The sequence below is a fragment of the Rhizobium quercicola genome, from assembly GCF_021168455.1.
In the GTDB taxonomy this organism is placed as follows: Bacteria; Pseudomonadota; Alphaproteobacteria; order Rhizobiales; family Rhizobiaceae; genus Ferranicluibacter; species Ferranicluibacter quercicola.
Window position 1 is genome coordinate 228,487 of sequence record NZ_JAJOZR010000002.1, and the last position, 55,646, is coordinate 284,132.

Sequence of the window (55,646 nt, forward strand, 5' to 3'; positions counted from 1 at the left end):
GGCGGGCAGCACGAAGCGAGCGGACGTGCCGTCCCACATGCCGATCGTCTGGATATCGCGCACGGCGTGCCAGTAGGACATCTTCTTGCCGCTGTTCTCGCCCTTTTCCACATCCACCACCTTCTGGCGGTTGAAATAGACGATGACGACATTGGCCTTGCCGTCGCCTTCCCCGATCGTGATGTCGATCTCGTCGTCCTTGCGCTCGGCCGAAATCGGCACCTTCATGCCCGCATCCGCACCGCTCAGCGCGATCAGACGGCCCTTGATGCCCGAGAGATTGGCGCCGTTGACCTGATCGCGGCCGTTGAGCACCGCCTGGGGCGTGTAGACGCCGTTGCGGCCGAACATCTTGGCATAGGCATATTGCCGAGCGGTGTTTTCCTTCGAGGCGAGCGTGTCGGCCCAGCCGAGATAGTTCCAGTAATCCACGTGGTAGGAGAGGGCGACGATCGAACCGTCATCGATCAGATGCTTCAGCGCGGCGTCGGCTGGCGGACAGGAGGCGCAGCCCTGACTGGTGAAAAGCTCCACGACGCCCTTCGGCTGCGTCACCTCCAGCCCGTCCGCCTCGGTCTTCACCTGCGTCGTCTGCGGCGCTGTCTCCTCGGCTGCGGCCGGAAGGGCCGCGAGCAGAAAGAGACTGCCGATCAGGCGCAAACGAAAGGTCTTTAAGGCGGGCATGCAAGGTCCACTTCGGGCAGATTCCAATTCGGGCAGGATTGCGGCAGCCGGAAACCGCTCTTTCATACGCCGCAGCGTCCTCAACACAAAGTCACGTTGGAGTGAAATTTTTCGAGGCGACGATATCCGGACACCGGACATGCCAAAGGCCGGAACGGGGTTCCGGCCTTCGCAATTGTCAGGTCGTGACGCCTCAGGCGGCGAGGTCGCGCAGAACCGTCTGCAGGATGCCGCCATTGTTCATGTAGGTGACCTCATCCAGCGTATCGATGCGGCAGATCAGCGGAACCTCCTTCACCGAGCCATCGGCATAGGTGATGACGGCCGTGCGCTTTTCGCGCGGCTGGACGTTCGTCAGGCCCTCGATGGTGACGATCTCGTCGCCCTTGAGGTTCAGCGAGGCCCAGGTCGTGCCGGCCTCGAAGACGAAGGGCACGACGCCCATGCCGACGAGGTTGGACCGGTGGATACGCTCGAAGCTTTCCGCGATGACGGCCTTGACGCCGAGCAGGTTGGTGCCCTTGGCCGCCCAGTCGCGCGAGGAGCCGTTGCCATATTCGCCACCGGCGAAGATGACGAGCGGAACGCCCTCTTCCTTGTACTGCATGGCCGCGTCGTAGATCGACATCTCTTCCTTCGACGGATAGTGGAAGGTGTAGCCGCCCTCCTTGCCGTTCGGGCCGAGCATGTGGTTGCGGATGCGGATGTTGGCGAAGGTGCCGCGCATCATCACTTCATGGTTGCCGCGACGCGTGCCGTACTGGTTGAAGTCGGCAACGCCGACGCCATGGCCCGTGAGGTAGGCACCGGCGGGCGATGCCGCCTTGATCGAACCGGCCGGCGAGATGTGGTCGGTGGTGATCTTGTCGCCGAAGAGACCAAGGACGCGGGCGCCCTTGATGTCGGAGATGCCGGAGCCCGACTTGCCCATGCCCACGAAGTAGGGCGGGTTCTGCACATAGGTCGAATCGTCGTCCCAGGCATAGGTCTGGCCGGCGGGAACCTGAACGGCCTGCCAGTTGACGTCGCCCTTGAACACGTCGGCGTACTTGCTCTCGTAGAGTTCGCGCGTGACGTATTTCAGGATGAATTCCTGTATCTCGTGCGAGGTCGGCCAGATGTCCTTGAGGAACACCGGCTGCCCGTCCGAACCGATGCCGAGCGGCTCGGTGGTCAGGTCCTTCTGGACCGTGCCGGCAAGCGCATAGGCCACGACCAGCGGCGGCGAGGCGAGGTAGTTCGCCTGGACGTCCGGCGAGATGCGGCCTTCGAAGTTGCGGTTGCCCGAGAGGACGCCGGCCGTGATCAGGCCCTTGTCGTTGATGGTCTTGGAGATCGGCGCCGGCAGCGGGCCGGAATTGCCGATGCAGGTCGTGCAGCCGAAGCCGACGAGATTGAAGCCGAGCGCGTCGAGGTCCTTCTGCAGGCCCGACTTCTCGAGATATTCGCCGACGACCTGTGATCCCGGAGCCAGCGAGGTCTTCACCCACGGTGCGCTCTTCAGGCCCTTGGCGACGGCATTGCGGGCGAGAAGGCCGGCCGCGATGAGCACCGAGGGGTTGGACGTGTTGGTGCAGGAGGTGATGGCGGCGATCGCCACGTCGCCATGGCCCAGATCGTAGTCCGTGCCGTCGACCGGGTAGCGGTTGTCCAGCTGGCCGGGCTTCTTGTAGTCTGCTTCGAGCGACTTGGCGAAGCCCGGGGCGATGCCTTCGAGGGCGATGCGGCCTTCGGGACGCTTCGGGCCGGCCATGGACGGCACGACGTCGCCGAGGTCCAGTTCCAGCGTGTCGGTGAAGACCAGCTCGGCGCCGTCGCCGTTGCGCCACATGCCCTGCGCCTTGGAATAGGCTTCGACCAGTGCGATCCGGTCCGTCGTGCGGCCGGACATGGTGAGGTAGTTGATGGTTTCGCCGTCGACCGGGAAGAAGCCGCAGGTCGCGCCGTATTCCGGGCCCATGTTGCCGATGGTGGCGCGGTCGGCCAGCGTCATCGAATCGAGGCCGGGGCCGAAGAATTCGACGAACTTGGAGACGACGCCCTTCTTGCGCAGCATCTGCACGACGGTGAGCACGAGGTCGGTCGCGGTGACGCCTTCCTTGACCTTGCCGGTGAGCCTGAAGCCGATGACTTCCGGCAGGAGCATGGAGACGGGCTGGCCGAGCATGGCCGCTTCCGCCTCGATGCCGCCGACGCCCCAGCCGAGCACGCCCAGGCCGTTGATCATCGTGGTGTGGCTGTCGGTGCCGACGCAGGTGTCGGGATAGGCGATCGTTTCGCCGTCTTCTTCCTTGGTCCAGACCGTCTGGCCGAGATATTCAAGGTTGACCTGGTGACAGATGCCGGTTCCCGGGGGGACGACGCGAAAATTCTTGAACGCCTGCTGGCCCCACTTCAGGAAGCGATAGCGCTCGCCGTTGCGCTCGTATTCGAGCTCGACGTTGCGGGCAAACGCGTTCGGCGTGCCGAATTCGTCGACGATGACGGAGTGGTCGATGACGAGATCGACGGGAACGAGCGGGTTGATCTTCTCCGGATCGCCACCCAGCGCCACCATGGCGTCGCGCATGGCCGCGAGATCGACGACGGCGGGAACGCCGGTGAAGTCCTGCATCAGCACGCGGGCCGGACGGTAGGCGATTTCATTTTCAGCCGTGCCCTTGTCGTTGAGCCAGGCGGCGATGTTGAGGATGTCCTGCTTGGTGACGGACCGGCCGTCTTCGTTGCGCAGCAGGTTTTCCAGCAGGACCTTCATCGAGTAAGGCAGCCGCGAGATGCCGGCGAGACCGTTCTCTTCGGCCTTGGGCAGGCTGAAATAGACATAGTCGGCGCCGTTGACCGAAAGGGTCGAACGACAATTGAAACTGTCTAGGGACTTGGACACTGAGATACCCCGTTCCGTCTGATCGCCATAAACTGACGTGCGAACGCCCGAGCGCCTGAAGGCGCAGATTGGGATGCGGGTACGGTCATTTCCGCTGTCCGCACGTGGAAAAACTTCCATGTTCGGCGCTAGGATGAAATTCACGCCGACCGCTGGCGTGTTGGGCGCGTTATAGATAATTTCGCCAAAACGTGCCAGATCGAACGCCGTCAATTCGAGACAATTTTTTTCAATGCGACCAACGTCGTAAAAGGACGATGAATGCCATTTCGCCTGCGCGTGGACGGGCTGGGCGCCAGCCGCGGCGAAGACCCGATCTTCCGGGCGATTTGCCTCGTTCTCGATGCCGGCGGCGCCTTGCTGGTGACCGGTCGAAACGGCACCGGGAAGTCCACTTTTCTCCGTACGCTCGCCGGTCTTCATCCGGCCGACAGCGGCACGATCCTGCTCGAAGGCATCGCCGACCCGACGGCGCCGGTGCGCGAATCACTCCACTATCTCGGACACCGCAACGCCATGAAGCGCGACCTGACGGTTGCAGAGAATCTCGTGTTCTGGGCACGCTTTAGCGGTCGGCCGGGCGAGACGGATCCGACGGTTCCTCCAGACGCCGCGCTGGCGACGGTGGGCCTCGGGGGCCTCGGTCATCTGCCCTTCGGCTATCTCTCGGCCGGGCAGCAGCGCCGCGCAGCCCTTGCCCGGCTTCTGGTCGCGCACCGCCCCGTCTGGCTGATGGACGAGCCGACGGCAGCGCTCGATACGGCGAGCGAGCGGATGGTGGAGGCGCTGATTGCCGGACATCGCGCCGCCGGCGGCATCGTCATCGCCGCCACGCACCAGGCTCTGGACGTGCCGGGTGCGCAGACGCTGACCATGTCCGGCTTTGCGGTGCCGGCATGATGGCGCTCTACCTGCGCGATGTGAAGCTTGCGACGCGGGCCGGCGGCGGCGCGCTGACCGGCATCCTGTTCTTCCTGGCGGTCGTCGCCGTGGTGCCCTTCGGGCTCGGGCCGGACCTGAAGCTCCTGGCGCGGGTCGGGCCGGCGATGCTGTGGATCGGCGCGCTGCTCGCCTCGCTGCTCGGGCTCGACCGGCTGTTCCAGGCGGAGCGCGAGGACGGCGCACTGGATGTCATGCTGATGCAGGAGACGCCGCTGGTGCTCGTCGTCTTCGTCAAGTGCCTCGCGCACTGGACCGCCTCCGGTCTGCCGCTCGTGCTCATCTCGCCGCTTCTCGGCCTCTTCCTCAACATGGAGCCGGCGGCGATCCTTGCCACCATGCTGACGCTTCTGGCGGGCACGCCGGCGATCACGCTGATCGGCGCGATGGGGGCGGCCGTCGCGGTGGCTCTGCCGCGCGGCGGGCTTCTCGTCTCCATCCTCGTGCTGCCGCTGGTCGTTCCCGTGCTGATCTTCGGGGTCAGCGCGGCCTATGCCGCGGTCGAGGATCCCGCGCCCTTCCTGCCGCCCTTCCTGATCCTGATCGCCATCACCCTCTTCTTCGCCGCCATCGGCCCGGCTGCGGCGGCCGTGGCGCTGCGCGCCTCGTCGGAATGACGCAAAGGTGACCATCGCGGGGGCTGCGACGTTCATTGAAGAGGCCTTCCGAACTTGGTAGAGAGGTCGCATGCGTGAGAGAAGCCTTGCCATTCGCAGCTTTACCGACCTTGCCAATCCGACGCGCTTCGTCGCGCTGGCCGGGCGCCTGCTGCCATGGCTCGCGAGCCTGACGGCACTGCTCTTTGCCATCGGTCTGACGCTCTGTTTTACCACCGCTGCCGACTACCAGCAGGGCGAGACGGTGCGGATCATGTATATCCACGTGCCCGCCGCCTGGCTCGCCATGATGGGCTATACGGTCATGGCGGCCTCCGCGCTCGGGACGCTCGTCTGGCGCCATCCGCTGGCCGACGTCGCGGCGAAATGCGCAGCACCGATCGGTGCCGGCTTCACGGCGCTGGCGCTCGTCACCGGTTCGCTCTGGGGCAAGCCGATGTGGGGAACATGGTGGGTGTGGGATGCGCGGCTGACCTCGTTTTTCATCCTGTTCCTGATGTATCTCGGCCTGATCGCGCTCAACCGCGCGATGGACGATGCCGGACGGGCGGCGAAGGTCGCGGCCGTGCTCATCCTGGTCGGCTTCGTCAATATCCCGATCATCAAGTTCTCCGTCGACTGGTGGAACACGCTGCACCAGCCGGCAAGCGTCCTGCGCCTCGGCGGCTCGGCGATCGATCCGGAGTTCCGACGCCCGCTGCTCATCATGGCGCTCGCCTTCACCTGCCTGTTCTTCACGCTGCATCTCGCCGCGATGCGCACGGAGATCTGGCGGCGCCGGATTGCGGCCATGCGCCGGCAGGCCGCGCGCGGGGCGGCGTCGGCATGAGCGCGCATCTGGCCTATGTCGCCGCCAGCTATGGTGCCGCGCTTCTCGTGGTCGCAAGCCTCGTCAGTTGGGTCGTTCTCGACGCGCGCGCCCGGCGCCGCGAATTGCAGGCGCTGGAGGAGGCCGGCATCCGCCGCCGCTCGGCCGGTGGAGGTGCGCCGTGAGCGACCTGCCGGAAGATCGTGCGACGACCAAGGGCCGCCTGGCGCTCGCGCTGCTGCCGCTGACCGTCTTTGCCTGCCTTGCCGCCGTGTTCTGGAGCCAGCTCGATTCCGGCCGCGATATCAGCGAGATCCCGTCCGCGCTGATCGGCACGAAGGCGCCCTCTCTCGCTCTGCCGGCGCTCGAAGGTGCGAGGCTGAACGATGCGCCCATGCCCGCGCTGACGGATGCCGCGGTGAAGGGCAAGCTGACGCTCGTCAATGTCTGGGCGTCCTGGTGCGTGCCGTGTCGCGCGGAAAACCCGGTCATCCTCGCCCTCGCGAAGGACCCGCGCCTGCAGGTCGTCGGCATCAACTACAAGGACCAGACGGACAACGCGCTGCGTTTCCTCGGCGAACTCGGCAATCCCTTCTCAGCCATCGGCGTCGATCCGCGCGGCCGCGCCGCGATCGACTGGGGCGTCTACGGCATTCCGGAATCCTACCTCGTCGGCGCCGACGGCACGATCCTCTACAAGCGTGTCGGCCCCTTCGACGACCGCAGCCTGCGGGAAGGCCTCATGCCGGCGATCGAGAAGGCGTCTGCGGGCTCCTAAAGCGCGCCCTGCCACGCCTTCACCGCGTCCATCGGCCAGACGAGCATCAGCACGTTGAGCGTCAGGTTGTCGCGGATCAGCCAGCCGGTGAAGAGTTCGAAGAGAACCGCGATGGCGATCGTCACGGCGACGGGCAGGCGGGCGGCGGCGAGAAAGCCGAGCGCCATGAAGACGGTGTCCATGGCCGAGTTCAGCACGCTGTCGCCGACATAGTTCAGCGAGACGGTCGCGGAGCGATAGCGCTCGATGATGATGGGCGAGTTTTCGAGCAGCTCCCAGCCGGCCTCGATGAGGGTCGCGACGAACAGCCGGGCGGCGAGCGGCTTTCTCGGGAAAAGCCAGGCGGTCAGCGCGTAGAACAGGAAGCCGTGGATGATGTGCGACGGCGTGTACCAGTCGGCGAGGTGCTGGGAATTGCCGGGGCTGTTGACCACAGGCTCGAACAGCTTCACGACGCCGCAGGTGCAGATCGGCGTGCGGCCCATGAACAGCTCCACGGCCACCTGAAACGCCAGCACGGCGAGGCAGGCGCCGATCCACAGGAGCGTGCGGCTGCGGGGCAGGGCTTCGACCGGTGGAGGAACGGCCGTCATGTCTTGTCGGATGCGGTTTCGACGGAGTGCCGCAGGATGAGCGGCATCTGCGCCATGGTGAAGAGGATGGTGATCGGCATGGTGCCCCACACCTTGAACGCCACCCAGAAATCGTCGGCGGCCTGCGCGTCGGGCGCATACCAGACGGCGGCGCCGCGCCAGACGACTTCGTTGAGGACGGCGAGAAACAGGAAGAAGATACCCCAGCGCAGCGTCAGCTTGCGCCATCCGGCCGCATCCAGCTGGAAGGCGGCGTTGAAGACGTGGCCGAGCAGCGACTTGCCGAAGAACAGGCCGCCGAGAAGCACCGCACCGAACAGCGTGTTGACGATGGTCGGTTTCATCTTGATGAAGGTGTCGTTCTGCAGCCAGATGGACAGCGAGCCGAACACCACGACGACGATGCCCGAGACGAAGGGCATGACGGGGAGGTGGCCGAGCACGATCTTCGACACGAGCAGCGAGATCACCGTGGCCGCCATGAAGAGGCCGGTGGCGATGAACAGCGGGCCGCCGAGTTCGGTCAGCACCGGAAAGGTCTCGGCAAGCCAGGGTCCGCGCAGATTGGCGAAGAAGAAGATCAGCAGGGGCCCGAGTTCCAGCGCGAGCTTGAGGCCCGGATGGTGACGCTCGGCGGGGGTCGGCGTGACGTCGGTGTCTACGGGCCGTTCGGTCTTCATCGTCTCTGCCTTATCGTCTTTTTTCGTGAGATGCTTGTGATGTGGCCGCGGACGGCGGCGGAATTTCGGCAGGCTGGCGGGTGCCTAATCCGCAATCCCGGCGATCGCCTCGGCGAAATCCTGGGCCTCGAAGGGTTCGAGGTCGTCGATGCCCTCGCCGACGCCGATGAAGTAGACCGGCAGCTTGTGCTTGGCGGAGATGGCGACGAGGATGCCGCCGCGTGCCGTTCCGTCGAGCTTGGTCATGATCAGCCCGTTGACGCCGGCAACGTTGCGGAAGATCTCGACCTGGTTGAGCGCGTTCTGCCCGGTGGTCGCGTCCAGCGTCTGCAGCACGGTGTGCGGCGCATCCGGATCGAGCTTGCCGAGGACGCGGACGATCTTTTCGAGCTCGGCCATCAGCTCCGTGCGGTTCTGCAGGCGGCCGGCGGTGTCGATGATCAGGACGTCGCTCTTCTGCCGGCGCGCTTCCTCGAAGGCCTCGTAGGCCAGGCCCGCGGCATCGGCGCCGAGCTTGGAGGAGACGATATGGCTGTTCGTCCGTTCCGCCCAGATCTTCAGCTGCTCGATGGCGGCGGCGCGGAACGTATCGCCGGCGGCGAGCATGACCTTCAGACCCGCGCCCGAGAGCTTGGCGGCGAGCTTGCCGATGGTGGTCGTCTTGCCCGTGCCGTTGACGCCGACCACGAGGATGACGTGGGGGCGGTGGTTGAGATCGAGCTGCAGGGGCTTGGCGACGGGCGTGAGAACCTTGGTGATCTCGGCTGCCATGATGCGCGAGACATCCGCGCCGGAAACGTCGCGGCCGTAGCGCTCGGAGGCGAGCGTATCGGTGATGCGCAGCGCCGTCTCGACGCCGAGATCGGCCTGGATCAGCAGGTCTTCCAGCTCTTCGAGCGTCGCGTCGTCCAGCTTGCGCTTGGTGAAGAGGGCGGTGATCTGGCCGGTCAGCTGCGAGGAGGTGCGCGACAGGCCGGCGCGCAGGCGCTGGAACCAGGTCAGGCGCTCGCCTTCGGGTGCGGCCTCCGGCTCGGGCGCCGGCCCCGTGGCAAAGCCTGCGGGCAAGGTGGAGATGTCGCGCGGACGGTCGAGATCGGCGGTCGGGCTTTCGCCGGGGGCAAGCTCCGCCTCCGCTTGAAGCAGCGACAGCGGCACCACGCCGAGATCGCCGATGTCCTCGACGGCCGGCAGCGGAAGCAGGGGCTCCTCGGTGTCCTGCCCCTCGTCCGCCCGCTCATCGGCCGAAGGGCCGCCGGCCGTGGCGATTTCCTCGGCCAGGACCGGATCTTCGGCGACGGGCAGGGTGTCTTGCGGGACCGTCTCTGTGGGATCGGCCGGTTCGGACGCACGGATCTCCCGGGCGACCGGGTCCGGTGTCACCGTATCCGGCGCACGCTCGTCGGCCGCGGGCGCTTCCGGCGGCACCTGGTCGAATGTGAAGACCCTTTTGAGGAAGTCGAACGCCATCTTATATCCTGAAACCTGCGGGGCCGCTCATGTCAGGCGGCCTGTCTTTCGGCGGTGGCGATGGAGAGGTTCTTGCCATCGTGGCCCGTGATCGTCGTCGCGACCAGCGAGCGGGGTTCGAGCCCCGGTGTCGCGACGCGGGTGAAATTCTCCGTGTGGCCGGTGCCGTTGCTTTCCACCAGCACGGTCTGCGCGGTGCCGACCATGGAGGCGAGGTGGTCGCGCGCCAGTTCCGTGCCGATGGCGCGCAGGCGCGCGGCGCGCTCCCGGATCAGCAGGGGGTCGTGCTGCGGCATGCGGGCGGCGGGCGTGCCCTCGCGCGGGCTGTAGGGGAAGACGTGCAGGCTGGCGATGCCAGCTTCCCGCGCCAGCGTTCCGGCTTGCGCGAACATCTCTTCCGTCTCCGTCGGAAAACCGGCGATCATGTCGGCGCCGAAGGCGATGCCCGGCCGCAGGCGACGGGCCTCCTGCATGAAGGCGAGCGCATCGGCCCGCGAATGCCGCCGCTTCATCCGCTTCAGGATCATGTCGTCGCCGTGCTGCAGCGAGAGATGCAGGTGCGGCATGAAGCGTGGCTCGTCGGCGATGAGGTCGATCAGGTGCCGGTCGGCCTCGATGCTGTCGATGGAGGAGAGGCGCAGGCGGGCAAGCTCCGGCACCTGCTTCAGAAGGGTCTTGGCCAGCAGGCCGAGCGTCGGCGTGCCGGCCAGGTCGCCGCCATAGCTGGTGGCGTCCACCCCGGTCAGCACGATCTCGCGGTAGCCGTTCTCCACCAGCATGCGGGCCTGATCGACCACGGCGCCCATCGGCACCGAGCGGGAATTGCCGCGGCCATAGGGGATAATGCAGAAGGTGCAGCGGTGGTCGCAGCCGTTCTGCACCTGCACGAAGGCGCGCACATGGCCCTCGATCATCCGCACCATCTGCGGCGCGGTCTCGCGCACGCTCATGATGTCGTTGACGCGCAGCTTCTCCTCGCTGCCGACGCCGAAATCGGGCAGAGCGCGATAGGCGCGGCTTTCGAGCTTCTCCGCATTGCCGAGAACGGCGTCCACTTCGGGCATGGCGGCAAAGCTGCCGGCCTCGGTCTGGGCGGCGCAGCCGGTGACGATGATGCGGGCGTCCGGGTGCGCGCGCCGGGCGCGGCGGATCGCCTTGCGGGCCTGGCGCACGGCCTCGCCCGTCACCGCGCAGGTGTTCACCAGCACGGCATTGTTGAGCCCTGCCTGTTCGGCCGCGCCGCGCATCACTTCGGATTCGTAGGTGTTCAGGCGGCAGCCGAAGGTGATGATCTCGACGCCGCTCACTCTGCCGTCGCCCCTGCCGCTTGCGCTCTCGTATCCGGATCGCGCGTGAAGGCGCCGGTTGCCGGATCGACGCGGCCGGACCATTCCCAGGCGGCCGGGCCGGTCATGACGACATGATCGTCGCGCTCGCGCCAGTCGATGGTGAGCACGCCGGCCGGCACCGCGCTGGCAACGGTCACCGCCACCGTGCGGCCGGTGCGGCCGGTGCGGGCACCGCTGACGGCCGCCGCACAAGCGGCCGAGCCGCAGGCGAGCGTCAGCCCGGCGCCGCGTTCCCAGGTGCGGGTGGTCATGCCGCTCTGCGATGTCACCTGCGCGAGCGTGATATTGGCGCGCTCGGGAAACATCGGGTGATTTTCGAGCAGCGGGCCGAAGCGCGCGAGATCGTAGGACATGACGTCGCGATCCACCCAGAAGATCGCATGCGGATTGCCCATCGACATCACGGAGGGCGAGTGCAGCACGGGATCGTCGATCGGGCCGATCTGCAGCTCGATGCGGCGTGTGTCGTGGAAGTCTTCGGCCAGGGGGATGCGGTTCCAGTCGAACACCGGCTTGCCCATGTCGACCGAGATCGTGCCGTCGGCATGTTCCTCGGCGTTGAGGACGCCCGCGACCGTGTGGAAGGTGAAGGTCTTGCGGCCGGTTTCCGCCGCCAGCGCCTGCACCACGCAGCGCGTGCCGTTGCCGCAGGCCTGCGCCTTGGTGCCGTCGGAGTTCAGGATGTCGATCCAGGCATCGGTGCCCGAGGCCTTCGGATCATGGATCGCCATGATCTGGTCGAAGCGCGTCTGCGGGTCGGCATTGAGCGCGATGGCGGCGTCCGGGGTCACGGTATCGCTCCGGCCGCGCATGTCCACGACCAGAATGGCATTGCCGAGCCCGTTCATCCTTGCGAATTCGACCGTGGTGTCCATGCCTGTCCATACCCTTGCGCGAAGGTCCTGCGAGAGGGCGTATATGGCGGAAAATACGCCGGATGACCAGAGGCCGGGATCAATGGGGCTTGCCGTCAGCGGCGCGCGGCGACACCCTCCGCGATCACGCAGAGCAGCTCGAACAGGATGGTCGCACCGGCGAGCGCCGTCATGCCCGCGACGTCGAAGGGCGGCGCGACCTCCACGACATCGGCCGCCACGATCCGCACGCCTGCGAGCTCCCGCACCAGCGCCTGCGCCTCGCGGGTGGTAAAGCCGCCGATTTCGGGCGTTCCCGTGCCCGGTGCCATGGAGGGATCGATGCAGTCGATGTCGAAGCTGACATAGGTCCGTCCGTCCCCAGCCGGGCCGCCGGCGATCCCGCGGGCTTCGGCCATCACGTCGGCGATGCCGCGGCGGGTGCACTCCTCCATATAGATCACGCGGATGCCTTGCGCGCGGGCCCAGTCGTGCTCATCTGTCGCGTAGATCGAGCCGCGAATGCCGATCTGCACCGTGCGGTTCGGATCGAGCAGCCCTTCCTCGATCGCGCGGCGGAACGGCGTGCCGTGGGTGTAGCGGTTGCCGCCGAAATAGGTGTCGTTGGTGTCGGAATGGGCATCGAAATGGATCATGCCGACCGGGCCGCCTGCCGCCACCGCGCGCATGACCGGCAGCGTCGTCAGATGATCGCCGCCGACCGACAGCGGGATGGCGCCGGCGTCCACGATGGCGCGCATGCCAGTCTCGATCCGCTTCAACCCGTCGAGAAGGTCGATCGGATTGACGCTGATGTCGCCGACATCGGCGATGTTGGCGAGGCTGAAGGGTTCGGTCAGCGTGACATGATGGACGCGCCGCATCAGGCTCGACTGGTTGCGGACCTCGCGCGGCCCGTGGCGCGCACCGGCGCGGTTGGTCGTGCCGCCATCCCAGGGAATGCCGACGAGCGCGATGTCGAGACCGGTGGCGTCGGAAACGGCGGGCAGCCGCATGAAGGTCGAGTGACCGGCAAAGCGGGGAACCTCGGCGGCATCCACCGGCTGGTGAAAGGTGCTGGCGGTCATGCGGGGTTCCTTTCCGGGGGCACGTCGAAGACCTCGCCGGCATGGAGCGGGCGAACGCGGGCGGGATCGACATCGTGTCTTGCAAGGGCCTCGGCCAGCGCCCGTTCCGGCGCATTCATGGCCTCGTCGGTCAGCTGGATGGTCGCGAAGTGATGGCCGACGACGAAGGCGGCGTTCGCGAGAAGCATGCCCTGAATGGCTTCGTCCGGGTTCTGGTGCTGGCCCTTCATGAACCAGCGCGGCTCGTAGGCTCCGATCGGCAGGATGGCGAGGCGGAAGCTGCCATAGGCCTTGGCCGCGGCGCGATAGTTGATGCCGTCGTGAAAGCCGGTGTCGCCGATATGGTAGATCCGGCCGGCCGGCGTCGCGACGACGAAGGCGGCCCAGAGTGCCTTTCGCCGGTCGCCGACCCCGCGCGCCGACCAGTGATGCGCCGGCTCGCAGTGGATCGAGACGCCCGCCGCGACATCGAGCGCGCCGCCCCAGTCCATGAGCGCGATCCGCGCGTCGGGCGCCACCTTGCGGATGAAGACGTCGTTGCCGAGCGGCGTGACGAAGGTCGGCCTGTGGTCGGCCTCGAGGCGCGCGATCGTCGGCTGGTCGAGATGGTCGTAATGATTGTGACTGACCAGCACGACATCGATGCGGGGAAGATCCTCGAGGCGGATGCCGGGTGGCGAGACGCGGCGCGGACCGGCGAAGGAAACGGGGCTCGCGCGCTCCGACCAGACGGGATCGGTGAGGATGTTGAGGCCCGCCACCTGGATCAGCATGGAGGCATGGCCGACCATGGTGACGCGCAGGTCCTGCCCGGTCACCGAGTCGTCCGGCCTGGTCACCGTCGCGCGCGGGTCGGGCGTGGTCGGCCATGTCGCCTTCTGGCCGTTGAACTGCCAGCGCAGGAGATCGCGAAAGCCGTTCGGCTCGACGCCGCCGGGATTGAAGAAGCGGGTGCCGTCGAAATGATCGCTGACGGGACCGTTATAGTAGCGATTGGCGGCCATGCTGCTCCTTGCGGTGACCCCGCCCGACACGGCGGCGATGGCGCCGGCCAGAGACCATTTGAAGAATGTGCGGCGTTTCATTCCGATCCCCGTGAACGCGCGGTCGTTTCCGACGGCGACAGATGCGCGGATGATGGCGGCTTTTTCGTGCCCGCGCCACAGGAAAGCGACACCTTGCCGATGTGGATCGACAGGTCTGCGGCCTTGCGGTGGCGGCAAGCCTTGACTTTCCGGGCCGTTTGCTGTTTACCGCGCTCCATCTGCGACGAGACACGACTCCGAGCCGCCGACCGGGACCCTTTCAAGGTATAAACGTTCCCGGAGGTCAACACCCGACAGCGCGATGCGCCCTCGGGTGCCGTTCGGCTTTGCGTCTTGTTTGAAAACGACCCGGAACCCACGTTTGCGGCACATGCTCGTAAACGAAAAGGAAGAGCCGATGTTTGAAAGCCTCCAGGACCGCCTTGGTTCGATCCTCAACGGATTGACGGGACGCGGTGCGCTGTCGGAAGCCGATGTGTCGGCTGCCCTGCGCGAGGTTCGCCGTGCGCTGCTGGAAGCCGACGTGGCGCTGGAAGTCGTCCGGTCGTTCACCGACCGCGTGCGCGAGAAGGCCGTCGGCGCCAATGTGCTGAAATCGATCAAGCCCGGGCAGATGGTCGTCAAGATCGTCCATGACGAGCTGGTCGAGATGCTGGGCGCCACCGGCGTTTCCATCGACCTCAACGCGCCCGCCCCCGTCGTCATCATGATGGTCGGTCTCCAGGGCTCGGGCAAGACCACGACCTCGGGCAAGATCGCCCATCGGCTGCACACGCGCGACAAGAAGAAGGTCCTGATGGCCTCGCTCGACACGCGCCGGCCGGCAGCCCAGGAGCAGCTGCGCCAGCTCGGCGTCCAGGCGGGCATCGACACGCTGCCGGTCATCGCCGGGCAGTCGCCGACCGATATCGCCGCGCGCGCCGTGCAGGCGGCAAAGCTCGGCGGCCATGACGTCGTCATCCTCGACACCGCCGGCCGCACGCATATCGACGAGCCGCTGATGATCGAGATGGCCGAGATCAAGCGGCGCTCGAACCCGCATGAGATCCTGCTGGTCGCCGATGCGCTGACCGGTCAGGACGCCGTCAATCTCGCGCGCAATTTCGACGAACGCGTCGGCATCACCGGCCTCGTGCTGACCCGCATGGACGGCGACGGCCGCGGCGGTGCCGCGCTCTCCATGCGCGCCGTCACCGGCAAGCCGATCAAGCTGATCGGCGTCGGTGAGAAGATGTCGGAGCTGGACGAGTTCCATCCGCGCCGCGTCGCCGACCGCATCCTCGGCATGGGCGACATCGTTTCGCTGGTCGAGAAGGCCGCCGAGAACATCGATGCCGAGAAGGCGGCGGCCATGGCCGCCAAGATGAAGTCGGGCAAGTTCGACCTCAACGATCTCGCCGACCAGCTCTCCCAGATGCAGAAGATGGGTGGCATGGGCGGCATCATGGGCATGATGCCGGGCATGTCCGGCATGAAGGACAAGATGGCCGCGGCCGGTCTCGACGACCGGATGTTCAAGCGCCAGATGGCCATCATCTCCTCCATGACCAAGGCCGAGCGCGCCAATCCCGACCTCCTCAAGCATTCCCGCAAGAAGCGCATCGCGAGTGGCTCCGGCACGGATGCCGCCGACATCAACAAGCTGCTCAAGATGCACCGCCAGATGGCCGACATGATGAAGGCCATGGGCGGCAAGAAGGGCGGCGGCATGATGAAGCAGATGATGGGAGGCCTTGCCGGCAAGATGGGCCTCGGTGGCATGGGCGGCGGAATGGGCGGCATGCCCGACCTGTCGAGCCTCGACCCCAAGCAGCTGGAAGCGTTGCAGAAGCAGGCGGAAGCCGCCGGCCTCGGCAAGGGCATGCCCGGCGGCATGGGCGGTCTCCCCGGTATGGGCGGCGGCAAGCTGCCCGGTCTCGGTGGCGGTTTCCCGGGCCTTCCCGGCCTGCCGAAGAAGAAGTGAGGCCCGCATGAGCATCGACCCTTCCATCGCCCGGGAACTGTCCGGCTACCGGCAGTCGATCGACAATATCGACGCGGCGCTGGTGCATATGCTGGCCGAGCGCTTCCGCTGCACGAAGGCCGTGGGCGTTCTCAAGGCCCTCCACGATTTGCCGCCGGCCGACCCGGCGCGCGAGGAATACCAGATCGAACGCCTGCGCCGTCTGGCAAAGGACGCCCATCTGGATCCGGATTTCGCCGAGAAGTTCCTGAACTTCATCATCAAGGAAGTCATCCGGCATCACGAAGACATCGCCGCCGATCTGAAGGATTGACGGCTTTCGCAGACCCATCAGGCCGCATCCGCGGCACGCCAACATTCAAGGAGTAATTGACATGGCACTGAAAATTCGTCTCGCCCGCGGCGGTTCCAAGAAGCGTCCGTTCTATCAGGTCGTCATCGCCGACGCCCGTTCGCCCCGCGACGGCCGCTTCCTCGAAAAAGTCGGTTCCTGGAACCCGATGCTCGCCAAGGACGATGCCAAGCGCGTCGAACTGAACAACGAGCGCATCCAGCATTGGCTCGACCACGGCGCCCTGCCGACCGACCGCGTCCTGCGTTTCCTCAGCGAAGCCGGCATCGTCACGCGCGAAGCCCGCAGCAACCCGACCAAGGGCAAGCCCGGCAAGAAGGCGACCGAGCGCGCCGCCGAAGCCAAGCAGAAGGCTGAAGACGCCGCTGCCGCTGCTGCCGAGTAATCGACCCTTTAAACATCTTCGGGACGGGCGGCATTTTCATGCCGCCCGTTTTCGTTTATGGGGTCGCGCAATCCTTCCGACGAATGATCTCAAGAACGGTTCCTCCATGAGCAAGCTGAAAAACCCCGTCCTGATGGGCACGATCGGTGGCGCGCAAGGATTGCGCGGCGAAGTCCGTGTGAAGAGCTTTGCCGAGGAGCCGACGGCACTTGGCGACTACGGTCATCTCCACAGCGAGGACGGGCGCGTCTTCGAGGTGCTGGAGGTGCGCGAGAGCAAGACCGTCGTGATCGTTCGCTTTCGCGGCATCAACGACCGGACGGCGGCCGAGGCGCTGAACGGGCTCGATCTGTTCATCGAGCGGGAAAACCTGCCGGACGACGATCTCGACGAGGACGAATTCTTCTATGCCGATCTCGAGGGGCTGGAGGCGAAGGATGCCGAGGGCAAGAGCTATGGCGTCGTGACCGGCGTGTTCGACTTCGGCGCCGGCGACCTTCTGGAGCTGAAGGGCCCGGGCCGTCGTCCGGTCCTCATTCCCTTTTCCGAGTTCTCCGTGCTCGAAATCGATCTCGAAGGCGGCACGATGCTGGTCGATCCGGTGGCCGCCGGTCTTATCGACGACAAGGACGATCCGGCCGGGCCGTTCACGCCCGACGCCTCCGGCGAATGAGCGCCGCCATGGCGTTCCGCGCCACCCTTCTCACGCTCTATCCGGAAATGTTTCCGGGCCATCTCGGCCATTCCCTGGCGGGCAGAGCGCTGGAGCGCGGGCAGTGGTCGCTCGACGCCGTGCAGATCCGCGACTTTGCCGAGGACAAGCACCGGACCGTGGACGACACGCCGGCCGGGGGCGGGGCGGGCATGGTATTGCGGGCGGACATTCTGAGCCGTGCCATCGATCATGTTTCGCGCGACGACGGGCGGCCACGGCTGCTGATGAGCCCGCGCGGACGGCCGCTGAGCCAGGCGCGGGTGCGCGAGATCGCCGCCGGGCCGGGAGCGGTCATCGTCTGCGGCCGGTTCGAGGGTGTCGACCAGCGGGTCATCGATGCGCGGGCGCTCGAGGAGGTTTCGATCGGCGACTACATTCTCTCGGGCGGCGAGCCTGCAGCGCTGACGCTGCTCGATGCCGTCGTGCGCATCCTGCCGGGCGTCATGGGCAATGCGCTTTCGGGCGTGCATGAAAGTTTCGAGGGCGGGCTCCTGGAGCACCCGCACTATACCCGGCCGCAGGTGTTCGAGGAACGGGACATCCCCGCCGTGCTGACCTCGGGCAACCACGGCGCCATCGAGCGCTGGCGGCGGGCGGAGGCCGAGCGGCTGACGCGGGAGCGCCGGCCGGATCTGCTGTCTCAGCCCGTCACGAAATAATAGAAAGCGAGCAGCAGGCCGACCGCGATGACGAAGGCGCGGATGACGGCCTGGGGCACGCGGCGCGCCAGCCAGACGCCGCTGTAGCCGCCGAGCGCCCCGCCGGGGATCATCACGGCCGCCTCCAGCCAGGAGACGACCCCGCCGAAGGTGAAGACCACAACGGCGATGGCGGCGATGATGACGGCCAGCAGGTTCTTCAGCGCATTGATCCGGTGATAGCCGCCGCCGGCCGAAAGCCCCAATACGGCGAGCATCATGATGCCCATGCCGGCCCCGAAGAAGCCGCCATAGATCGAGGTCGCGAACTGTCCGAGAAGCCCGAGGACGCCAAGCGGCGCTCCGGCCTCCCGCGATGCCGGGCGAAGCAGGGGGGCGCCCGCAAAGATCGCGGTCGCCCCCAGCAGGAGCCAGGGCACCAGCGCCCGGAAGGACGGGTTGGAAAGGGCGAGCAGGATGGCGGCGCCGATGAGGCCGCCGACCGCCGAGAGAAGCCCGAGCATGACCGCCATCCGCCGGTCGGCGATCAGTTCGCGCCGATAGGCGAGCGCCGAGGTGATGTAGCCGGGAAACTGGACGATGGACGATGTCGCATTGGCCACGATCGGCGGCAGGCCGGCCAGCGTCATCGCGCCGAAGGTGAGAAACGTGCCGCCACCGGCCACCGCATTGACGGCGCTCGACAGGAAGCCGGCGAGAAAGAGAAGAACGGCGGTTGTGACGGGCATCGGCGATTCATCGGAAAAGGGCTGATTTTCGTGGTATAGCGCCTGCGCGTAAACACAAGGACGGACATCCGCAGGAGGAGCTTATCGGCATGCCGCGGCCCGACATTTTCTTGCCGGACGACATCTGGCGCATTCGACCGGCCGAGACCTCCGACAGGGTCCTCTTGCGGACCCTGCTCGACGCCTATCTGCACGGGCTCTCCGCCTTCGGCCCCGTGGATGCCGTCTATCTCTATTTCGGGGCCGCCGATCGCTGGGCCTATCTCGTCGAGGTTCGTTCGGAAGGCATCTGGCGTCCTCAGGGTTTTGCGCTCGTCAACCGGCATTCCTGCTCGGGATTGGTGGTCGATCGTGCGATGGCGGAGTTCTGCGTGCTCCCGGCGTTCCGGCGAACGGGGGTCGGGAAACGCATGGCCCGCCGGCTCCTGACGCTGCATGCGGGCATCTGGGAACTCGGCGTCTCCAGGCACAACGCTGCGGCATGGTCCTTCTGGCGCAGCGTCACCGCGACGTTCGATGGTGTCGCGGTGATCGATGCGGACGACACACGCATTCTTCGCTTCGACAGCCGGCAGGCTTCGCGCAGAATCCTAAGCGGGGAGGGGTGACAAATCGGCGATCCCGGTGTATAGGCCGCACCGGCTCGGGTTCCTGCCCGCGACCATCAACAAAGAATGGTGTATCCGCCGTCGCTCTTCACCGGAAGAGACCTGTCCAGAGGCATGGCCGAAGGACACACTGGGCGCTCTGACCGTTTGAGAAGAAAGCAAGGTTAAACCGATGAACATCATCCAGCAGCTGGAAGCCGAACAGGCCGCCAAGATCGAAGCCAAGCGTACCCTCCCGGAATTCTCCGCAGGCGACACGCTCCGCGTCAACGTACGCGTGACGGAAGGCACCCGCACCCGCGTGCAGGCCTATGAAGGCGTCTGCATCGCCCGTTCGGGTGGCGGCATCAACGAAAGCTTCACCGTTCGCAAGATCTCCTACGGCGAAGGCGTCGAGCGCGTGTTCCCGGTCTATTCGCCGATGGTCGAAAGCGTCGAGATCGTTCGCCGCGGTAAGGTCCGTCGCGCCAAGCTCTACTACCTGCGCGATCGTCGCGGCAAGTCGGCTCGTATCGTCGAGAACACCGGCACGCGCGCCCGCAAGCTGAACGACACGGCGCGCCAGTCGGCTGCCGAGGAAAAGGCCCGTCTGGAAGCTGAAAAGGTTGCAGCAGCCCAGGCGCTCGCCGCCGAAAAGGCAGCAGCAGAAGCTGCAGCCGCGGAAGCCGCCGCTGCAAAGGCTGCCGAAGACGCAAAGTCTGCAGAATAAGATCTTCGGATCCTTCTCCTTCGAAAAAGCCGCCGGAGCGATCCGGCGGCTTTTTCATGTCTGACGGTCGGGAGGAACCGGCTCAGTCCTTCGTTGCCGGGTCCCAGTGCTCGTCGGCCTTGCCGTCCTTGATCCGCCAGGTGTCGAACCATGTGGTGGTGTAGGTCTTCGACGGGTCCTTCCCGTCCTTGACCTCGCGCACATAGCCGACGGTGACGAGATCGCCTTCCGCCGTGACGAAGGCGATCGGCGTCTTCATCTTCGCGGGGATCGGCGAGGGCTCGCGCTTCAGCACCTGCGTGAAATAGGCGACGACGCCGGCCCGGCCCGAGGCCGCGTTCGGATTGTGCTGGAGATAGCGCTCGGTCAGATAGCGGTCGGCCTTGTCCCAGTGGTTGGCTTCCAGCAGGTCCCGGACGATGCCGAGGGCGACCTGCTTGTTGGCGTTCAGCTGTGGATCCGGACTGGTGAACAGCGCCTCGGCGTCGGTCGCCGCCACCACGGCCTCCTGCGCCTGCGACGGGGCGGCCGTCAGCAGCGATCCGACCGAGAGGGAGACCGCGAGGAGGGCCGGTGCAAGCGTGTGTTTCATGAGCATTCCTTCCAGAAGACCGTTCATCGGGTGAGTGTCGGGGTCCTTGCGGAAAAATCTGTAGGGACAAGCCGGAGGTTGGGGAAGGAGGCAGGTTTCCCGCCGATAGGGCTGAAAAGAGAACCATGGGAGGTCGCAGGTCGCGTGGACGGCAACGATTTTGCTCGATGCGCGGGAACGGCGATCCCGTTCATCCTGTGCAGCGGCGCCGGCGCCGGCGTCGAAATGGCCGTGCCGCCCGCTGGGCTCTTGCCCGACGGGCGAGTTTCGTGACAGTCTCGCGCGTCACACGCCAGGAGCCTGCCTCATGTTTTCCCGCCGCCATGTTCTCGCCGGTCTGACCGTCCTTGCCCTTTCGCCGCTCGGTGCCGCTGCCGCGGATCTTCCGGATCTCGGCGGGCGCGACATCGTCGTGGTGACGGAGAATGCCTATCCGCCACTGCAGTTCATCGACCCGAAGACCGGCCAGGCCGCGGGCTGGGAGTATGATGCGGTGGGCGAGATCGCCAAGCGGCTGAACGCCAAGGTGACCTATCGCAATACGAGCTGGGACGCGATGATCCAGTCCGTGTCCGACGGGCAGTACGACATGGGCATGACGGGCATCACCATCAAGGAAGAGCGCAAGAAGAAGGTGGATTTCTCCGACCCTTATATGCGCTCCGAGCAGTTCATGCTGGTGCGCGGCGACGAGAGCCGGTTTACGGACGGCAAGTCCTTCGCCGCGCTGTCCAGCGGCCTCATCGGCGCCCAGCCGGGAACGACGCCGTTCTACACCGCCATCTACGAGGTGCTGGACGGCAACGAGCAGAACCCGCGCGTCAAGCTGTTCGAGACGTTCGGGGCGACGGTGCAGGCGCTGAAGGCCGGCGACGTCGATGTGGTGCTGACGGACGGCACGGCCGGCAAGGGCTATGTCGATACGTCCGATGGCGGGCTGAAGCTGATCGGCGGCCCGCTCGGCACCGAGGATTTCGGCTTCATCTTCCCCAAGGGCTCCAAGCTGGTCGCGCCCGTGAATGCGGCCATCGCGGCGCTGAAGGCGGACGGCACGCTGGAAACGCTGAACCGCAAGTGGTTCGTCGACTTCAAGATGGGCGAGTGAGGCGGCGGCCGATCGGATAGGCCACCCGCCATGCCGCCGCGCCCGTCGGATCCCTCGTCGCAATCCTCCTCTCGCGAAGCATCCCTTTCCGATGACCGCCCGTCCCCCGGCCGGCGCGCGGCGGCGCGGGAGCTGCCCTGGTGGCTGATCGCGCTGGGCACGATCGCCATCGGCCTCGCCGTGCTCATCGCCGTCAACGATCTCTATTCCCGCGTTTTCGCCGTGGTTGCCGCCGGCATCGGCGTGACGATCTTCGTCACCATCGTCGGTTTCGCCCTTGCCACGCTCCTCGGGCTCGGCGTGGCGCTGATGGCGCTGTCGCGCAGCCCGGTGCTGCGTCAGGTCGCCCGGTTCTACACGGAGGTGATCCGCGGCATTCCCGTTCTCGTGCTGCTGTTCTACATCGCCTTCGTCGGCACGCCGGGGCTCGTCTGGCTGATCAATCTCGCTTTGACGCCGCTGATCTCGGCCGGCGCGATGGAGCCGGTGCTGGTGCGCGACCTCTCTCTGATGTGGCGGGCGATCATCGCGCTCACCATCGGCTATTCCGCCTTCATCGCCGAGGTTTTCCGCGCCGGCATCCAGTCGGTGGATCGCGGTCAGGTGGAGGCGGCGGAGGCGCTGGGCCTGAACCGGTTCCAGCGGTTCCGGCTCGTGGTCTTCCCCCAGGCTATCCGCACCATCCTGCCGCCGCTCGGCAATGATTTCATCGCCATGATCAAGGACTCGTCGCTCGTCTCCGTGCTCGGCGTGCAGGACATCACCCAGATGGGCAAGGTCTATGCCTCCGGCTCCTTCCGCTTCTTCGAGACCTATTCGATCGTCGCCTATATCTATCTGCTTCTCACCATCGGCCTGTCGCTGGGTCTGCGCGGGCTCGAGAAGCGGATGCGGCGCGGGCATCGGGGTTAAGGCCGTCCGGGTCTCCGCCGCGCGCGCTGCTCTCAGTCGCGCGCGAGAATGATCAGCTTGTCCCCGGCCTCGTACTGCACCGCCTCTCCCTTGGCGGGATTGACCACGACACCGCCAAGGCCTCGCTCGTCGCGCACGGACGCAGCCCTCCTGCTGTAGCCGAGCGCCACCTCGCCGCGCATCAGGGCTGCGAGCGTGATCGTGTAGAAGTTCACGGGGCGGTCGATCGCGATATAGTCGGTGACGGCGCGCATGTAGATTTCCGAGCCGTCCTCGTCCAGAAGCTCGTCGAAGATATCGGCCATCAGCTCGTTCTCCGAGGCTTGCGCCAGCATGAGGCTGACGAGCTTGTTGCTGACGACGAAATCGTCGGCGCGGGTGACGGCGGCCAGATCGCGGTTGCGCACGTCGATCATCTCGCTGACGATGCCGATATGGGTGTTTGCCGCCTCCGCGATCTTGCGCAGCTGCAGCAGCGTCACGAGCGTCGCCGTATCGGCCGGCTGGGCGGCCAGATGGTCGCTGTAGCCGAGCACCAGAACGTGGTCGAAGGCGGGCACGTCGAGCGCATCGAGGGCGGCACGGTTGCTGGTGTCGATCACGCGGCAGGTCACGGAAAGGTTCTCCTTCAGATACGGCATGGCCGCGACCTCGTCGAGCAGCTCCGGCGTGTCGGCAGCGATCGTCAGGCGGGAGCCGGGCGCGACATAGCGCGACAGCTCCTGGGTGATGATGGGGCCGCGGCGGTTCCAGCCGAGCAGAAGCGTGGTTTCCGCCCGGCGCGTGACCGGCGGGCGCGGGCGGATGACGTCGCGATCGACGGTGAAGTCGCCGGTGCGCAGGCGGATCGTGTCGTCGTCCTCGGCGATCAGGATGGCGCGTTCGCCGGCGGCGATCACCCGGCTGGTGGGCGGGTTCAGATGCACCTTCCCGTCCGTGGTGCCGATGCCGATCAGGGTGGAGGTGTCGTAGGCCATGACGGCGGCGCCGAAGGATTTGCCGACGATGCCGGGCTGTTCGAGCGCGTAGATCTCCGAACCGTCGAAATCGAGCAGCTCGGTATAGACGCCGCTCAGGCCCGACTGGCGGCTGGAGCTGACGACGATGCGGGAAATCAGTTCGTCGGCCAGCACCAGCTGCAATTCGCTGCCGCCGACGATGCGCGCGACCTCGGCATTGGCGGCATCGCGGATTTCCGCGGCGATGCGGTAGCGCTCCGGGCGGCGTGACGGGTCGTTCACGAGCGCGAGGATCGTCTTGATGACCTGCGAATCGGCATAGTCGCCCTCCGGCGACAGAACCACGATGGCGCGGGAGGCCTGGGGATTGACGATGTTGATGTCGTGCAGGTCGGTCGGGTCGCCGCTGCGGCAGATGATGCGGGTGTTGCCGAGATCGGGGATCTTGTCGGCGATCTCGTCCTCCATCTCCACCTTGTCCTTGCCCGCCATGATGACGATGCGCGGACGCCGCCGGCTGCGGTTGGCGATGACGAGCTCGGAGATCACGTCGAAGATCGAGGGCGACCAGTTGAAGATGATCGTGTGGTCCTTCTCCAGTACGTGGGAGCGCCCCTTGCGCAGCTCGTCCAGCTTCTCGTCGAGACCGGAGGAGAGCACGCCGATCAGCGCGGAGAAGACGAAGATGCCGGCGACGGTGACCGCGAGCGAAATGCCGCGGAAGCTCCAGCCGACATCGCCGCCCATGGCGCCCGCATCCATGGTGCGCATCAGCGATTCCCACGCGCCCTCGATGAAGGACACGGGCTCGCCGCCATCCTGCGCGATGCCGGTGATGGCCAGCAGCAGCCCGGCAAACACGATGACGATCAGCGAGATGACCGCCAGCCAGCCGATCAGCGCGATCGGCCCGGCCGCCATGCTCTTGTCGAATTGGTAGCGCGCGCGGTCCCGCCACGTGATCTGTCGTGTCATGATGTTCCCCCAGATCCGCCGGATGACGGACGTCTCCGGCGTCTCAGACTTTCGGCCGGTTGGCAAGCACAGCCTGAGAGAATCGGTCGATACCGTGAAGATCGAGGGTGCTGCGCCGCGGCCGCCACGCCGTGTGAAACCTTGCGGTCCGGCGGCAAAACTGCTATCTGAGCCCTCATGGAATCCAAGTTCGGATGTCGCGCGCAGAATGTCGTCGTGCTGCAGGATCACAAGCGCCTGCCGGCACGCTTTTACGCGCGCGTCTCCGGGGCGTTTAACAGCCGACTTCGATAGATCCCTCGGGGGCGCGTGCCCCGGCTTTCGATAGCCTGATCCCGCCGGCGGCCAGCCGGATTTTTCCGATGACTTCTTTCCAATGGATGACACGCCATGAGCGCACCACGGACCCTCTACGACAAGATCTGGGACGACCATGTCGTCGATCAGCAGGACGACGGCACCTGTCTTCTCTATATCGACCGCCACCTCGTCCATGAAGTGACGAGCCCCCAGGCGTTCGAAGGCCTGCGCATGACCAACCGTCAGGTGCGCGCCCCGCAGAAGACGCTCGCCGTCGTCGATCACAATGTGCCCACCTCGCCGGATCGCCATCTCGGCATCAAGAACGAGGAAAGCCGTATCCAGGTGGAAGCGCTGGCCCAGAACGCGGCCGATTTCGGCGTCGAATATTATTCGGCCTCCGACAAGCGCCAGGGCATCGTCCACATCGTCGGGCCGGAACAGGGCTTCACCCTGCCGGGCATGACCATCGTCTGCGGTGACAGCCACACCTCCACGCACGGTGCCTTCGGTGCGCTGGCGCACGGCATCGGCACGTCCGAGGTCGAGCATGTGCTCGCCACCCAGACGCTGATCCAGAAGAAGGCGAAGAACATGCTGGTGCGCGTCGACGGGCAGCTGCCCGACGGCGTGACGGCGAAGGATATCATTCTTGCGATCATCGGTGAAATCGGCACGGCCGGCGGCACGGGTCACGTCATCGAGTTTGCGGGCGAAGCCATCCGCGCGCTGTCGATGGAAGGCCGCATGACGATCTGCAACATGACGATCGAAGGCGGCGCCCGCGCCGGCCTCATCGCGCCGGACGAGAAGACCTTCGAATACATCAAGGGCAAGCCGCGCGCGCCGCAGGGCGAGGCGCTGGAGCAGGCGATCGCCTACTGGAAGACGCTCAACACCGAGGACGGCGCGCATTTCGACCGCGTCGTGGTTCTCAACGCCGCCGATCTGCCGCCGATCGTCTCCTGGGGCTCCTCGCCGGAAGACGTCATCTCGGTTCAGGGCGTGGTTCCCAATCCGGACGAGATCCAGGACGAGAACAAGCGCGTCTCCAAGTGGCGGGCGCTCGACTATATGGGCCTGAAGCCGGGCACGAAGATCACCGACATCGCGGTCGATCGGGTGTTCATCGGCTCCTGCACCAATGGCCGTATCGAGGATCTGCGCGAAGTCGCCAAGGTCGTGGAAGGCCGGACGGTGGCGCCGACCGTCTCCGCGATGATCGTTCCGGGTTCGGGCCTCGTCAAGGAACAGGCGGAAGCCGAAGGCCTCGACGTCATCTTCAAGGCGGCCGGTTTCGACTGGCGCGAGCCGGGCTGCTCCATGTGCCTGGCCATGAACGACGACCGGCTGAAGCCGGGCGAACGTTGCGCCTCGACGTCCAACCGCAACTTCGAAGGCCGTCAGGGCTTCAAGGGCCGCACGCATCTCGTGTCCCCGGCCATGGCGGCGGCGGCGGCGGTGGAAGGCCACTTCGTCGATATCCGCACCTGGCAGTAAGCCGGGCCGTCGATCCGCTTGAGACGTGACACGCGCCGCTTCCGGTTTCCGGAGGCGGCGCTTCTCTTTGTGCGGCAGGGTCAGGGCATGGCGGTGAGGGTGAAGCCGTCCTTGCGGAGCAGCTCGATCACGCCTTCCGGGCCGGGCAGGTGCAGGGCGCCGACCGCCATGAAGGCGTTGCCGGCATCGAGGCTCGGACGCGCGCGCGTCGCCATGACATGGTTGCGATCGGTGACGATGCGCTGTTCGAAGGCGACGGATTCCTGTTCGGAGTCGCTGCCCTCGACGGTTTCGGAAGCTGCCTTCAGCATGGGCATGATGGTGGCGATCCGGCCCTCGAGATAGAGTTCGGTCGTCGTCTCCATGGCGTCCTCGACGAGATTGCCCAGCTTGAGCGTGTCGACGAGGGCCGAGATGTGGAAGGCCATCGGCAGGTCGTTGAGGGCATGGATCTGCTCGACCATGGTCTCCAGACCTTTCAGCGTCTTTCCCGTCGCGACGGCATCCTGTGCCAGTTTCTGGTCGAGGAAGACGGCGCCGCCGGCCTTGCGGCTCAGTTCGCAGGGCGGCAGCGAGACGAAGCTCGCGATCATCCAGGGTTTCATGCGGGCGACGGCTGCCAGCGGCAGGCCGCGCGCCTTCAGGCCCTCGGTCAGGATCACCTTCTGGTCGGCATCGAGATAGCTTTCGATCGTGCTGCCATCGGTGAACATGGTCAGGCTCGGGTCGGAGAACAGGGCCGCCTGGGCGCGTCTTTCGTCGAGGATCTCGTCCGATTCGACGATGACCGTCGCGGCGCCGGCAAAGGCGTCGGGCGCGCCCTGCGGCATGGCCAGCACGCGGGGATCGGTGACGTGCATCGTGCCGAGCAGATACGAGGCGGGAACGCCCGGCTTCTCGATCTTCCAGAATGTGCCGGTGCCGTTGGGCACGAGCGCTGCCTCGGCCGTCACGCGCGCGACACGGTCGGGCGCGGCCTTTTGCCAGCTTTCGAGCAGGTTGACGCCGTTGCAGGCGGTCTCTTGCGCCCGGGCGCTGCCGACATTGAGACAGGCGGCGACAAGGGCTGCGAGGAGAATGACGGGCAGGAGCGCGGCAAGCGAGACGAGGGTATCGACCAGGAAGCGGGCAAGAGGTGCGGAGAGGGGGCCTCTCGTCGGGGTCGTCGCGGGCACGGATCGTCCTTTCCTTGGCGGGTCCCGTCACCCTAGCGGCGGAGACGTCACGAGCGGATTAAGGCGCATGGTTAACGCGGATCGGGCTGTTTTCAGGCGCGGGGGTGGGCGCGATCGTAGATGTCGAGCAGGCGGGCGGAATCGACGCCGGTATAGATCTGGGTGCTCGACAGGCTGGCATGGCCGAGCAGTTCCTGAATGGTGCGCAGATCGCCGCCGCCGGCCAGGAGGTGGGTGGCGAAGGAGTGCCGCAGGGCATGGGGCGTCGCCGTATCGGGCAGGCCCAGCGCCCCGCGCAGGCGCTGCATCTCGCGCTGGATGATCGCCGGCTGCAGCACGCCGCCCTTGGCACCGCGGAAGATCAGGTCGTTCCCCTCGGCTGCATAGGGGCAGAGCGCGAGATAGCGGTGCACCGCATCGAGCGCTGGCGCGATCAGCGGCACGATGCGGGTCTTGCCGCCCTTGCCGGTGACGCGCAGCGCGCGCGGGGTGCCCGCGACATCGTCGGCCGTCAGTCCGAGCGCCTCGGAAATGCGCAGGCCGCAGCCGTAGAGCAGCGTCAGCACCGCCTCGTTGCGGGTGGCGATCCACGGCTCCTCGCTCAGCTGGGCGTCGCTTGCGACCACGGCCAGCGCATCGGTGTCGGTCAGCGGCTTCGGCAGGGATTTCGGCTGCTTGGGCGAGCGCACCGCGCCCGCGCCGGCCGCGTTCACCAGGCCCTTGCGCTCCAGATGGCGCAGGAAGGACCGCAGCCCGGCAAGGCCGCGGCCGAGCGTGCGGGCGCCCGCGCCATCGCGGCGACGGGTGGCGAGGAAGCCGCGCAGGTCGCCCGGCCGCAGCGCCTTGATGTCCGACAGTTTCGGCGGGCCGGCGAGGTGGCCGGTGAGGAAGGCGAGGAACTGCCGCGTATCGCGCTCATAGGCCTCCACCGTCTTGTCCGACAGCCGCCGCTCGTTCGACAGCGCCTTCAGCCACGCCTCCCGCTCGGCCATCAGCACGGCATCGCCGATCACCAGAAACGCGTTCATGTCGAAGCCCTCGTCCGCCGTGGAAACATCAAGTCTGGGCGCACAGGTCTTGCCGAATTGCTAACATCCCCTTGGAATCCGTCATCGCTCAATCATATTCATTTGCCATAGGTGAGCGATACGCGGCGGCGGGACGACCATGACAAGACAAGGCTCGGCAGGCGGTTTCACTCAGTTCGCGGAGGCGGTGTCGCTCGTCTCGCAGGGGCAGCCCGGCCATATCGTGGATACGCTGATCGCCGAGCGCGGGCAGCGCATCGTCCACCATCCGCTCTGGCCCGTGATGCGGCCGGCACTCTACACGCTCCTGAACTACCGCAAGGCGCTGGAATTCGCGAACGGCGTCGCCAACCTGCCGGGCTTCCAGGCCTTTCAGTATCTCAGCGACACGCTGTCGCTCGACATCCGCGTGGCGCATGAGGAGCGGATTCCGCGCAGCGGTGGCTTCCTGCTCGTCAGCAACCATCCGACCGGCATCGCCGACGGCGTCGCGGTGTTCGACCTGCTCAAGGCGCGCCGGCCGGACATGATGTTCTTTGCCAACCGGGATGCGATCCGGGTCAATCCGCGATTCGTGGAGATGGTCATTCCCGTGGAGTGGCGCGACGAGCACAAGAGCAAGCTGAAGGCGCGCGAGACGTTGCAGGTGACGAACCGCGCGATATCGGAGGGCAAGGCCACCGTGCTCTTTCCCTCCGGCCGCATCGCCTATTGGGCGGACGGACGGCTGAACGAGCGCCCCTGGAAGACCTCCGTCGTCGGCTTTGCCCGCAAGCACAACCTCGCCATCCTGCCAGTGCACATGCAGGCCCGCAATTCCGGCCTGTTCTACTGGCTGGCGAAATGGTCGACCGAACTGCGCGACATGACCGTGTTCCACGAACTGCTCAACAAGAAGGGCAACGTCTTCGACATGACCGTCGGCCATCTGATCCCGCCCGACGCGCTGGACGGGGATACGGCGGAGGTGACCCGCGCGCTCGAACGGCATACGGTGATGGATCTGGCGCGCGACGGCGATGCGGTGTTCGCGCCCGTGCAGCCGGCAAGGATGCCTGCCGACGCACCGCCTGCCGAACCAGTGGCCGCCGCTGCCCGGCATCCCGCACCGGTGACGACCTGACGACACGCGCGGCAAGGCCGCCTCTTTTCTTTCTGCGCCCACGGGAGCAATGTCCGCCGCAATGACGGGCGATTCGATTGATCTGTTCGGGGGCGAAACCTCCCGACACGCGCCGGGCAGGGTCGTGCCGGTTCTGGTGCCCATGCCCGCCGACAAGGCCTATTCCTACCGCGTGCCGGACGGCATGGCGGTTCAGCCGGGTTCGATCGTGCAGGTGCCGCTCGGGCCGCGACAGGTCGCGGGCGTCGTCTGGGATGCGACCGAGGAACCGGCCGTCGATCCGAAGAAGCTGAAATCCATCACGCAGGTCTTCGATTGCCCGCCGCTCTCGCGCGATATGCGTGCCTTTCTCGACTGGGTCGCGGCCTATACGCTGTCGCCGCCCGGTCTCGTCGCGCGCATGGCGCTGCGCGTACCCGCGGCCTTCGATCCCGAGCCGATGGTGGAGGGGTTGCAGCTGACCGACCGGCGCCCGGACCGGATGACGCCGGCGCGGACGCGCGTGGTGGAGACGGCTGCGGATGGCTTCCGCTGGACGCGATCCGGCCTTGCCCATGCCGCGGGTGTCTCGACCAGCGTGGTCGAGGGCCTGCGCGCGCAGGGCGTGTTCGAGACCACCTTCATGCCGCCGCCGCCGGTGGTGGCCCCGCCCGATGCGGACTATGCCGCGACCGAGCTGGAAGAGATCCAGCGCGAGGCGGCGGATACGCTGGTCGCGGCGGCGGCCGAAAAGACGTTTTCCGTCTCGCTGATCGACGGCGTCACCGGGTCCGGCAAGACGGAGGTCTATTTCGAGGCGATCGCCGAGACGCTGCGGCAGGGCCGGCAGGTGCTGATCCTCCTGCCGGAAATCGCTCTGACGGCCGCCTTTCTCGACCGTTTCGAGAAAAGGTTCGGCGCAAAGCCGGCGGAATGGCATTCGGATCTCGCGCCCCGCACCCGCGAAAAGGTGTGGCGGCAGGTGAGCGAAGGCGGCGTGCGGGTCGTGGCCGGTGCGCGCTCGGCGCTGTTCCTGCCGTTCGAGAATCTCGGCCTCATCATCGTCGATGAAGAGCACGATCCCGCCTACAAGCAGGAAGACCGCGTCTTCTACAATGCGCGCGACATGGCGGTGGTGCGGGCAAGGCTCGGCGATTTCCCGGTCGTGCTCGTATCGGCGACGCCATCGGTGGAAAGCCGTGTGAATGGCGAGGTCGGGCGCTACCGGCCGATCCACCTGCGCACCCGCTTCGGCGCAGCGGCCATGCCGGATCTCGGGCTGATCGACATGCGGCGGCATCCGCCGGAGCGTGGCGGCTTCCTCTCGCCCGTGCTGCTGTCGGCCATCGGCAAGGCGGTGGAGAAGGGCGAGCAGGCGCTGCTCTTCCTCAACCGGCGGGGCTATGCGCCGCTGACCCTCTGCCGCGTCTGCGGACATCGCTTCCAGTGCCCCAATTGTTCGAGCTGGCTGGTGGAGCACCGGTTCCGCAACCAGATCCAGTGCCATCATTGCGGTTATGCGGAACGCACGCCGGAGGCCTGCCCGGAATGCGGCACGCTCGATCATCTCGTCGCCTGCGGGCCCGGCGTGGAGCGGATCGCCGAGGAGGTGGACCGGCATTTTCCGCAAGCCCGCACCATCGTGCTCTCCTCCGACCTCATGGGCGTGAAGCGCCTGCGGCTGGAGCTTGAGGCCATCGCGAAGGGAGAGGCCGATATCGTCGTCGGCACGCAGCTCGTCGCCAAAGGCCACAATTTCCCGATGATGACCTGCGTCGGCATCGTGGATGCGGATATCGGGCTTGCCAATGGCGATCCGCGCGCGGCCGAACGGACCTTCCAGCTCCTGAGCCAGGTGACGGGGCGCGCCGGGCGAACGGGGCTGAAGAGCCGTGGGCTGCTGCAGACCTATCAGCCGCAGCATCCGGTGATGCAGGCGATCGTCTCCGGCGATGCCGAGGCGTTCTATGCGCGCGAGATCGGCGAGCGGGAGCGGGCGGTGCTGCCGCCGTTCGGGCGGCTCGCCTCCGTGATCGTCTCGGCCGATACGCGGGCGGACGCGGAGACGCATGCGCGCGGCCTGCGCCAGGCCGCACCGCAGGTCTCCGGCATCACCGTGCTCGGACCCGCCGAAGCGGCGCTGGCGGTCGTTCGCGGCCGGCATCGGTTCCGGCTTCTCGTTCACGGCCGGCGCAACAGCGACATGCAGGCCTTCATGCGGGCGATGATCGCTGCGGGGCCCAAGGTGCGCGGTTCGGTGTCGGTCCAGTTGGATATCGATCCGCAAAGTTTCCTCTGAGGCTGGTCGAGAGCGATTTCCTTCCGCGCCCACTTGCTCTAAATCTTCGCAAAGTCGGCACTATGCCGGACGATGACAGGGGCATGGGATCGCGGCGATGGATCTGTATATACCGACCGAGACCGGCGAGTTCCTCGCTTTCCTCAGCGCCGTGGCGACCTGCGTCATGGGGCTGTTCTTCCTGTTCGCGCCGGGCCTCTCGTTCCGGGCCATGGGGCTTTCGCTGCGGGACGGCCGGCGCGGCGGCTATGCCGAGGCACGCTCCACACTTGGTGGATTTCCGCTCGGTCTGGGGCTTGCCGCCATCGTGCTCGCCCAGCCCATGGTCTATCTCGCGCTCGGCTCGGCCTTCGCGCTCGCCGCTTTCGGGCGCATCCTGTCCATGGTGTCGGATCAAGGTAACACGGTCGTGAACTGGCTGTTTGTTCTCGTGCAGATGGTGCTGGCCATCCTGCCGCTGGCCTATGTTTTCGGCGTCTTCTGAGGCGGGAAGCCCGCAAGACACCTCGCCGAGGCCATCACACTCCCGCTTTTGGGCAGAATTTGGCCCGAGGATCGTGCAATCGCTCCCCTCGCGTGTTGCGAGTCCACTTTTCCTATGCTAGACGAACCCCGACTTCGTGGGGGAGCCGGGCCTGTCAGGCCAGGATGTCCTTGAGGATATAGCAACAAATTCAATGTGTTCGGTTTTCGGTCCGTCCGAAGATCGCTCTTGGATCGCAGCAAGAGAAGCGCGCCCGTGGCAAAAACGTCCGACCTCATTTCCGGTGTTGCAGAAAGATACGCGTCGTCGCTTTTCGATCTGGCGCAGGAAGCCGGCTCGGTGGAAAACGTGCAGGCCGATCTCGATCGTTTCCAGGCCCTGATCGACGAAAGCGCCGATCTGAAGCGCCTCATTCTCAGCCCCGTCTTTTCGGCTGATGACCAGTTCAAGGCGATCTCCGCCATTGCCGAGAAGGCCGGTCTCACCGGTCTCGTCGGCAACTTCCTGAAGGTCGTCGCCCGCAACCGCCGTCTCTTCGCTGTCCCGGGCATCATCCGGTCGTACCGCGAGACGGCCGCCCGCCATCGTGGCGAAGTTTCCGCCGAGGTCATCTCGGCCCATGCGCTGAGCGATCAGCAGCAGACTGAATTGAAGGCGGCGCTCAAGGGCGTCACCGGCAAAGAGGTGGCGATCAACGTCACCGTCGATCCGTCTATTCTCGGTGGTTTGATCGTCAAGGTCGGGTCCCGCCAAATTGACACTTCCCTTCGCACAAAGCTCTCGAGCCTTAAGCTTGCACTGAAAGAGGTCGGCTGATGGATATCCGCGCCGCGGAAATTTCCGCAATTCTCAAAGATCAGATCAAAAACTTCGGCCAGGAGGCTGAGGTCTCCGAAGTCGGCCAGGTTCTGTCCGTCGGTGACGGCATCGCCCGCGTTTACGGTCTCGACAACGTCCAGGCGGGCGAAATGGTCGAGTTCCCCGGCGGCGTGCGCGGCATGGCGCTCAATCTGGAAGCCGACAATGTCGGCGTCGTCATCTTCGGCTCGGACCGGGCCATCAAGGAAGGCGACACCGTCAAGCGGACCGGCGCCATCGTGGACGTTCCGGTCGGCCCGGAACTGCTCGGCCGCGTGGTCGATGCGCTCGGCAATCCGATCGACGGCAAGGGCCCGATCAACGCAACGCGCCGCTCGCGCGTCGACGTGAAGGCACCGGGCATCATTCCGCGCAAGTCGGTGCATGAGCCGATGTCGACCGGCCTCAAGGCCATCGACGCCCTCATCCCCGTCGGCCGCGGCCAGCGCGAGCTGGTCATCGGTGACCGCCAGACCGGCAAGACCGCAATCATTCTCGACACGATCCTCAACCAGAAGGCCATTCACGACAACGGTCCGGACAGCGAAAAGCTGTACTGCGTCTATGTCGCCATCGGCCAGAAGCGTTCGACGGTCGCACAGTTCGTCAAGGTGCTCGAAGAGCGCGGCGCGCTGCAGTATTCGATCATCGTTGCCGCGACGGCCTCCGACCCGGCTCCGATGCAGTATCTCGCACCCTTCGCCGGCTGCGCGATGGGCGAATATTTCCGCGACAACGGCATGCATGCGCTGATCGGCTATGACGATCTGTCCAAGCAGGCCGTGTCCTACCGCCAGATGTCGCTGCTGCTGCGCCGTCCGCCGGGCCGCGAAGCCTATCCGGGCGACGTCTTCTACCTGCATTCGCGTCTTCTCGAGCGCGCTGCCAAGCTGTCCGACGAAAAGGGCGCCGGTTCGCTGACCGCTCTGCCGGTCATCGAAACGCAGGGCAACGACGTGTCCGCGTTCATTCCGACCAACGTGATCTCGATCACCGACGGCCAGATCTTCCTCGAAACCGACCTGTTCTACCAGGGCATCCGCCCGGCCGTGAACGTCGGCCTCTCGGTCTCGCGCGTCGGCTCCGCCGCGCAGGTCAAGGCGATGAAGCAGGTTGCCGGCTCGATCAAGGGCGAGCTTGCGCAGTACCGCGAAATGGCGGCCTTCGCCCAGTTCGGCTCGGACCTCGACGCCTCGACGCAGCGCCTGCTGAACCGCGGCGCGCGCCTGACGGAACTCCTGAAGCAGCCGCAGTTCTCGCCGCTGAAGACGGAAGAACAGGTTGCGGTGATCTTCGCCGGCGTCAACGGCTACCTCGACAAGATCGCCGTCAACAAGGTCGGTCCGTTCGAGCAGGGCCTGCTGTCCTACTTGCGCTCCGAAGGGAAGGGCGTGCTCGACACGATCCGTACCGAAAAGGCCATTTCGGACGACACCAAGGGCAAGCTGAAGGCGGCGATCGACGCTTTCGCAAAGACGTTTTCCTGATCGTCTGCTTCAAGACGCACCCGCAGACGCTACCTAGGACGGATACTGGATGCCTTCTCTCAAGGATCTGAAGAACCGGATCGCCTCCGTCAAGGCGACGCAGAAGATCACCAAGGCGATGAAGATGGTCGCCGCGGCGAAGCTTCGGCGTGCGCAGGAGGCGGCCGAGGCCGCCCGGCCGTACTCGCAGCGGATGAGCATCGTCCTGTCGAACATCGCCCAGGCGGTCGGCACGGACGACAGCGCCCCCCTGCTGATGACGGGCACCGGCCGCGACAAGACGCATCTCCTGGTCGTCTGCACGGCGGAACGCGGCCTCTGCGGCGGCTTCAACAGCCAGATCGCGCGTTTTGCGCGCGATCACATCCGCAAGCTCCTGGCTGAAGGCAAGACGGTCAAGATCATCTGCGTCGGCAAGAAGGGCTTCGACATCCTTCGCCGCGAGTTCGCGTCGCTGATCATCGACCGCGTCGATCTGCGCGAAGTCAAGAAGATCGGTTTCGAGAATGCCGACCAGATCGGCAAGAAGGTCATCGGCCTGTTCGAAAAGGGCGAGTTCGACGTCTGCACCCTGTTCTACTCCGAATTCAAGTCGGTGATCAGCCAGGTTCCCACGGCGCTGCAGCTCATCCCCGCCGCCGTTCCCGCTGCAGCATCGGCCGATACCGGTTCTGCCGCCATCTATGAATACGAGCCGGATGCGGGCGAGATCCTGAGCGACCTCATTCCGCGCAATATTTCGGTCCAGGTGTTCCGGGCGCTGCTCGAGAACGTCGCGGGCGAAATGGGCGCGAAGATGAGCGCGATGGACAATGCCACGCGCAATGCCGGTGAGATGATCAACAAGCTGACGCTGAGCTACAACCGCCAGCGCCAGGCTCAGATCACCAAGGAACTCATCGAGATCATTTCGGGCGCGGAAGCGCTCTAAGGTTAGGACAAGAGGGTAAGAACATGGCTGATACAGCGACCCCGAACTACATCGCAGCGACGACCGCTGCCGTCGGCCGCGTCACGCAGGTTATCGGCGCTGTCGTCGACGTTGCTTTCGAAGAAGGCCAGCTGCCTTCGATCCTGAACGCGCTCGAAACCGACAATAACGGTTCGCGCCTGGTTCTCGAAGTGGCGCAGCACCTCGGCGAAAACGCCGTTCGCACCATCGCGATGGACTCGACCGAAGGTCTCGTCCGTGGCCAGAAGGTGACGGACACCGGCGCACCGATCACGGTTCCCGTGGGTCTGGAAACGCTCGGCCGCATCATGAACGTCATCGGCGAGCCCGTCGACGAAGCCGGCCCGCTGATCACCTCCGGCAAGCGCTCCATCCACCAGGAAGCACCGTCCTACGTCGAGCAGTCGACGGACGCGCAGATCCTCGTCACCGGCATCAAGGTCGTCGACCTGCTCGCACCTTACGCACGCGGCGGCAAGATCGGCCTCTTCGGCGGCGCCGGCGTCGGCAAGACGGTTCTGATCATGGAACTGATCAACAACGTCGCTAAGGCGCATGGCGGTTACTCGGTGTTTGCCGGCGTCGGCGAGCGCACCCGCGAAGGCAACGACCTCTATCACGAAATGATCGAGTCGGGCGTGAACAAGCATGGCGGCGGCGAAGGCTCCAAGGCCGCGCTCGTCTACGGTCAGATGAACGAACCGCCGGGCGCCCGCGCCCGCGTCGCTCTGACCGGCCTCACGATCGCCGAACAGTTCCGTGACGAAGGTCAGGACGTTCTGTTCTTCGTGGACAACATCTTCCGCTTCACGCAGGCCGGTTCCGAAGTGTCGGCACTGCTTGGCCGTATCCCGTCGGCCGTTGGCTATCAGCCGACGCTGGCGACCGACATGGGCCAGATGCAGGAGCGCATCACCACCACGACCAAGGGTTCGATCACCTCGGTTCAGGCCATTTACGTTCCCGCCGACGACTTGACCGACCCGGCACCGGCAACCTCGTTCGCCCACCTGGACGCCACGACGGTTCTGTCGCGCTCGATCGCCGAAAAGGGCATCTACCCGGCCGTGGATCCGCTCGACTCGACCTCGCGCATGCTCGACCCGATGGTGGTCGGCGAAGAGCATTACGAAGTCGCCCGCAAGGTGCAGACGACCCTGCAGCGCTACAAGTCGCTTCAGGACATCATCGCCATCCTGGGCATGGACGAACTGTCGGAAGACGACAAGCTGTCGGTCGCCCGCGCCCGCAAGATCGAGCGCTTCCTGTCGCAGCCGTTCTTCGTCGCCGAAATCTTCACCGGTTCGCCGGGCAAGCTCGTCGCGCTCGAAGACACGATCAAGGGCTTCAAGGGCCTCGTCAACGGCGAATACGATCATCTCCCGGAGGCCGCCTTCTACATGGTCGGCTCGATGGAAGAAGCCGTCGAGAAGGCCAAGCGCCTGGCTGCTGAAGCCGCTTAATCGAAGCGAATAGAGCGAATAGGGAGTAGCGAGTAGGGATAGGTGGATATGTCCGGGACGGTTTTCTGAAACGATCCGCTATTCGCTCCTCGCTGAATTGATATGGCTGATTTCAAACTCGAGCTCGTTTCCCCGGAACGTCTGCTGCTTTCCGAGCAGGTCAGCGAAGTGGTCATTCCGGCAACGGAAGGCGAGATGACCGTCATGGCCAATCACGCGCCGACCATGACGACGATCAAGCCGGGCATCATCACCGTGAAGACGGCAAGCGGCCAAACCAACCGCTACGTGGTGTTCGGCGGCTTCGCCGACATCCTGCCGACGGGCTGCACCGTTCTCGCCGAATCGGCCGTGCCGGTCAGCGAATTCGACGCGACGCTGGTCGAGCGCCGGATCGAAGCGGCCCGCGCCGAACTCGATCAGCCGCACCACGGCGACGAGCATCGCACGAAGATCGAGAATTTCCTGTCCGAGCTGACCCAGCTCAACGAGACGGTCTCGGGCTGACCGAGACGAGAAAAACCGGCTTCGGCCGGTTTTTTTATGTCCGGCGGCAGGCTTGCCAAATGGTTCCCCGTCCCGGATGGCCCGGCGCTCCGCGGCATCCGCTTTAACAGCATTTTATCGCTCCCGTGCTAGGTCCTCTGTGTCGCGCGCCTCGCGGCGTGCTGAAACAGACAGGCAGCGGGTTGTCACAAGTGCCTGTGCACGGGCCTGATGGCCTGGCGGGCAGGGAAGGACGTGGAATGACGGCAAAGATCGTCCCGGTGATCATGGCCGGCGGCAAGGGAACGCGCCTCTGGCCGCTGTCCCGGTCCACCGCGCCAAAGCAGTTCCTGCAGTTCCTCAGCGAGCATTCCCTGTTCCAGAAGACGCTGCAGCGCGTGTCCGATCCGGAGATCTACGCGCCCGCCGTCATCGTCACCAATGCCGAGTTCCGCTTCATCGTCGCGGAACAGGCCCAGGCCGTCGGTGCACCCCTGTCGTCCATTCTGCTGGAGCCCGTGGCGCGCAACACCGCGCCGGCGCTGGCGGCTGCAGCCTTCGTCGTCGCCCGCGATCATGGCGACGCGGCGATCCTTCAGGTGCTGGCCTCCGACCACGAGATCGAGGCGAACGACACCTACCGCGCCTGCATCGGTCTTGCGCGCGAGACGGCGGCGGCCGGCATGCTCGTCACCTTCGGCATCACGCCGACCGAGCCGGCGACGGGCTATGGCTATATCGAGATCGGAGCCGCGCTTGCCGGGGGCGCGCGCACGGTCGCGCGCTTCGTCGAGAAGCCGAACCGCGAAAAGGCCGAAGCGCTGCTGGCGACGGGCCGTTATCTCTGGAATTCCGGCATGTTCATGCTGCCGACCCGCCTGTTCCTCGCGGATCTCGCGACATTCGCGCCGGAGGTGCATGCGAGCGCGCGGGCCGCCGTCGAGGCGTCCCGGCGCGATCTGGATTTCGAGCGGCTGGATGCAGCGGCCTTCTCGCAGGCGCCCGATATCTCGGTGGACTATGCCGTGTTCGAACGCACGGCCCACGCGGCCGTCGTCCCCTCGTCTTTCCCCTGGTCGGATCTCGGCAGCTGGGACTCGGTCTGGGCGGTCGGCGAGAAGGATGCGGCCGGCAACGTGGTCGGCCAGAAGGCGAACGTTTCGGATACGCGCAATTCGCTGGTTCTCTCGCGCGACATCCACGTCTCGGTGCATGGCCTCGACGATATCGCCGTCATCGCCAGCGAGGATGCGGTCTATGTCGGTCGTCTTGCCGACAGCCAGAATGTCGGCCAGATCGTCAAGGCGCTGGCACGCAATGAGGCGACGCGCCGTCTGACGGAGGTTCATCCGACCTCCTACAAGCCCTGGGGCTCCGTCGCGTCCGTGCTCAGCGGCGAGCGGTTCGAGGTCAAGCGGCTGTCGATCGCGCCGGGCCGCAAGATCTCGCTGCAGAAGCATTTTCACCGCTCGGAACACTGGGTCGTGGTCAAGGGCACGGCGGAGGTGACGCTCGGCGACGAGACGCGGCTTCTCAACGAGAACGAGTCCATCTACGTGCCGCAGGGCGTGACCCACCGGCTCGCCAATCCGGGCAAGATCCCGCTGGAGCTCATCGAGGTCCAGACGGGGTCCTACCTCTCCGACGACGACACGGTTCGCCTGGACGACGAATTCGGCCGGCTCTGAGTCCGGCCGGGTCGTTCAGCCTGCCAGCTTCTCGGTGAAGCGGCTGTCGGCATAGTGACGGCCGAAGCGGTTTGCGAGGAAGGCGTCGAGGGCGATATCCTCCTGGCGGATAAACCCTGTGGCGGGCAGGTCGCCGGCAGACAGCATGTCGAGCACGGCGCAGATGCTGGCGGCCGTCGTGATCTGGATCGCGCTCATCATCCGCCCGGCCACAACGCTGCTATAGATCTTGTTGGCGTAGGTTTCCTGCACCAGCCGCCCGTCGCGATGGCCGGAGACGGTGACGAAGACGATGACCACGTCCTGCGTGGTCGCCGGCAACGCGTTTTCCAGAATGTCCTTCAGCACCTCGCGGCGGTGGCGCAGGCCGAGATCGTTGAGCAGCGCCTTCATGATCGCGGCGTGGCCGGGATAGCGGATCGTACGGTAGTTCAGGGTTCGCACGCGGCCGGCAAGGCTCTCGCAGAGCGTGCCGAGGCCGCCCGAGGTGTTGAACGCCTCGTAGGTGACGCCGTCGAGCGAGAATTCCTCCCGCTCCTCCAGCGCCGGTACGGCTGTCAGCCGGCCCTCGACGATGGCTTCGCAGGGCTCGATATATTCGTTGATGACGCCGTCCGTGCTCCAGGTCAGGTTGTAGTTGAGCGCGTTGGACGGGTATTGCGGCAGGGCGCCGACGCGCATGCGCACGCTGTCGAGCGTGTCGAAGCGGGCCGCGAGATCCTGCGCGACGATGGAGATGAAGCCCGGGGCGAGGCCGCACTGGGGAATGAACGCGCTGGTCGCGCCCTCGGCCAGACGCTTGACCTGACGCGTGGATTCCACGTCTTCCGTCAGGTCCAGATAGTGCACGCTGCAGCGTGCGGCGGACGCGGCGATCTCGACGGTGAGGTGGAAGGGGGCGGCGCTGAGGACGGCGAACGCGCCGGTCAGCAATGCATCCATGGCGTCGGCATCGGCGATATCGACGGTTCTGACCGAAAGCGCCGGATGGGCCGGAAGCCGCGCCAGCTGCGCCTCGCTCCGGTCGGCCACGATAACGGCATAGTCGCCGGAGGTCGCGAGCAGGTGTGCGATGGTGGCGCCGATCTTGCCGGCTCCGATGACGATGATGGTCTTCATGCTGTTCCCCTTCTGGACTTTGTCCCCAGCATGCATTGCACGGCTGTTGTCCAGAAGCGCCGATTCGTGCAAAAGACAGGATTGTTTTCGGCATTTCGCCGTGGGGATTGGTCGATATGGGTGTTTCCGACAGCGATCGCAGCCTTCTTGCGCTGCTTGGCGAAAATGCGCGCATGCCGACAGCCGTGCTGGCCCGCAGGCTCGGTCTGTCGCGTACCACCGTTCAGGCGCGGCTGGAGCGACTGGAGCGGGACGGGGTGATCACCGGCTATGGCGTCCGCCTCTCCAGCGACTACGAGCGCGGGCTGGTGCGGGCGCATATCCTCATCACGCTCGCGGCCCGGGCACTGCCGCGCGTCACGCGCGATCTGGAAGCGATGCAGGCGGTGCGCATCGTCCATTCGGTCAGCGGCAGCTTCGACCTCATCGCCATCGTCGAGGCCGCCTCGATCAGCGCGCTCGACCTCGTCATCGACCGGATCGGGACGATCGAGGGGGTGGAGAAGACCCTGTCGTCCATCGTGCTGTCGACGCGGATCAGCCGCTGAAAGCGCGGCCTCCGGCCCCATGAAAAAAGCCGCGTCCCCTGCGAGACGCGGCTTTTCGAATACGGATAGGGAGGAGACCTTACTTGACGGTCTTTGCGCGCTCGATCGCTTCGACGATCAGCTGGCGGGCGACGGTCGCGTCCTTCCAGCCGAAGATCTTGACCCACTTGCCGGGCTCCAGATCCTTGTAGTGTTCGAAGAAGTGCTCGATCTGCTGCAGGGTGATTTCCGGCAGGTCGGTATATTCCTTGACCTTGTCGTACCGCTTGGTCAGGTGCGCGCTCGGCACGGCGATGATCTTTTCATCCTTGCCGGAATTGTCTTCCATCATCATCACGCCAATCGGGCGGACGTTGATGACACAGCCGGGAACGAGCGGGCGCGTGCTGGCGATGAGGACGTCGATCGGGTCGCCATCGTCCGACAGCGTGTGCGGCACGAAGCCGTAATTGCCCGGATAGGTCATGGGCGTATAGAGAAAGCGGTCGACGACGAGCGTGCCGGCTTCCTTGTCCATCTCGTACTTGATCGGATGACCGCCAACGGGAACCTCCACGATGACATTGATGTCTTCCGGCGGGTTCTTTCCGATCGAGATTGCGTCAATACGCATGAAGCCTCCATGCTCCTGAAGTGGGACTGACGTCCGATAAAGCCAAACCTGCCGTTGTGCAATATCAGCGGCGGTCTGAAGCGTTCATTTGTAGGCAAAGAGGTTAAAGAGCGGACATTTCGTCGATTCCGGGTCTGCGCGCAAACCCGGCGGCGCCATTCGTCGCGCTTTCCGGAGCGCCGTCAGTTCCAGACGTAGCCGATCTTCTTCAGGCTCTTGCCGCCGAAATCCTCCATGCCTTCGCAGATGTCGCGGCCGCCGGCATTGCGGAAGAAGCGGCCGGCGTGCGCGCAATCGTCCAGGCACCAGACGACCAGGCCGCGGCAGCCGAGCGACGTCAGCAGGCTGCTCGCCTCGCCGAAGAGGATGCGGCCGAGACCGATGCCCTGATATTCCGGGCGGAAGTAGATCTCGTAGACCTCGCCCTCCTGCGGCAGGGCCCGGGCGCGCGACAGGCCGAGCGTTGCATAGCCGGCGATGACGCCGGCAACCTCGATGATCAGCAGCGTCGAGGGGCCGCCGGTCGCCTTGCGCCACCAAGCCGCATTGCGGCGATCGACCATTTCGTTGAGCGGGCGATGGGGGATGAGGCCGGAATAGGTCTGCAGCCAGGAGAGGCGGTGAACCTGGGAAATTTCGGCGGCGTCTCTCGGCAGGCCGGGGCGCACTTCGATGGACAATGTCTTCATGTTGCGCGTCGACCCTGTCCGTCCCATCTTCGTCACGCCGCGGCATCCTGCCCGGCAGCGGCGAAATTAACGGTATTTTAACGAGATCGGCAAGCGCGAATTCGCACTGCGCACAAGGCATCGTTTGTGATGTCGGGCGGGCGGCAGGGCGCAGGAGGACGGGTCGGAGTCGAAGCCAGCGGTGACCGGACCTCACAAATTCGCCGCGACGCTGCACATCGGCGTTGGCGGACGGAACTTTTGTGAAAAGCAGGCGTTATGAAACGTCCGATCGACTGGCCAAGCGCCCGGTTGGGCCCAGATCGAACCGATGTCCATCCGCTTGGCGTCGTCTCATACAACAGAATTAGGGCGTCTCGATTGCAGGTCAAGTCTTCCACCCTCGCAATACCGTCTCCCCAAGCCCAGCCCGGAGGCACGGTCACGTGCCCGTCATGGAGTAGCCAATGAAAAATCTTTCTGCAGACAGGCGCATGATCAAGATTGCCATGGCGGCTCCCTATCTGGAGCGGGGCGAGGAGCAGCTTCTGGCGCAGGCCTGGAAGGACAATCAGGATCAGGACGCGCGCAACAAGATCGCAATGGCGCATATGCGCCTCGTCATCTCTATGGCTGCAAAGTTCCGGCACTTCGGCCTGCCGATGAGCGATCTCGTGCAGGAGGGCCATATCGGTCTCCTGGAAGCCGCCGCCCGTTTCGAGCCGAGCCGCGACGTCCGCTTCTCGACCTACGCCACCTGGTGGATCCGGGCCTCCATGCAGGATTACGTCCTGCGCAACTGGTCGATCGTGCGCGGCGGGACGTCCTCGGCTCAGAAGGCGCTCTTCTTCAACCTGCGGCGCCTGCGCGCCAAGCTGGCCCAGGGCAACAGCCAGCTGACGGCGCGCGCCGTTCATGAGGAAATCGCCTCGGCCCTCGGCGTCAGCCTTGCCGACGTGCAGACCATGGATGCCCGCCTGTCCGGCAGCGACTCTTCCCTACAGGCGCCGATCTCCTCGGGCGATGCCGACAGCGGCGAGCGCCTCGACCTTCTCGCCTGCGCGGCCCCCCTGCCGGACGAGCAGGTCACCGACATGATCGATCAGGAGCGGCGCAAGAACTGGCTCGGCCATGCGCTGGAGCAGCTGAACGACCGCGAAATGAAGATCATCCGCGCCCGCCGTCTGTCGGAAGACAGCGCGACGCTCGAGGAACTCGGCGCCGATCTCGGCATTTCCAAGGAACGCGTCCGTCAGATCGAGACGCGGGCCCTGGAAAAGCTGAAGGTCGCTCTCGTCGCCCAGGCTCCGGAACTGGCGCTGACGGCCCATTAAGACCGATCGACGACAGATGAAAACGAAAAAGCCCGCCACACCGGTGGGCTTTTTCGTGCGGGCCTCTACTCCGAAATGATCTTGATGCGGTCGCCGGGCTTGATGGTCGAGGTGATCTGCAGGGCGTTGATCAGGCGAAAGAGATCGAGCTTGCGGTCGGTGCCCATCATGCGGGCCGACAGGGTCGCCAGCGTATCGCCGGGGGCGACGGTGATCACGCGGATGCGCAGGGGCTTCAGCGCGGCGGCTTCCTGGGGGCTCATGCGGCGGAACGAGTTGCGCAGCACATCGGCCGTCGGCTCCAGCGACGGCATGCCCTTGGGCACCGCCGTCAGGAAGCGGTAGATCTGCGTGTCGATCCGCAGCACCGTCACGTCGAAATCCCAGCGCTCGGCCGAGGCGCGGGCGGTCGCGGCCTCCAGCCCGTTGATGGTGATGGCGTGGATCGTTTCCGGCTGCAGGCCGGTGACCCAGCCGCTGGCGATATAGTCGGTCAGGCTGCGATGCTGGGTATCGGCCACGCCGTCGAAGCGGATGGCGATCTCGCCGGGGCCGGTTGCGAGCACCGCTTCCGCCTTGTTGTCGATCTGGAAGCCTGCGGGCACGTCGAAGCGGATGCCGAGCTTGCCATGCAGGAAGGTCTGTCCGCGGACATAGCCCTCCTGCGGGCTGTCGCCATAGAGCAGGCCGTCGATGCCATCGAGGAAATAGTCGCGGCCCCGGTCGCCGGTCGTGCCCTCGGGGCCGAAGGCGCGGGCGTGGCGGCGGGCGAGCTCCACGCGCTGCGGCGCGTTCGGGTGGCTCGACAGGAAGTCCATGCTCTGGTCGTTTTCCGGGTCCACCGAGGAGAACCGGCTATAGGCGGCCATGGCATCGAGAAAGCGTGCGGCGGCATAGGGGTCGTAGCCCGCTTCGCCCAGCATGCGCACGCCGATCACGTCGGCCTGCAGCTCCTGGTTTCGCGAGAAGGCGGCGAGCCGCAACTTGCCGCGAGCAAGCGCCTGTTTGCCGGCAAGGTCGCTCGAGAGAACCTCCGACACGACGCGGCTGGCGATGACCTCGGCTTCCTCGCGCTGCTGGCGCTGGATGCCGTGATTGGCGGTGACGTGCGCCATCTCGTGCGAGAGCACGGCAGCGACCTCGGAGGCGTCGTCGGCCAGCGCCAGCAGGCCACGCGTGACGTAGAGATAGCCGCCGGGCAGGGCGAAGGCATTAATGGCCGGAGAGTTCAACAGCGTGATGCGATAGGACTGGTTGGGATTTTCGGACACGGCCGTCAGGGCGCCGGTAATGCGGGCGACCAGCCGCTCGGTCTTCTCGTCCTTGTATTCGCCGCCGTAGCTCGCGACGATTCGCGGATGTTCGCGGGCGCCCATCTGCGCGCGGGGATCGTTCTTCTGAACCTCGTCGACGATCTGCGGCGTGGCGGAGGGGGAGACGCTCGGCTCGTAGCTCTGTTCGATGGCGGTCTGGCAACCGGCGAGCGCCAGCAGAGCGAGGCCGGCGACGGACGCGCGCAGGGTGCTTGCAATGCCACGGGCCGACAGGTGCCCGCCGTTCCGCTCGTTCCGCTCGTTCACCGTCATGCCTCAGCCCATCTTCGCGTCCGGCGGCGTGCCGAACGCTCTTGCGGCAGTTCCGGCAGAGCCGCCCTACATCCTGGGATACGTGCAATCGCTCCGTTTCCCAGAGCCCGATCTAGCCTATTCGTGCCGCCCATGCCTACTGCATAATTCCGCAAAGCCGGTCGGTTTGCGGAAAAAAGCTGCCGTTCTCCGCCGGGCCGGCCCGGCTCCATCGCGGGTGCCACAGGCGGACGGTCAAATTGTGGCATGGGCGCCGGATGCGGTTCAGGCACCTTTCGACGGGACGCCAAGGAAGCGGGCGACGGCTGCCGGTTCGCTCCGGCGCAGGAAGGCGTCGGCCTCTTCGTGGAGCGCGACCCTGCCGTCGTCGAGGAAGAGCACCCGGTCGGCGAGGCGACGCACGTCGTCGGCATGGTGCGTGACGAGGAGGATCGTGCTGGCCTCCTTCGCCTGCAAGGCCGCCAGAAGATCTCCCATTTCCTGCCGCAAGCCCGGGTCGAGTGCGGCGAAGGGTTCGTCGAGCAGCAGGATCGGGCGCCGGCGCACGAGGGCGCGGGCGAGCGCCACCCGCTGCCGTTCGCCGCCCGACAGCGTCGGCGGCAGGCGCCGTTCGAAACCCGCAAGCCCGACATCCCCCAGCGCCTGTTCGATCTGTGCGCGATCATCGCCGTCCAGCGTTAGGGACGGGCTGATGCCGAGGCCGATATTGGTCGCGATGTCGAGATGGGCAAAGAGATTGTGCTCCTGGAAGATGACCGAGACCGGGCGGAGCGCGGGCGGGATCGGGGTCGCGTCCGCGCCCAGAATGCTGACACGGCCTGCGTCCGGCGTCTCGAAACCGGCGACGAGGTTGAGCAGGGTGGATTTGCCGGAGCCGGAGGCGCCGGTGACGGCCGTGATCCTGCCGCGCTCGATGGCGGCATCGAAGAGAAGCGTGCGCGGGACGGGATGGCCGGGGAAGCGGACCGCGACGTTCTCGAGACGTATGGCGAGGGTTGTCACGATGCACGCTCCCTCAGGCTTTCGCGGGCGGTTCCAAGGATGGTGAGGGCGACGCAGACGAAGCCGAGAAGAAGGGCGAGGCCGGCGGCGTCCGTCGTGCGGTAGCTGCCCATGCGGCTGTAGAGCAGGTAGGGCAGGGTGACCATATCCTGCGAGCCGAACAGCGCGACGGCGCCCAGATCGCCCAGCGACAGGGCTGCGGCGAAGGAGAGCGCCATGAGCAGCGGGCGGCGCAGGCCCGGCCAGTCGATCAGCACGATGCGGGACCAGCCGGATATGCCGAGGCTCGTCGTCAGCCGTCCCGTGCGGGCGGCATGGGTTGCGATGGCCGGGGCCAGCACGCGGGTGACGAAGGGCAGCGCCATCAGCGTGTTGATGAGCGTGACGACCGCCGGTGCGAAGCGGGCGACGTCGCCGAACGGTCGCAGCAGCAGAAACCATCCTGCCCCTATGACGACCGGCGGCACGAGAAGGACCAGCGACGTGCCGGCGGCGACGCTGCCCGAAAACAGATGGGCGAAGCGGCCCGGCCGGCGCTGCGACAGCAGGATCTGGCGCGTGGTCAGCATGATGGTGGCCAGCGCCACCGACAAGGCCGCCGACACCGCAGCGATGCCGAGGCTGGTGACGAGTGCGCGATGGACCTGGGCGTCGGATGCCAGTTTGCCGAGGTCGGAGGCCAGGCCCGAAACGAGGACGGAGGCGAGTGGTGCCGCGACGAAGAGGGCGGCGAGCGCAATGACGAGGCCATCGGCGAGAATGGCCGAGCGTGACCGGCCATCGAAGCGGCGCACCGGCCGGCCGGTCGTGAAGCCCTCCGTTGCGGGCGGGGTCATCCAGCGAAGAACGAGCAGGAGCACGGCCGTCACCGCGATCTGCAGCGCGGAAAGCGCGATGGCACGCGGGGGATCGAAGTCGAACCGCAGGGCCTGATAGATCGCGACCTCCAGCGTGCTGGCGGCAGGGCCGCCGCCGAGCGTCAGCACCAGCGTGAAGCTGGTGGCGCACAGCATGAAGATCAGGCCGGCCATGCCCGACAGCAGGCCGCGGATGACCGGCCATGCGATGAAGCGAAAGAGAGAAAGGCCGGACAGTCCGAGATTGGCGGAGACCAGCCAGTATTCGCCGGGGATGCGCTCCAGCCCCGACAGCAGCAGCCTGACGGCCAGCGGCATGTTGAAGAAGACATGGGCGACGAGAATGCCGGCCAGACCGTAGATCGCGACTGGCCGGTCGAGATCGAGCAGGGCGAAGACGTCATTGACCACGCCCTGCCGGCCCCAGATGCCGACGATGCCGAGCGCGGCGACCAGCGCCGGCAGGCCGAGCGGTAGCGCCATCAGCCGGATGATCCAGATGCGGCCCGGAAAGCGCCGCCGCCGGGCGAGCGCCAAGGCCACGGGGATGGCGAAGGCGATCGACAGGAGCGTGGAAAGGCCGGCCTGGATGAGCGTGAAGCGGGCGACCCGCCAGACATAGGCATCGAAAACAGGGGCATGGAAGACACCGCCTGTGGCTCCGGTCTCCGCGCCGGTCGCGGCCAAGGCGAGCGCGAGGATGGCGGCGCCGACGAAGAGCGCGATGCCGAGAATGCCGGCCACGCCGAGCGTCCGCGTCAGACGGCGATCGCGAGCGGCGGGCACGGGACGATCAGTTCCGGCTCATGGCAGCCAGCCATTCGTCGATCCAGGCCTTGCGGTTCGCAGCGACATCCTCCGGGCTCATCAGGAAGGTCGTCTTGGGCTTAACCAGCTTTGAGAAAGCCTCCGGCAGCGGCTCGCTGGGCTGTGCCACCGGCATCATCCAGTTGGTGGTGGGCAGGATGGCCTGCGCCTGCGGGCCGTCGAGGAAGGCGAGGAAGGCCTTGGCGAGCGCGGGGTCGCGGGCGGCCTTCGTCATGCCGGCCACCTCGATCTGGATATAGTGCCCCTCGGCGAATTCCGCCGCCTGATAGCGGTCGCTGCTTTCGGACACCATGTGATAGGCGGGCGAGGTCGTGTAGGAGAGAACCATGGGCGCTTCGCCCTTGGTGAAGAAGCCGTAGGCTTCCGACCAGCCGGGCGTGACGGTGAGGATGCGGTCCTTCAGCTTGCTCCAGGCTTCGCCGGACCGGTCGCCATAGATGGACTTCACCCAGAGCAGCAGGCCGAGGCCCGGCGTCGAGGTGCGGGGGTCCTCGATGACGATCTTGTCCTTCGCGCCGCCCTCGACCAGCTCCTTCAGGCTCTTGGGCGGGTTCTTCAGCGTCTGCGTGTCGTAGACGAAGGCGAAGTGGCCGTAATCATAGGGCACGAAGCTGTCGTCCGAAAAGCCGCCGGGAACGGTGAGCGCGGAGGTGTCGAGGCCATGCGGGGCGAAGAAGCCGGTGGCCTTGGCCTCGGCGACGAGGTTGGTGTCGAGGCCGACGACGACATCCGCCTTGGAGGCGGGGCCTTCGAGCTTCAGCCGCGTCAGCAGCTCCACGCCATCGGCGACGCTGACATAGGTGAGCGTGCAGTCGCAGGTCTTCTCGAAGCTCTCGGCGATCTTGGGGCCGGGGCCCCATTCGCTGGTGAAGCTCTCATAGGTGTAGACGGTCAGCGTCTTCTTCTCTGCGGCACCGGCGGGTTGGGCGCCGGCGAGGGAAAGCATCATGCCCCCGGCGAGAAGGAAGGTGGTCGTGGTGGTGAAAAGCCAAGTGCCGCGCATGCGCGCCTCCTTCAGGATACAGGTTTCAAGGGGAGTAGCGCTTGCGAGCCGTCTAATCCCTCCGCCGGTGCTAGCCGGATCAGGTTCCGCGGGTTGGCGTTTCGCGCCTCTCAGCCCGTCGTCCCGCAACGACGGATCGTCGCGTTGGAAGGGCACCCCGTTAGAGCATGCCAAGATCTAGACGCGGTCCCGCCCCTTGGCAAGATCCAAGGTCGCAGGATGCCTCGGTGCGCGAGCGCCCGTGCCCTCCCGCATCTTTGGGGCTTTTGCGCCCTTTGACCTTTGCCTCCGGGCCGGCTTCGCGCTATGGCAGCGCGATGACCGCAACCGCATTCACCATCCTGCTCGGCGGGCCGCTGACGATGACCGACCGGCTGGCCGCGCAGCTGGCCGGAACGCGCGTCATCGCGGCGGATGGCGGCATGCGGCATGCGGGGGCCATCGGGCGGACGCCGGAACTCTGGGTCGGCGATTTCGACTCGACGCCGGACGCGCTGATCGCGGCCTGGCCGAACGTTCCGCGCGAGCCCTATCCGCCGGCCAAGAACGAGACCGATGGCGAGATTGCCGTGGCGGCGGCGCGGATGCGCGGCGCGCGGCGGCTGATCCTGGCCGGCGCGCTCGGCGGCGAGCGCAGCGACCATGCCTTCCAGCACCTGCTGCACGGGCTGCACCTTGCCGAAACCGGGCTCGACGTGCTGCTGACCTCGGGCGAGGAGGAGGCGGTGCCGCTGCTGCCCGGCATCACCGAGGTCCACCTGCCGAAAGGCTGTCTCTTCTCCGTGCTCGGTCTCGATGCGCTGACCGATCTTTCCATTGCCGGCGCGCGCTATGCGCTCGACCGTTTCGCGGTGCCCTTCGGGTCGTCGCGCACCCTTTCCAACGTGGCGGAAGGACCCGTGCAGCTGACGCTCGGCACGGGCCGCGCGATGCTTCTCGCCCGCCCCCTCGACATGACAGGAGCCTGACCATGGCGCCGCCCATTCTGAAACTCGACGATATTGTGCTGACCTTCGGCGGCACGCCGCTCCTGAACGGCGCGGCGCTGCAGGTGGAGCCGGGCGACCGGATCTGCCTCGTCGGTCGCAACGGCTCGGGCAAATCGACGCTGCTGAAGATCGCTGCCGGGCTGATCGAGCCGCAGTCGGGCGAGGTGTTCCGGCATCCCTCCTCCACCGTGCGCTATCTGGAACAGGCGCCGGACTTCGGGGCCTACACCACCGTGCAGGCCTATGCCGAAGCGGGGCTCGGGCCGGGCGACGATCCCTATCGCGTCACCTATCTCCTCTCGCATCTCGGCCTGAGCGGCGAGGAAAACCCGAACGATCTCTCCGGCGGCGAGGCGCGGCGCGCGGCCCTGGCCCGGGTGCTGGCGCCCGAGCCCGACATTCTGATGCTCGACGAACCGACCAACCACCTCGACCTGCCGACCATCGAATGGCTGGAAGGCGAGCTGCAGAAGACACGCAGCGCGCTCATCCTCATCTCGCACGACCGTCGCTTTCTGGAAAAGGTCTCGACCGCCACCGTCTGGCTCGACCGCGGCACCTCGCGCCGGCTCGACCGTGGCTTCGGCCAGTTCGAGGCCTGGCGCGACCAGGTGCTGGAGCAGGAAGAGCTGGAGCAGCACAAGCTCGGCAAGCAGATCGAGCGGGAAGAGCACTGGCTGCGCTACGGCGTGACGGCCCGGCGCAAGCGCAACATGCGCCGCCTCGGCGCGCTGCAGGATCTGCGCTCCAACTATCGCGGCCACAAGGGGCCGCAGGGTTCGGTGCAGGCCAGCGTGTCCGACGCGCAGGAATCCGGCAAGCTGGTGATCGAAGCGGAGAAGATCACCAAGGCCTATGGCCCGCGCACCATCGTCGCGCCCTTCTCCATCCGGGTGCATCGCGGCGACTGCATCGGTCTCGTCGGTCCGAACGGCGCCGGCAAGACGACGCTTCTGAAGATGCTGACCGGTCAGCTGACGCCCGACGAGGGCAAGGTGAAGCTCGGCACCAATCTGGAGATCGCCACGCTCGACCAGAAGCGCGAGGACCTGAACCTCGAGGATACGCTGGCCAACTACCTGACCGACGGACGCGGCGAGACGCTGCTGGTCAATGGCGAGCAGCGGCATGTGACCGGCTACATGAAGGAGTTCCTGTTCCAGCCCGAGCAGGCGCGCACGCCGATCAAGAACCTCTCCGGCGGCGAGCGGGCCCGGCTGATGCTGGCGCGCATTCTGTCGCGCCCGACGAACCTTCTCATCCTCGACGAACCGACGAACGACCTCGACATCGAGACGCTCGATCTCCTGCAGGAGATCGTCGCGGGCTTCGCCGGCACCGTCATCCTCGTCAGCCACGACCGCGACTTCCTCGACCGCACGGTGACCTCCACCATCGCGCCGGCCGACCCGGAGGCCCCGGACGGTCGCTGGATCGAATATGCCGGCGGCTATTCCGACATGATGGTGCAGCGCAAGGGCGTGGCCGACGAACGCAAGCGCGCCGAGAAGGCGGAGAAGGCCCGCCAGAGCGGTTCCGTTTCGACAGCCGGTGCCGGCGGTACAGGGAAAGCGGCCAAGGGAAAGCTCTCCTTCAAGCAGAAGTTTGCGCTGGAGACCCTGCCGAAGGAAATGGAGAAGGCGCAGGGCGAGATCGCGAAGCGCGAGGCCGAGATGGCCGATCCGAAGCTCTTCACCAAGAATCCGGCCCGGTTCGCAGCCCTTGCCGCCGAGCTCGAAAAACTGCGCGCCTCCATCGAGACCATGGAGGGCGAGTGGCTGGAACTGGAAATGCTGCGCGAGGAGCTGGAGGGCTGACGACCCCGCGGCGGCCCGTTGCGCGTCATCCTTGATTCGCGAAGGCATCGGGTCTATGACGGACGCCGTGGTGATTTGGCCGGCCGGCTTGCAGCCACGTTAAACAAGTCGCTAAAGGGCCGTGGGACGATGTTTCGCCCGCTCCCCTCCATTTCGGCCGGTGTCGTTATTCCGAGTGAAGCCGATGCCCATCAAGATACCCGATACGCTGCCCGCCTTCGAAACCCTCGTCTCCGAGGGCGTGCGGGTGATGACCGAAACGGCCGCCATCCGCCAGGATATCCGGCCGCTGCAGATCGGGCTTCTCAATCTCATGCCGAACAAGATCAAGACCGAGGTGCAGATGGCGCGCCTCGTCGGCGCCTCGCCGCTGCAGGTGGAGTTCACGCTGATCCGGCTCGGCAGCCACAAGGCGAAGAACACGTCGGAAGATCACCTGCTCGCCTTCTACGAGACGTTCGAGGATGTGCGTGAGCGGCATTTCGACGGGCTGATCATCACCGGTGCGCCCGTGGAGACGCTGCCTTTCGAGGAGGTGACCTACTGGGAGGAGATGCAGCAGATCTTCGACTGGACGCACACGCATGTCCATTCGACGCTCAATATCTGCTGGGGCGCGATGGCGGCGATCTATCATTTCCATGGCGTGCCGAAGCATGCGCTGCGGGAAAAGGCCTTCGGCGTCTATACGCACCACAATCTCAATCCGTCTTCGGTCTATCTCAGCGGCTTCTCCGACGATTTTCAGATCCCCGTCTCCCGCTGGACCGAGGTGCGGCGCGAGGATATCGAGACGGTGCCGGGGCTCGAGATCCTGATGGAATCCGACGAGATGGGCGTCTGCTTCGTGCACGAAAAGGCCGGCAACCGCCTCTATGTGTTCAACCATGTGGAATATGATTCGACGTCGCTGTCGGACGAGTATTTCCGCGACGTGAATGCCGGCGTGCCGATCAAGATGCCGTATAACTATTTCCCCCACAACGATCCGGACCTGCCGCCGCAGAACCGCTGGCGCAGCCATGCGCATCTGCTGTTCGGCAACTGGATCAACGATATCTACCAGACGACGCCCTACGAGCTGGCGGAGATCGGCCGGGGCCGCTGACAGGTTTCGCGCGCCGTCAGGCGCGTACGGAAGATTCCGCGATCGACGCGGGGAGACGACGCGGTCGGCGGTGCCTGGGGCATCGCGACCGGACAAGAGCGAGGACCATATCTTGACCAGCAACACTGCCATGGAGATTTTCGGCCATCTGAAGACGGGCGAGCCCGTGCACCGCGTGACGATCCGCGGGGGCGGGCTGACGGCGAACGTCATCTCCTGGGGCGCCGTCATTCAGGACCTGCGGCTCGAGGGGCATGCCCCGCCGCTGGTGCTCGGCTTCGAGGCCTTCGACGATTACCCGGCCTACTCCTCCTATTTCGGCGCGACGCCCGGCCGTTCGGCCAACCGCATCGGGCACGGCCGCTTCACGATCGACGGCGAGGACTTTCAGCTGGAGCTGAACGAGAACGGCGTGACGCATCTGCATGGCGGCAGCGACGGCATTGCCAAGCGCCTCTGGACCATCGTCGACCTCACCGAGGATTCGGTTTCGCTCAAGATCGTCGATCCCGCGGGCCGCGCCGGCTATCCCGGCACCTGCGAGATCAATGCGACCTACCGGCTGTCCGGCCATGGCTGCCTGAGCGTCACCTATACGGCGACGACGGACACGCCGACGATCGCCAATCTCTGCCAGCACACCTATTTCAACCTCGACGGCCGTGCCGACACGCTCGGCCACGACATCATGATCGCCGCCGACCACTACCTGCCGACGGACGAGAATCAGGTTCCGACCGGCGAGATCGCCCCGGTCGAGGGTACGGTCTTTGATCTGCGGGAGATGTCGTCCATGCGCCGGCAGACCGAGGGGGAGAAGGTGCTCTACGACCATAATTTCTGCCTGTCGCCGGAGCGCGGCCCCAAGCGCTCCGCGGCCCTCGTCCGCAGCATCGATTCGGGCGTTGCGCTCGAAGTGCGCACGACGGAGCCCGGCGTCCAGTTCTATTCCGGCTTCAAGCTGAAGACGGCGGTGCCGGGTCTCGAAGGCCGCACCTATGGGCCGTTCGCCGGCTTCTGCCTGGAAACCCAGATCTGGCCCGACGCCGTCAACCACGAGGCTTTCCCGAACGCCATCCTGCGCCCCGGCGAAACGCTGCGCCAGGAGACGGATTACATCTTTTCAAAGAGCTGAGCTGTCCGCAGTGCGTCCATCCGGGCGCATTGCGGCGCACGCCATGCATCATCCCCGAACCGGACCGGCGTCGGGGATGATCGCGGCAAAGTCGTCTGAAAGAACAGGGGATGCAGTGTCGGAGAGCGGCGATGTCCGGCATTCGACGTGCTGGATCGGCACGAGACACGGGCCGCGCACCACGGACCCGAAGGGAGTTGACAGCCGTCAACTTTTAAGAATGTCTTTATTAGGAAAGAATGGAGCGGGTGAAGCGATTCGAACGCTCGACCCCAACCTTGGCAAGGTTGTGCTCTACCCCTGAGCTACACCCGCTCATCAACCAAGGTCCGGGGGTAGTCGGTGGACCGTGGCGTCGCCGTTTTCGTTGGCGACGGGCGCTATATCGCTCAGCCGATTTGGAAATGCAACAGGGAAATGACGGGCGGGGAGAAAATTTGCGGAAATTTCTTTTAAGACATTGAATTATCTTATCTTTGTTGTTCGGTTTTTTGGCTTGTGCAAGGGGTTGGGTCGGCGGTGTCGCGTGCCCGCGATCCCGATGACCGGTCGCGCCGCGCTTTGGGGACGGTTGCTGTCGTCTCTGCGATTGCGTCGCGGGCTCGCGCTTCGTACCTAGGTCGGACGCAGAGACAGGAGCCCAAGACATGACGGACGTGCAGCCGAAGACGGCAGAGGATCTTTTCCGCTTTCTCGACGATCTCGGGATCGCCCACCGGACGACGCGGCATGCGCCGGTGTTCACCGTGGCCGAATCGGTGTCGCTGCGCGACGAGATCCCCGGCGGGCATACGAAGAACCTGTTCGTGAAGGACAAGAAGGACAATTACTTCCTCCTGACGGTGGAGGAGCATGCAACGGTCGATCTGAAGACGGTGCACACGCTGATCGGTGCGGCGAGCAAGGTCTCCTTCGGCAAGCCGGAGAAGCTGATGGACTATCTGGGCGTCATTCCCGGTGCCGTGACCGCGCTCGGCGTCATCAACGATCACGGTCAGGCCGTGACGCTGGTGCTGGATGCCGACCTGATGCGCGAGGAGATCGTCAACTGCCATCCGCTCTCGAACGACGCTACGACATCGCTCGCATCCAAGGACCTGATCCGCTTTGCCGAGGCGACCGGGCATGTGCCGCTTGTCTTGAAAGTCACGGCCTGACATACGATCTTTGAGGGCGACGACCGGAGCGCATCCGGTAAAGACGAGGATCGGGGCTGCGCATGGTCCCCGCAAGGAGCATTCGATGAGCGGCAACAATCCCTATTCCGGTTCCTACGGCAGCCAGATGAGCGCGACGGCCACCTATGGCGGCGCGCCGGCGGCGCTGTCGCCAGCCCCGGCCGCTGCGGCGCCCGCGGCAGGCGGAGCACTGATCTCCGACACGACCACGGCCACCTTTGCCCGCGACGTGCTGGAAGCCTCGCGCGACCTGCCGGTGCTGGTCGATTTCTGGGCGCCCTGGTGCGGCCCCTGCAAGCAGCTGACGCCGATCATCGAGAAAGTGGTGACGGAGGCGGGCGGGCGCGTGAAGCTCGTGAAGATGAACATCGACGATCACCCCTCGATCGCCGGCCAGCTCGGCATCCAGTCCATTCCCGCCGTGGTCGCCTTCGTCGGCGGTCGTCCGGCGGACGGGTTCATGGGCGCCGTGCCGGAAAGCCAGATCCGCGCCTTCATCGAAAAGATCGCCGGCCCCATGGTCGACGATCAGGCAGCCGAGATCGAGGCGGCGCTGGCCGAGGCGAAGCAGCTGCTCGACGCCGGCGACC

At 65.9% G+C, this 55,646-nt stretch carries 53 protein-coding genes, 1 tRNA gene and 2 riboswitches (2 of these 56 only partly in view); of the genes, 32 read left to right on the forward strand and 22 right to left on the reverse strand.

The genetic code is table 11. The features are described from left to right. Positions 1–684, reverse strand: the 5' portion of a protein-coding gene (locus tag LRX75_RS04510) for a DUF1223 domain-containing protein (RefSeq protein ID WP_231812262.1). The gene continues 114 nt to the left of window position 1, outside the view; the window shows 684 of its 798 coding nt (coding positions 1–684); its start codon is at positions 682–684; its stop codon lies off the left edge, out of view. A 193-nt stretch (positions 685–877) separates the two neighbouring features. Then, positions 878–3,568, reverse strand: a complete 2,691-nt coding sequence (gene acnA / locus LRX75_RS04515; protein WP_231812264.1) for an aconitate hydratase AcnA — start codon at positions 3,566–3,568, stop codon at positions 878–880. 261 nt (positions 3,569–3,829) lie between these two features. Between acnA and ccmA the strand changes: the two genes are divergently transcribed. From ccmA to LRX75_RS04540, 5 genes are all read left to right on the forward strand, one after another. Then, on the forward strand, positions 3,830–4,468 hold the full coding sequence (ccmA, locus tag LRX75_RS04520; RefSeq protein ID WP_231812266.1) for a heme ABC exporter ATP-binding protein CcmA: 639 nt from the start codon (positions 3,830–3,832) through the stop codon (positions 4,466–4,468). After that, positions 4,465–5,124 (forward strand): heme exporter protein CcmB, encoded by a 660-nt coding sequence (gene ccmB, locus LRX75_RS04525; protein ID WP_231812268.1) that lies wholly within the window; start codon positions 4,465–4,467, stop codon positions 5,122–5,124. Before ccmA ends, ccmB begins: the two co-directional genes overlap by 4 nt. A 70-nt stretch (positions 5,125–5,194) precedes the next feature. Beyond that, on the forward strand, positions 5,195–5,953 hold the full coding sequence (locus tag LRX75_RS04530; protein WP_231812270.1) for a heme ABC transporter permease: 759 nt from the start codon (positions 5,195–5,197) through the stop codon (positions 5,951–5,953). After that, complete coding sequence (gene ccmD / locus LRX75_RS04535; protein WP_231812272.1) at positions 5,950–6,117, forward strand: heme exporter protein CcmD; 168 nt, start codon at positions 5,950–5,952, stop codon at positions 6,115–6,117. Before LRX75_RS04530 ends, ccmD begins: the two co-directional genes overlap by 4 nt. After that, positions 6,114–6,710: a DsbE family thiol:disulfide interchange protein gene (locus LRX75_RS04540; protein ID WP_231812274.1), complete on the forward strand. Its 597-nt coding sequence runs from the start codon at positions 6,114–6,116 to the stop codon at positions 6,708–6,710. Before ccmD ends, LRX75_RS04540 begins: the two co-directional genes overlap by 4 nt. Here the strand turns inward: LRX75_RS04540 and LRX75_RS04545 are convergent. The 7 genes from LRX75_RS04545 to LRX75_RS04575 all read right to left on the reverse strand — a co-directional run bounded on the left by LRX75_RS04545 (position 6,707) and on the right by LRX75_RS04575 (position 13,745). Further along, entirely contained in the window at positions 6,707–7,303 is a 597-nt protein-coding gene (locus LRX75_RS04545; RefSeq protein WP_231812276.1) for a DUF2585 domain-containing protein, read from the reverse strand. The genes LRX75_RS04540 and LRX75_RS04545 overlap by 4 nt on opposite strands. Continuing rightward, positions 7,300–7,983: a septation protein A gene (locus LRX75_RS04550; RefSeq protein ID WP_231812278.1), complete on the reverse strand. Its 684-nt coding sequence runs from the start codon at positions 7,981–7,983 to the stop codon at positions 7,300–7,302. Before LRX75_RS04550 ends, LRX75_RS04545 begins: the two co-directional genes overlap by 4 nt. Before the next feature lie 84 nt (positions 7,984–8,067). Further along, the gene (gene ftsY / locus LRX75_RS04555) at positions 8,068–9,450 is read right to left on the reverse strand and encodes a signal recognition particle-docking protein FtsY (protein WP_231812280.1); all 1,383 of its coding nucleotides are present in this window, start codon (positions 9,448–9,450) and stop codon (positions 8,068–8,070) included. Positions 9,451–9,482: 32 nt separating this feature from the next. Next, entirely contained in the window at positions 9,483–10,757 is a 1,275-nt protein-coding gene (gene mtaB, locus LRX75_RS04560) for a tRNA (N(6)-L-threonylcarbamoyladenosine(37)-C(2))-methylthiotransferase MtaB (RefSeq protein WP_231812282.1), read from the reverse strand. Next, entirely contained in the window at positions 10,754–11,674 is a 921-nt protein-coding gene (gene dapF / locus LRX75_RS04565; RefSeq protein WP_231812284.1) for a diaminopimelate epimerase, read from the reverse strand. The genes mtaB and dapF overlap by 4 nt, the downstream gene beginning before the upstream one ends. Positions 11,675–11,769: 95 nt before the next feature. After that, the gene (gene speB / locus LRX75_RS04570; protein ID WP_231812287.1) at positions 11,770–12,741 is read right to left on the reverse strand and encodes an agmatinase; all 972 of its coding nucleotides are present in this window, start codon (positions 12,739–12,741) and stop codon (positions 11,770–11,772) included. Next, positions 12,738–13,745, reverse strand: a complete 1,008-nt coding sequence (locus LRX75_RS04575; protein WP_231812482.1) for an MBL fold metallo-hydrolase — start codon at positions 13,743–13,745, stop codon at positions 12,738–12,740. The genes speB and LRX75_RS04575 overlap by 4 nt, the downstream gene beginning before the upstream one ends. Positions 13,746–14,184: 439 nt before the next feature. Between LRX75_RS04575 and ffh the strand changes: the two genes are divergently transcribed. The 5 genes from ffh to trmD all read left to right on the forward strand — a co-directional run bounded on the left by ffh (position 14,185) and on the right by trmD (position 17,861). Next, the gene (gene ffh / locus LRX75_RS04580) at positions 14,185–15,750 is read left to right on the forward strand and encodes a signal recognition particle protein (protein WP_231812289.1); all 1,566 of its coding nucleotides are present in this window, start codon (positions 14,185–14,187) and stop codon (positions 15,748–15,750) included. 7 nt (positions 15,751–15,757) lie between these two features. After that, the gene (locus LRX75_RS04585; protein WP_231812291.1) at positions 15,758–16,063 is read left to right on the forward strand and encodes a chorismate mutase; all 306 of its coding nucleotides are present in this window, start codon (positions 15,758–15,760) and stop codon (positions 16,061–16,063) included. Positions 16,064–16,124: 61 nt separating this feature from the next. Continuing rightward, complete coding sequence (gene rpsP, locus LRX75_RS04590) at positions 16,125–16,487, forward strand: 30S ribosomal protein S16 (RefSeq protein ID WP_062596323.1); 363 nt, start codon at positions 16,125–16,127, stop codon at positions 16,485–16,487. 106 nt (positions 16,488–16,593) lie between these two features. Further along, positions 16,594–17,160, forward strand: a complete 567-nt coding sequence (gene rimM / locus LRX75_RS04595) for a ribosome maturation factor RimM (protein WP_231812293.1) — start codon at positions 16,594–16,596, stop codon at positions 17,158–17,160. 8 nt (positions 17,161–17,168) lie between these two features. Next, positions 17,169–17,861, forward strand: a complete 693-nt coding sequence (trmD, locus tag LRX75_RS04600; RefSeq protein ID WP_231812295.1) for a tRNA (guanosine(37)-N1)-methyltransferase TrmD — start codon at positions 17,169–17,171, stop codon at positions 17,859–17,861. Here the strand turns inward: trmD and LRX75_RS04605 are convergent. Then, positions 17,843–18,589, reverse strand: coding sequence for a sulfite exporter TauE/SafE family protein (locus tag LRX75_RS04605; protein WP_231812297.1), 747 nt, complete (start codon positions 18,587–18,589; stop codon positions 17,843–17,845). The two genes, trmD and LRX75_RS04605, sit on opposite strands and share 19 nt — an antisense overlap. A gap of 89 nt (positions 18,590–18,678) precedes the next feature. Here LRX75_RS04605 and LRX75_RS04610 point away from each other — a divergent pair, with 89 nt between their 5' ends. Next, positions 18,679–19,197 carry a GNAT family N-acetyltransferase gene (locus tag LRX75_RS04610; RefSeq protein ID WP_231812299.1) on the forward strand — a complete coding sequence of 173 codons (519 nt, stop codon included), beginning with the start codon at positions 18,679–18,681 and terminating at the stop codon, positions 19,195–19,197. Positions 19,198–19,369: 172 nt separating this feature from the next. Continuing rightward, a complete protein-coding gene (rplS, locus tag LRX75_RS04615) occupies positions 19,370–19,906 on the forward strand; it encodes a 50S ribosomal protein L19 (RefSeq protein WP_231812301.1) in 537 nt (178 codons plus the stop codon). Between the two features lie 82 nt (positions 19,907–19,988). Here the strand turns inward: rplS and LRX75_RS04620 are convergent, their stop codons facing one another. Beyond that, positions 19,989–20,498 carry a nuclear transport factor 2 family protein gene (locus tag LRX75_RS04620; RefSeq protein ID WP_231812303.1) on the reverse strand — a complete coding sequence of 170 codons (510 nt, stop codon included), beginning with the start codon at positions 20,496–20,498 and terminating at the stop codon, positions 19,989–19,991. A gap of 307 nt (positions 20,499–20,805) precedes the next feature. On the opposite strand from LRX75_RS04620, the gene LRX75_RS04625 reads away from it, so the two are divergent. Together LRX75_RS04625 and LRX75_RS04630 are read left to right on the forward strand one after the other, a co-directional pair. Next, positions 20,806–21,603, forward strand: coding sequence for a transporter substrate-binding domain-containing protein (locus tag LRX75_RS04625; protein ID WP_231812305.1), 798 nt, complete (start codon positions 20,806–20,808; stop codon positions 21,601–21,603). A gap of 30 nt (positions 21,604–21,633) precedes the next feature. Beyond that, the gene (locus LRX75_RS04630) at positions 21,634–22,515 is read left to right on the forward strand and encodes an amino acid ABC transporter permease (protein WP_231812307.1); all 882 of its coding nucleotides are present in this window, start codon (positions 21,634–21,636) and stop codon (positions 22,513–22,515) included. A 32-nt stretch (positions 22,516–22,547) separates the two neighbouring features. Here the strand turns inward: LRX75_RS04630 and LRX75_RS04635 are convergent, their stop codons facing one another. Beyond that, positions 22,548–24,449, reverse strand: a complete 1,902-nt coding sequence (locus tag LRX75_RS04635; RefSeq protein ID WP_231812309.1) for a CASTOR/POLLUX-related putative ion channel — start codon at positions 24,447–24,449, stop codon at positions 22,548–22,550. Between the two features lie 390 nt (positions 24,450–24,839). On the opposite strand from LRX75_RS04635, the gene leuC reads away from it, so the two are divergent. After that, a complete protein-coding gene (leuC, locus tag LRX75_RS04640; protein ID WP_231812311.1) occupies positions 24,840–26,249 on the forward strand; it encodes a 3-isopropylmalate dehydratase large subunit in 1,410 nt (469 codons plus the stop codon). A gap of 80 nt (positions 26,250–26,329) precedes the next feature. Here leuC and LRX75_RS04645 read toward each other — a convergent pair whose 3' ends face one another. Next, entirely contained in the window at positions 26,330–27,370 is a 1,041-nt protein-coding gene (locus tag LRX75_RS04645; protein WP_269456071.1) for a TraB/GumN family protein, read from the reverse strand. Positions 27,371–27,516: 146 nt separating this feature from the next. Further along, positions 27,517–28,452 carry a tyrosine recombinase XerC gene (locus LRX75_RS04650; protein ID WP_231812315.1) on the reverse strand — a complete coding sequence of 312 codons (936 nt, stop codon included), beginning with the start codon at positions 28,450–28,452 and terminating at the stop codon, positions 27,517–27,519. Positions 28,453–28,591: 139 nt separating this feature from the next. On the opposite strand from LRX75_RS04650, the gene LRX75_RS04655 reads away from it, so the two are divergent. The 9 genes from LRX75_RS04655 (at position 28,592) to LRX75_RS04695 (ending at position 39,271) form a co-directional block, all read left to right on the forward strand. Then, the gene (locus LRX75_RS04655; protein WP_231812317.1) at positions 28,592–29,575 is read left to right on the forward strand and encodes a GNAT family N-acetyltransferase; all 984 of its coding nucleotides are present in this window, start codon (positions 28,592–28,594) and stop codon (positions 29,573–29,575) included. 61 nt (positions 29,576–29,636) lie between these two features. Next, entirely contained in the window at positions 29,637–31,853 is a 2,217-nt protein-coding gene (locus tag LRX75_RS04660; RefSeq protein WP_231812319.1) for a primosomal protein N', read from the forward strand. Positions 31,854–31,950: 97 nt separating this feature from the next. Next, positions 31,951–32,337, forward strand: coding sequence for an AGROH133_08824 family phage infection protein (locus LRX75_RS04665; protein ID WP_113149796.1), 387 nt, complete (start codon positions 31,951–31,953; stop codon positions 32,335–32,337). A 255-nt stretch (positions 32,338–32,592) separates the two neighbouring features. Beyond that, the gene (locus LRX75_RS04670) at positions 32,593–33,153 is read left to right on the forward strand and encodes a F0F1 ATP synthase subunit delta (protein ID WP_162742913.1); all 561 of its coding nucleotides are present in this window, start codon (positions 32,593–32,595) and stop codon (positions 33,151–33,153) included. After that, positions 33,153–34,682, forward strand: a complete 1,530-nt coding sequence (atpA, locus tag LRX75_RS04675; protein WP_113149794.1) for a F0F1 ATP synthase subunit alpha — start codon at positions 33,153–33,155, stop codon at positions 34,680–34,682. The genes LRX75_RS04670 and atpA overlap by 1 nt, the downstream gene beginning before the upstream one ends. A gap of 49 nt (positions 34,683–34,731) precedes the next feature. Next, positions 34,732–35,613 (forward strand): F0F1 ATP synthase subunit gamma, encoded by an 882-nt coding sequence (locus tag LRX75_RS04680; protein ID WP_113149793.1) that lies wholly within the window; start codon positions 34,732–34,734, stop codon positions 35,611–35,613. Between the two features lie 23 nt (positions 35,614–35,636). Then, positions 35,637–37,097 carry a F0F1 ATP synthase subunit beta gene (gene atpD, locus LRX75_RS04685; protein ID WP_113149792.1) on the forward strand — a complete coding sequence of 487 codons (1,461 nt, stop codon included), beginning with the start codon at positions 35,637–35,639 and terminating at the stop codon, positions 37,095–37,097. A gap of 102 nt (positions 37,098–37,199) precedes the next feature. After that, the gene (locus LRX75_RS04690; RefSeq protein WP_231812321.1) at positions 37,200–37,604 is read left to right on the forward strand and encodes a F0F1 ATP synthase subunit epsilon; all 405 of its coding nucleotides are present in this window, start codon (positions 37,200–37,202) and stop codon (positions 37,602–37,604) included. Between the two features lie 239 nt (positions 37,605–37,843). Next, a complete protein-coding gene (locus LRX75_RS04695; protein WP_231812323.1) occupies positions 37,844–39,271 on the forward strand; it encodes a mannose-1-phosphate guanylyltransferase/mannose-6-phosphate isomerase in 1,428 nt (475 codons plus the stop codon). 15 nt (positions 39,272–39,286) lie between these two features. Here the strand turns inward: LRX75_RS04695 and LRX75_RS04700 are convergent, their stop codons facing one another. Next, positions 39,287–40,390 (reverse strand): saccharopine dehydrogenase family protein, encoded by a 1,104-nt coding sequence (locus LRX75_RS04700; RefSeq protein ID WP_231812325.1) that lies wholly within the window; start codon positions 40,388–40,390, stop codon positions 39,287–39,289. 116 nt (positions 40,391–40,506) lie between these two features. On the opposite strand from LRX75_RS04700, the gene LRX75_RS04705 reads away from it, so the two are divergent. Then, positions 40,507–40,938, forward strand: coding sequence for an Lrp/AsnC family transcriptional regulator (locus tag LRX75_RS04705; RefSeq protein WP_113149789.1), 432 nt, complete (start codon positions 40,507–40,509; stop codon positions 40,936–40,938). Between the two features lie 79 nt (positions 40,939–41,017). Here the strand turns inward: LRX75_RS04705 and ppa are convergent, their stop codons facing one another. Together ppa and LRX75_RS04715 are read right to left on the reverse strand one after the other, a co-directional pair. Continuing rightward, complete coding sequence (ppa, locus tag LRX75_RS04710; RefSeq protein ID WP_092930802.1) at positions 41,018–41,551, reverse strand: inorganic diphosphatase; 534 nt, start codon at positions 41,549–41,551, stop codon at positions 41,018–41,020. 182 nt (positions 41,552–41,733) lie between these two features. Then, a complete protein-coding gene (locus tag LRX75_RS04715; protein WP_231812327.1) occupies positions 41,734–42,240 on the reverse strand; it encodes a GNAT family N-acetyltransferase in 507 nt (168 codons plus the stop codon). A 446-nt stretch (positions 42,241–42,686) separates the two neighbouring features. Here LRX75_RS04715 and LRX75_RS04720 point away from each other — a divergent pair, with 446 nt between their 5' ends. Beyond that, positions 42,687–43,553 (forward strand): RNA polymerase factor sigma-32, encoded by an 867-nt coding sequence (locus LRX75_RS04720; RefSeq protein WP_092930798.1) that lies wholly within the window; start codon positions 42,687–42,689, stop codon positions 43,551–43,553. A 65-nt stretch (positions 43,554–43,618) separates the two neighbouring features. Here the strand turns inward: LRX75_RS04720 and LRX75_RS04725 are convergent, their stop codons facing one another. The 4 genes from LRX75_RS04725 to thiB form a co-directional block, all read right to left on the reverse strand. Next, positions 43,619–45,139, reverse strand: coding sequence for a M48 family metalloprotease (locus LRX75_RS04725; protein ID WP_231812329.1), 1,521 nt, complete (start codon positions 45,137–45,139; stop codon positions 43,619–43,621). Between the two features lie 264 nt (positions 45,140–45,403). Beyond that, a complete protein-coding gene (locus LRX75_RS04730; protein WP_231812331.1) occupies positions 45,404–46,141 on the reverse strand; it encodes a thiamine ABC transporter ATP-binding protein in 738 nt (245 codons plus the stop codon). After that, positions 46,138–47,760, reverse strand: coding sequence for a thiamine/thiamine pyrophosphate ABC transporter permease ThiP (gene thiP, locus LRX75_RS04735; RefSeq protein ID WP_269456073.1), 1,623 nt, complete (start codon positions 47,758–47,760; stop codon positions 46,138–46,140). The genes LRX75_RS04730 and thiP overlap by 4 nt, the downstream gene beginning before the upstream one ends. A 31-nt stretch (positions 47,761–47,791) precedes the next feature. Continuing rightward, positions 47,792–48,775 (reverse strand): thiamine ABC transporter substrate binding subunit, encoded by a 984-nt coding sequence (gene thiB, locus LRX75_RS04740; protein WP_231812484.1) that lies wholly within the window; start codon positions 48,773–48,775, stop codon positions 47,792–47,794. A gap of 93 nt (positions 48,776–48,868) precedes the next feature. After that, positions 48,869–48,999: riboswitch (TPP riboswitch) on the reverse strand. Between the two features lie 147 nt (positions 49,000–49,146). Between thiB and LRX75_RS04745 the strand changes: the two genes are divergently transcribed. The 4 genes from LRX75_RS04745 (at position 49,147) to LRX75_RS04760 (ending at position 53,878) form a co-directional block, all read left to right on the forward strand. Next, positions 49,147–49,797, forward strand: a complete 651-nt coding sequence (locus LRX75_RS04745) for a thiamine diphosphokinase (RefSeq protein ID WP_231812335.1) — start codon at positions 49,147–49,149, stop codon at positions 49,795–49,797. 2 nt (positions 49,798–49,799) lie between these two features. Then, the gene (locus tag LRX75_RS04750) at positions 49,800–51,635 is read left to right on the forward strand and encodes an ABC-F family ATP-binding cassette domain-containing protein (RefSeq protein WP_231812337.1); all 1,836 of its coding nucleotides are present in this window, start codon (positions 49,800–49,802) and stop codon (positions 51,633–51,635) included. Positions 51,636–51,692: 57 nt separating this feature from the next. Beyond that, positions 51,693–51,770, forward strand: a riboswitch (SAM riboswitch). Positions 51,771–51,819: 49 nt separating this feature from the next. Further along, positions 51,820–52,743, forward strand: a complete 924-nt coding sequence (gene metA / locus LRX75_RS04755; protein WP_231812339.1) for a homoserine O-acetyltransferase MetA — start codon at positions 51,820–51,822, stop codon at positions 52,741–52,743. Positions 52,744–52,873: 130 nt separating this feature from the next. After that, the gene (locus LRX75_RS04760; RefSeq protein ID WP_231812486.1) at positions 52,874–53,878 is read left to right on the forward strand and encodes an aldose epimerase family protein; all 1,005 of its coding nucleotides are present in this window, start codon (positions 52,874–52,876) and stop codon (positions 53,876–53,878) included. Positions 53,879–54,118: 240 nt separating this feature from the next. On the opposite strand, the gene LRX75_RS04765 is transcribed toward LRX75_RS04760, so the two are convergent. Beyond that, positions 54,119–54,193 (reverse strand) — tRNA-Gly (locus LRX75_RS04765). A 332-nt stretch (positions 54,194–54,525) separates the two neighbouring features. Between LRX75_RS04765 and LRX75_RS04770 the strand changes: the two genes are divergently transcribed. Together LRX75_RS04770 and trxA are read left to right on the forward strand one after the other, a co-directional pair. Further along, positions 54,526–55,035, forward strand: coding sequence for a prolyl-tRNA synthetase associated domain-containing protein (locus LRX75_RS04770; protein WP_231812341.1), 510 nt, complete (start codon positions 54,526–54,528; stop codon positions 55,033–55,035). Positions 55,036–55,120: 85 nt separating this feature from the next. Continuing rightward, positions 55,121–55,646: the 5' portion of a thioredoxin gene (gene trxA, locus LRX75_RS04775; protein WP_231812343.1), read on the forward strand. It continues 473 nt past the right edge of the window; the window shows 526 of its 999 coding nt (coding positions 1–526); it begins with the start codon at positions 55,121–55,123; the stop codon falls past the right edge of the window.

What these genes read in the sequence shown, in the direction of transcription:
- ccmA (WP_231812266.1), top strand. Translation starts at nt 3,830, where the DNA reads ATGCCATTTCGCCTGCGCGTGGACGGGCTGGGCGCCAGCCGCGGCGAA.
- ccmB (WP_231812268.1), top strand. Translation starts at nt 4,465, where the DNA reads ATGATGGCGCTCTACCTGCGCGATGTGAAGCTTGCGACGCGGGCCGGC.
- LRX75_RS04530 (WP_231812270.1), top strand. Translation starts at nt 5,195, where the DNA reads ATGCGTGAGAGAAGCCTTGCCATTCGCAGCTTTACCGACCTTGCCAAT.
- ccmD (WP_231812272.1), top strand. Translation starts at nt 5,950, where the DNA reads ATGAGCGCGCATCTGGCCTATGTCGCCGCCAGCTATGGTGCCGCGCTT.
- LRX75_RS04545 (WP_231812276.1), bottom strand. Translation starts at nt 7,303, where the DNA reads ATGACGGCCGTTCCTCCACCGGTCGAAGCCCTGCCCCGCAGCCGCACG.
- LRX75_RS04550 (WP_231812278.1), bottom strand. Translation starts at nt 7,983, where the DNA reads ATGAAGACCGAACGGCCCGTAGACACCGACGTCACGCCGACCCCCGCC.
- ftsY (WP_231812280.1), bottom strand. Translation starts at nt 9,450, where the DNA reads ATGGCGTTCGACTTCCTCAAAAGGGTCTTCACATTCGACCAGGTGCCG.
- dapF (WP_231812284.1), bottom strand. Translation starts at nt 11,674, where the DNA reads ATGGACACCACGGTCGAATTCGCAAGGATGAACGGGCTCGGCAATGCC.
- speB (WP_231812287.1), bottom strand. Translation starts at nt 12,741, where the DNA reads ATGACCGCCAGCACCTTTCACCAGCCGGTGGATGCCGCCGAGGTTCCC.
- LRX75_RS04575 (WP_231812482.1), bottom strand. Translation starts at nt 13,745, where the DNA reads ATGGCCGCCAATCGCTACTATAACGGTCCCGTCAGCGATCATTTCGAC.
- ffh (WP_231812289.1), top strand. Translation starts at nt 14,185, where the DNA reads ATGTTTGAAAGCCTCCAGGACCGCCTTGGTTCGATCCTCAACGGATTG.
- LRX75_RS04585 (WP_231812291.1), top strand. Translation starts at nt 15,758, where the DNA reads ATGAGCATCGACCCTTCCATCGCCCGGGAACTGTCCGGCTACCGGCAG.
- rpsP (WP_062596323.1), top strand. Translation starts at nt 16,125, where the DNA reads ATGGCACTGAAAATTCGTCTCGCCCGCGGCGGTTCCAAGAAGCGTCCG.
- rimM (WP_231812293.1), top strand. Translation starts at nt 16,594, where the DNA reads ATGAGCAAGCTGAAAAACCCCGTCCTGATGGGCACGATCGGTGGCGCG.
- trmD (WP_231812295.1), top strand. Translation starts at nt 17,169, where the DNA reads ATGGCGTTCCGCGCCACCCTTCTCACGCTCTATCCGGAAATGTTTCCG.
- LRX75_RS04605 (WP_231812297.1), bottom strand. Translation starts at nt 18,589, where the DNA reads ATGCCCGTCACAACCGCCGTTCTTCTCTTTCTCGCCGGCTTCCTGTCG.
- LRX75_RS04610 (WP_231812299.1), top strand. Translation starts at nt 18,679, where the DNA reads ATGCCGCGGCCCGACATTTTCTTGCCGGACGACATCTGGCGCATTCGA.
- rplS (WP_231812301.1), top strand. Translation starts at nt 19,370, where the DNA reads ATGAACATCATCCAGCAGCTGGAAGCCGAACAGGCCGCCAAGATCGAA.
- LRX75_RS04620 (WP_231812303.1), bottom strand. Translation starts at nt 20,498, where the DNA reads ATGAAACACACGCTTGCACCGGCCCTCCTCGCGGTCTCCCTCTCGGTC.
- LRX75_RS04625 (WP_231812305.1), top strand. Translation starts at nt 20,806, where the DNA reads ATGTTTTCCCGCCGCCATGTTCTCGCCGGTCTGACCGTCCTTGCCCTT.
- LRX75_RS04630 (WP_231812307.1), top strand. Translation starts at nt 21,634, where the DNA reads ATGCCGCCGCGCCCGTCGGATCCCTCGTCGCAATCCTCCTCTCGCGAA.
- LRX75_RS04635 (WP_231812309.1), bottom strand. Translation starts at nt 24,449, where the DNA reads ATGACACGACAGATCACGTGGCGGGACCGCGCGCGCTACCAATTCGAC.
- leuC (WP_231812311.1), top strand. Translation starts at nt 24,840, where the DNA reads ATGAGCGCACCACGGACCCTCTACGACAAGATCTGGGACGACCATGTC.
- LRX75_RS04650 (WP_231812315.1), bottom strand. Translation starts at nt 28,452, where the DNA reads ATGAACGCGTTTCTGGTGATCGGCGATGCCGTGCTGATGGCCGAGCGG.
- LRX75_RS04655 (WP_231812317.1), top strand. Translation starts at nt 28,592, where the DNA reads ATGACAAGACAAGGCTCGGCAGGCGGTTTCACTCAGTTCGCGGAGGCG.
- LRX75_RS04660 (WP_231812319.1), top strand. Translation starts at nt 29,637, where the DNA reads ATGACGGGCGATTCGATTGATCTGTTCGGGGGCGAAACCTCCCGACAC.
- LRX75_RS04665 (WP_113149796.1), top strand. Translation starts at nt 31,951, where the DNA reads ATGGATCTGTATATACCGACCGAGACCGGCGAGTTCCTCGCTTTCCTC.
- atpA (WP_113149794.1), top strand. Translation starts at nt 33,153, where the DNA reads ATGGATATCCGCGCCGCGGAAATTTCCGCAATTCTCAAAGATCAGATC.
- LRX75_RS04680 (WP_113149793.1), top strand. Translation starts at nt 34,732, where the DNA reads ATGCCTTCTCTCAAGGATCTGAAGAACCGGATCGCCTCCGTCAAGGCG.
- atpD (WP_113149792.1), top strand. Translation starts at nt 35,637, where the DNA reads ATGGCTGATACAGCGACCCCGAACTACATCGCAGCGACGACCGCTGCC.
- LRX75_RS04690 (WP_231812321.1), top strand. Translation starts at nt 37,200, where the DNA reads ATGGCTGATTTCAAACTCGAGCTCGTTTCCCCGGAACGTCTGCTGCTT.
- LRX75_RS04695 (WP_231812323.1), top strand. Translation starts at nt 37,844, where the DNA reads ATGACGGCAAAGATCGTCCCGGTGATCATGGCCGGCGGCAAGGGAACG.
- LRX75_RS04700 (WP_231812325.1), bottom strand. Translation starts at nt 40,390, where the DNA reads ATGAAGACCATCATCGTCATCGGAGCCGGCAAGATCGGCGCCACCATC.
- LRX75_RS04705 (WP_113149789.1), top strand. Translation starts at nt 40,507, where the DNA reads ATGGGTGTTTCCGACAGCGATCGCAGCCTTCTTGCGCTGCTTGGCGAA.
- ppa (WP_092930802.1), bottom strand. Translation starts at nt 41,551, where the DNA reads ATGCGTATTGACGCAATCTCGATCGGAAAGAACCCGCCGGAAGACATC.
- LRX75_RS04715 (WP_231812327.1), bottom strand. Translation starts at nt 42,240, where the DNA reads ATGAAGACATTGTCCATCGAAGTGCGCCCCGGCCTGCCGAGAGACGCC.
- LRX75_RS04720 (WP_092930798.1), top strand. Translation starts at nt 42,687, where the DNA reads ATGAAAAATCTTTCTGCAGACAGGCGCATGATCAAGATTGCCATGGCG.
- LRX75_RS04725 (WP_231812329.1), bottom strand. Translation starts at nt 45,139, where the DNA reads ATGACGGTGAACGAGCGGAACGAGCGGAACGGCGGGCACCTGTCGGCC.
- thiB (WP_231812484.1), bottom strand. Translation starts at nt 48,775, where the DNA reads ATGATGCTTTCCCTCGCCGGCGCCCAACCCGCCGGTGCCGCAGAGAAG.
- LRX75_RS04745 (WP_231812335.1), top strand. Translation starts at nt 49,147, where the DNA reads ATGACCGCAACCGCATTCACCATCCTGCTCGGCGGGCCGCTGACGATG.
- LRX75_RS04750 (WP_231812337.1), top strand. Translation starts at nt 49,800, where the DNA reads ATGGCGCCGCCCATTCTGAAACTCGACGATATTGTGCTGACCTTCGGC.
- metA (WP_231812339.1), top strand. Translation starts at nt 51,820, where the DNA reads ATGCCCATCAAGATACCCGATACGCTGCCCGCCTTCGAAACCCTCGTC.
- LRX75_RS04760 (WP_231812486.1), top strand. Translation starts at nt 52,874, where the DNA reads ATGGAGATTTTCGGCCATCTGAAGACGGGCGAGCCCGTGCACCGCGTG.
- LRX75_RS04770 (WP_231812341.1), top strand. Translation starts at nt 54,526, where the DNA reads ATGACGGACGTGCAGCCGAAGACGGCAGAGGATCTTTTCCGCTTTCTC.